61 protein-coding genes (2 of these 61 cut by a window edge) are annotated in these 55690 nt (G+C 53.3%); 28 read left to right on the top strand and 33 right to left on the bottom strand.

Annotated features, from left to right (window positions below; genetic code table 11):
- Positions 1-211 carry the 5' portion of a zinc ABC transporter ATP-binding protein ZnuC gene (gene znuC / locus AC1RKC_RS08095; protein WP_020827259.1) on the bottom strand. It extends 548 nt beyond the left edge of the window, so 211 of the gene's 759 nt are visible here — the first part of the coding sequence; the start codon lies at positions 209-211; its stop codon lies off the left edge, out of view.
- Between the two features lie 78 nt (positions 212-289).
- On the opposite strand from znuC, the gene znuA reads away from it, so the two are divergent.
- The 3 genes from znuA to lpxM all read left to right on the top strand — a co-directional run bounded on the left by znuA (position 290) and on the right by lpxM (position 3717).
- Positions 290-1255 (top strand): zinc ABC transporter substrate-binding protein ZnuA, encoded by a 966-nt coding sequence (znuA, locus tag AC1RKC_RS08090; protein ID WP_493092372.1) that lies wholly within the window; start codon positions 290-292, stop codon positions 1253-1255.
- Between the two features lie 21 nt (positions 1256-1276).
- Entirely contained in the window at positions 1277-2599 is a 1323-nt protein-coding gene (mepM, locus tag AC1RKC_RS08085) for a murein DD-endopeptidase MepM (RefSeq protein WP_041414635.1), read from the top strand.
- Positions 2600-2748: 149 nt separating this feature from the next.
- Positions 2749-3717 (top strand): lauroyl-Kdo(2)-lipid IV(A) myristoyltransferase, encoded by a 969-nt coding sequence (gene lpxM / locus AC1RKC_RS08080; RefSeq protein WP_261447830.1) that lies wholly within the window; start codon positions 2749-2751, stop codon positions 3715-3717.
- A gap of 67 nt (positions 3718-3784) precedes the next feature.
- Here lpxM and AC1RKC_RS08075 read toward each other — a convergent pair whose 3' ends face one another.
- From AC1RKC_RS08075 to AC1RKC_RS08065, 3 genes are all read right to left on the bottom strand, one after another.
- Positions 3785-4669, bottom strand: coding sequence for a leucine-rich repeat domain-containing protein (locus AC1RKC_RS08075; protein WP_261135450.1), 885 nt, complete (start codon positions 4667-4669; stop codon positions 3785-3787).
- Between the two features lie 107 nt (positions 4670-4776).
- A complete protein-coding gene (gene pyk / locus AC1RKC_RS08070) occupies positions 4777-6219 on the bottom strand; it encodes a pyruvate kinase (RefSeq protein WP_020827254.1) in 1443 nt (480 codons plus the stop codon).
- Positions 6220-6407: 188 nt separating this feature from the next.
- On the bottom strand, positions 6408-7280 hold the full coding sequence (locus tag AC1RKC_RS08065) for a MurR/RpiR family transcriptional regulator (RefSeq protein WP_020827253.1): 873 nt from the start codon (positions 7278-7280) through the stop codon (positions 6408-6410).
- A gap of 417 nt (positions 7281-7697) precedes the next feature.
- Between AC1RKC_RS08065 and zwf the strand changes: the two genes are divergently transcribed.
- The 4 genes from zwf (at position 7698) to mdtI (ending at position 11219) form a co-directional block, all read left to right on the top strand.
- Positions 7698-9173: a glucose-6-phosphate dehydrogenase gene (gene zwf, locus AC1RKC_RS08060; protein ID WP_020827252.1), complete on the top strand. Its 1476-nt coding sequence runs from the start codon at positions 7698-7700 to the stop codon at positions 9171-9173.
- Between the two features lie 154 nt (positions 9174-9327).
- A complete protein-coding gene (locus AC1RKC_RS08055; RefSeq protein WP_129982734.1) occupies positions 9328-9969 on the top strand; it encodes a bifunctional 4-hydroxy-2-oxoglutarate aldolase/2-dehydro-3-deoxy-phosphogluconate aldolase in 642 nt (213 codons plus the stop codon).
- A gap of 565 nt (positions 9970-10534) precedes the next feature.
- Complete coding sequence (gene mdtJ / locus AC1RKC_RS08050; RefSeq protein WP_020827250.1) at positions 10535-10903, top strand: multidrug/spermidine efflux SMR transporter subunit MdtJ; 369 nt, start codon at positions 10535-10537, stop codon at positions 10901-10903.
- Entirely contained in the window at positions 10890-11219 is a 330-nt protein-coding gene (gene mdtI / locus AC1RKC_RS08045; protein ID WP_020827249.1) for a multidrug/spermidine efflux SMR transporter subunit MdtI, read from the top strand. The genes mdtJ and mdtI overlap by 14 nt, the downstream gene beginning before the upstream one ends.
- A 50-nt stretch (positions 11220-11269) precedes the next feature.
- Here mdtI and AC1RKC_RS08040 read toward each other — a convergent pair whose 3' ends face one another.
- Positions 11270-11614 carry a RidA family protein gene (locus AC1RKC_RS08040; RefSeq protein ID WP_493092373.1) on the bottom strand — a complete coding sequence of 115 codons (345 nt, stop codon included), beginning with the start codon at positions 11612-11614 and terminating at the stop codon, positions 11270-11272.
- 133 nt (positions 11615-11747) lie between these two features.
- Between AC1RKC_RS08040 and yoaA the strand changes: the two genes are divergently transcribed.
- From yoaA to rnd, 5 genes are all read left to right on the top strand, one after another.
- Complete coding sequence (gene yoaA / locus AC1RKC_RS08035; protein ID WP_261135448.1) at positions 11748-13652, top strand: DNA repair helicase YoaA; 1905 nt, start codon at positions 11748-11750, stop codon at positions 13650-13652.
- Between the two features lie 80 nt (positions 13653-13732).
- The gene (gene tsaB, locus AC1RKC_RS08030) at positions 13733-14434 is read left to right on the top strand and encodes a tRNA (adenosine(37)-N6)-threonylcarbamoyltransferase complex dimerization subunit type 1 TsaB (protein WP_041415440.1); all 702 of its coding nucleotides are present in this window, start codon (positions 13733-13735) and stop codon (positions 14432-14434) included.
- 101 nt (positions 14435-14535) lie between these two features.
- A complete protein-coding gene (locus AC1RKC_RS08025; protein ID WP_041415437.1) occupies positions 14536-15126 on the top strand; it encodes a Slp family lipoprotein in 591 nt (196 codons plus the stop codon).
- 208 nt (positions 15127-15334) lie between these two features.
- A complete protein-coding gene (gene fadD, locus AC1RKC_RS08020; RefSeq protein WP_046373352.1) occupies positions 15335-17023 on the top strand; it encodes a long-chain-fatty-acid--CoA ligase FadD in 1689 nt (562 codons plus the stop codon).
- Positions 17024-17112: 89 nt separating this feature from the next.
- The gene (gene rnd, locus AC1RKC_RS08015; RefSeq protein ID WP_041415435.1) at positions 17113-18234 is read left to right on the top strand and encodes a ribonuclease D; all 1122 of its coding nucleotides are present in this window, start codon (positions 17113-17115) and stop codon (positions 18232-18234) included.
- Positions 18235-18467: 233 nt separating this feature from the next.
- On the opposite strand, the gene minE is transcribed toward rnd, so the two are convergent.
- The 3 genes from minE to minC are packed head-to-tail and all read right to left on the bottom strand — an operon-like array spanning position 18468 to position 20280.
- Positions 18468-18737, bottom strand: a complete 270-nt coding sequence (gene minE, locus AC1RKC_RS08010; RefSeq protein ID WP_012145482.1) for a cell division topological specificity factor MinE — start codon at positions 18735-18737, stop codon at positions 18468-18470.
- 3 nt (positions 18738-18740) lie between these two features.
- Positions 18741-19553: a septum site-determining protein MinD gene (gene minD, locus AC1RKC_RS08005; protein ID WP_020827242.1), complete on the bottom strand. Its 813-nt coding sequence runs from the start codon at positions 19551-19553 to the stop codon at positions 18741-18743.
- A 25-nt stretch (positions 19554-19578) separates the two neighbouring features.
- A complete protein-coding gene (gene minC / locus AC1RKC_RS08000; RefSeq protein WP_020827241.1) occupies positions 19579-20280 on the bottom strand; it encodes a septum site-determining protein MinC in 702 nt (233 codons plus the stop codon).
- Between the two features lie 136 nt (positions 20281-20416).
- On the opposite strand from minC, the gene AC1RKC_RS07995 reads away from it, so the two are divergent.
- From AC1RKC_RS07995 to AC1RKC_RS07985, 3 genes are all read left to right on the top strand, one after another.
- Complete coding sequence (locus tag AC1RKC_RS07995; RefSeq protein WP_020827240.1) at positions 20417-20689, top strand: YcgL domain-containing protein; 273 nt, start codon at positions 20417-20419, stop codon at positions 20687-20689.
- Positions 20690-20745: 56 nt separating this feature from the next.
- Positions 20746-21810 carry a lytic murein transglycosylase gene (locus AC1RKC_RS07990; RefSeq protein WP_261135447.1) on the top strand — a complete coding sequence of 355 codons (1065 nt, stop codon included), beginning with the start codon at positions 20746-20748 and terminating at the stop codon, positions 21808-21810.
- 83 nt (positions 21811-21893) lie between these two features.
- Positions 21894-22550 (top strand): fumarylacetoacetate hydrolase family protein, encoded by a 657-nt coding sequence (locus AC1RKC_RS07985; protein ID WP_493092374.1) that lies wholly within the window; start codon positions 21894-21896, stop codon positions 22548-22550.
- Positions 22551-22619: 69 nt separating this feature from the next.
- On the opposite strand, the gene AC1RKC_RS07980 is transcribed toward AC1RKC_RS07985, so the two are convergent.
- Positions 22620-22868, bottom strand: coding sequence for a CsbD family protein (locus AC1RKC_RS07980; protein WP_012145476.1), 249 nt, complete (start codon positions 22866-22868; stop codon positions 22620-22622).
- Positions 22869-23276: 408 nt separating this feature from the next.
- Between AC1RKC_RS07980 and ycgN the strand changes: the two genes are divergently transcribed.
- Positions 23277-23723, top strand: a complete 447-nt coding sequence (ycgN, locus tag AC1RKC_RS07975) for a cysteine cluster protein YcgN (protein WP_020827237.1) — start codon at positions 23277-23279, stop codon at positions 23721-23723.
- Between the two features lie 508 nt (positions 23724-24231).
- Here ycgN and dsbB read toward each other — a convergent pair.
- Together dsbB and nhaB are read right to left on the bottom strand one after the other, a co-directional pair.
- Positions 24232-24762, bottom strand: a complete 531-nt coding sequence (dsbB, locus tag AC1RKC_RS07970; RefSeq protein ID WP_020827236.1) for a disulfide bond formation protein DsbB — start codon at positions 24760-24762, stop codon at positions 24232-24234.
- A gap of 124 nt (positions 24763-24886) precedes the next feature.
- Entirely contained in the window at positions 24887-26458 is a 1572-nt protein-coding gene (nhaB, locus tag AC1RKC_RS07965) for a sodium/proton antiporter NhaB (protein WP_493092376.1), read from the bottom strand.
- Positions 26459-26701: 243 nt separating this feature from the next.
- Here nhaB and fadR point away from each other — a divergent pair, with 243 nt between their 5' ends.
- Positions 26702-27421, top strand: coding sequence for a fatty acid metabolism transcriptional regulator FadR (gene fadR, locus AC1RKC_RS07960; RefSeq protein WP_020827234.1), 720 nt, complete (start codon positions 26702-26704; stop codon positions 27419-27421).
- Positions 27422-27483: 62 nt separating this feature from the next.
- Here the strand turns inward: fadR and AC1RKC_RS07955 are convergent, their stop codons facing one another.
- Positions 27484-29019 carry a SpoVR family protein gene (locus AC1RKC_RS07955; RefSeq protein WP_020827233.1) on the bottom strand — a complete coding sequence of 512 codons (1536 nt, stop codon included), beginning with the start codon at positions 29017-29019 and terminating at the stop codon, positions 27484-27486.
- A 538-nt stretch (positions 29020-29557) separates the two neighbouring features.
- On the opposite strand from AC1RKC_RS07955, the gene AC1RKC_RS07950 reads away from it, so the two are divergent.
- Together AC1RKC_RS07950 and dadX are read left to right on the top strand one after the other, a co-directional pair.
- The gene (locus AC1RKC_RS07950; protein WP_046373355.1) at positions 29558-30862 is read left to right on the top strand and encodes a D-amino acid dehydrogenase; all 1305 of its coding nucleotides are present in this window, start codon (positions 29558-29560) and stop codon (positions 30860-30862) included.
- A 73-nt stretch (positions 30863-30935) separates the two neighbouring features.
- A complete protein-coding gene (dadX, locus tag AC1RKC_RS07945) occupies positions 30936-32009 on the top strand; it encodes a catabolic alanine racemase DadX (RefSeq protein WP_116690322.1) in 1074 nt (357 codons plus the stop codon).
- Between the two features lie 3 nt (positions 32010-32012).
- Here the strand turns inward: dadX and AC1RKC_RS07940 are convergent, their stop codons facing one another.
- The 7 genes from AC1RKC_RS07940 to AC1RKC_RS07910 form a co-directional block, all read right to left on the bottom strand.
- Positions 32013-33206 (bottom strand): multidrug effflux MFS transporter, encoded by a 1194-nt coding sequence (locus tag AC1RKC_RS07940; RefSeq protein WP_020827230.1) that lies wholly within the window; start codon positions 33204-33206, stop codon positions 32013-32015.
- A gap of 109 nt (positions 33207-33315) precedes the next feature.
- Positions 33316-33876: a 3'-5' exonuclease gene (locus tag AC1RKC_RS07935; protein ID WP_046373357.1), complete on the bottom strand. Its 561-nt coding sequence runs from the start codon at positions 33874-33876 to the stop codon at positions 33316-33318.
- A 62-nt stretch (positions 33877-33938) separates the two neighbouring features.
- On the bottom strand, positions 33939-35657 hold the full coding sequence (locus tag AC1RKC_RS07930) for an ABC transporter permease subunit (RefSeq protein WP_258089575.1): 1719 nt from the start codon (positions 35655-35657) through the stop codon (positions 33939-33941).
- Positions 35657-37162 (bottom strand): ABC transporter substrate-binding protein, encoded by a 1506-nt coding sequence (locus AC1RKC_RS07925; RefSeq protein WP_493092378.1) that lies wholly within the window; start codon positions 37160-37162, stop codon positions 35657-35659. Before AC1RKC_RS07925 ends, AC1RKC_RS07930 begins: the two co-directional genes overlap by 1 nt.
- Positions 37163-37180: 18 nt before the next feature.
- The gene (locus AC1RKC_RS07920; RefSeq protein WP_373417535.1) at positions 37181-37963 is read right to left on the bottom strand and encodes an ABC transporter ATP-binding protein; all 783 of its coding nucleotides are present in this window, start codon (positions 37961-37963) and stop codon (positions 37181-37183) included.
- Between the two features lie 13 nt (positions 37964-37976).
- Positions 37977-38786 carry an ATP-binding cassette domain-containing protein gene (locus tag AC1RKC_RS07915; RefSeq protein ID WP_258089577.1) on the bottom strand — a complete coding sequence of 270 codons (810 nt, stop codon included), beginning with the start codon at positions 38784-38786 and terminating at the stop codon, positions 37977-37979.
- Positions 38787-39104: 318 nt separating this feature from the next.
- Positions 39105-39587: a hypothetical protein gene (locus tag AC1RKC_RS07910; RefSeq protein WP_020827224.1), complete on the bottom strand. Its 483-nt coding sequence runs from the start codon at positions 39585-39587 to the stop codon at positions 39105-39107.
- A 171-nt stretch (positions 39588-39758) separates the two neighbouring features.
- Between AC1RKC_RS07910 and AC1RKC_RS07905 the strand changes: the two genes are divergently transcribed.
- Together AC1RKC_RS07905 and AC1RKC_RS07900 are read left to right on the top strand one after the other, a co-directional pair.
- A complete protein-coding gene (locus AC1RKC_RS07905) occupies positions 39759-40052 on the top strand; it encodes a hypothetical protein (protein WP_046373362.1) in 294 nt (97 codons plus the stop codon).
- A 436-nt stretch (positions 40053-40488) separates the two neighbouring features.
- Positions 40489-42606, top strand: coding sequence for a TonB-dependent siderophore receptor (locus AC1RKC_RS07900; RefSeq protein ID WP_308530546.1), 2118 nt, complete (start codon positions 40489-40491; stop codon positions 42604-42606).
- 55 nt (positions 42607-42661) lie between these two features.
- Here AC1RKC_RS07900 and AC1RKC_RS07895 read toward each other — a convergent pair whose 3' ends face one another.
- A complete protein-coding gene (locus AC1RKC_RS07895) occupies positions 42662-42838 on the bottom strand; it encodes a GhoT/OrtT family toxin (protein WP_020827221.1) in 177 nt (58 codons plus the stop codon).
- Positions 42839-43061: 223 nt separating this feature from the next.
- Here AC1RKC_RS07895 and AC1RKC_RS07890 point away from each other — a divergent pair, with 223 nt between their 5' ends.
- The 3 genes from AC1RKC_RS07890 (at position 43062) to AC1RKC_RS07880 (ending at position 44948) form a co-directional block, all read left to right on the top strand.
- Entirely contained in the window at positions 43062-43220 is a 159-nt protein-coding gene (locus tag AC1RKC_RS07890; protein ID WP_020827220.1) for a YqaE/Pmp3 family membrane protein, read from the top strand.
- A gap of 328 nt (positions 43221-43548) precedes the next feature.
- Positions 43549-44106: a GNAT family N-acetyltransferase gene (locus AC1RKC_RS07885; RefSeq protein ID WP_129940716.1), complete on the top strand. Its 558-nt coding sequence runs from the start codon at positions 43549-43551 to the stop codon at positions 44104-44106.
- 152 nt (positions 44107-44258) lie between these two features.
- Positions 44259-44948 carry an alpha/beta hydrolase gene (locus tag AC1RKC_RS07880; protein WP_020827219.1) on the top strand — a complete coding sequence of 230 codons (690 nt, stop codon included), beginning with the start codon at positions 44259-44261 and terminating at the stop codon, positions 44946-44948.
- Positions 44949-45047: 99 nt separating this feature from the next.
- On the opposite strand, the gene AC1RKC_RS07875 is transcribed toward AC1RKC_RS07880, so the two are convergent.
- Positions 45048-45620: a type 1 glutamine amidotransferase family protein gene (locus AC1RKC_RS07875; RefSeq protein ID WP_176983476.1), complete on the bottom strand. Its 573-nt coding sequence runs from the start codon at positions 45618-45620 to the stop codon at positions 45048-45050.
- A 624-nt stretch (positions 45621-46244) separates the two neighbouring features.
- Between AC1RKC_RS07875 and AC1RKC_RS07870 the strand changes: the two genes are divergently transcribed.
- Positions 46245-46724 carry a GNAT family N-acetyltransferase gene (locus AC1RKC_RS07870; protein ID WP_242501593.1) on the top strand — a complete coding sequence of 160 codons (480 nt, stop codon included), beginning with the start codon at positions 46245-46247 and terminating at the stop codon, positions 46722-46724.
- A 187-nt stretch (positions 46725-46911) separates the two neighbouring features.
- Here the strand turns inward: AC1RKC_RS07870 and AC1RKC_RS07865 are convergent, their stop codons facing one another.
- From AC1RKC_RS07865 to AC1RKC_RS07810, 12 genes are all read right to left on the bottom strand, one after another.
- Positions 46912-48051, bottom strand: a complete 1140-nt coding sequence (locus AC1RKC_RS07865) for a phage integrase Arm DNA-binding domain-containing protein (protein ID WP_493092380.1) — start codon at positions 48049-48051, stop codon at positions 46912-46914.
- Positions 48032-48289, bottom strand: coding sequence for an excisionase (locus AC1RKC_RS07860; RefSeq protein WP_493092381.1), 258 nt, complete (start codon positions 48287-48289; stop codon positions 48032-48034). Before AC1RKC_RS07860 ends, AC1RKC_RS07865 begins: the two co-directional genes overlap by 20 nt.
- A gap of 56 nt (positions 48290-48345) precedes the next feature.
- Positions 48346-48684, bottom strand: a complete 339-nt coding sequence (locus AC1RKC_RS07855; RefSeq protein WP_493092382.1) for a hypothetical protein — start codon at positions 48682-48684, stop codon at positions 48346-48348.
- On the bottom strand, positions 48677-49111 hold the full coding sequence (locus tag AC1RKC_RS07850) for a hypothetical protein (RefSeq protein WP_493092383.1): 435 nt from the start codon (positions 49109-49111) through the stop codon (positions 48677-48679). Before AC1RKC_RS07850 ends, AC1RKC_RS07855 begins: the two co-directional genes overlap by 8 nt.
- A gap of 10 nt (positions 49112-49121) precedes the next feature.
- On the bottom strand, positions 49122-49430 hold the full coding sequence (locus AC1RKC_RS07845) for a hypothetical protein (protein ID WP_493092384.1): 309 nt from the start codon (positions 49428-49430) through the stop codon (positions 49122-49124).
- Between the two features lies 1 nt (position 49431).
- Complete coding sequence (locus tag AC1RKC_RS07840) at positions 49432-49848, bottom strand: hypothetical protein (protein WP_493092385.1); 417 nt, start codon at positions 49846-49848, stop codon at positions 49432-49434.
- Positions 49848-50105 carry a hypothetical protein gene (locus tag AC1RKC_RS07835; RefSeq protein ID WP_493092386.1) on the bottom strand — a complete coding sequence of 86 codons (258 nt, stop codon included), beginning with the start codon at positions 50103-50105 and terminating at the stop codon, positions 49848-49850. Before AC1RKC_RS07835 ends, AC1RKC_RS07840 begins: the two co-directional genes overlap by 1 nt.
- The gene (locus AC1RKC_RS07830; RefSeq protein WP_493092387.1) at positions 50102-50548 is read right to left on the bottom strand and encodes an HNH endonuclease; all 447 of its coding nucleotides are present in this window, start codon (positions 50546-50548) and stop codon (positions 50102-50104) included. Before AC1RKC_RS07830 ends, AC1RKC_RS07835 begins: the two co-directional genes overlap by 4 nt.
- Positions 50541-51206 carry an ASCH domain-containing protein gene (locus tag AC1RKC_RS07825; RefSeq protein ID WP_493092388.1) on the bottom strand — a complete coding sequence of 222 codons (666 nt, stop codon included), beginning with the start codon at positions 51204-51206 and terminating at the stop codon, positions 50541-50543. The genes AC1RKC_RS07830 and AC1RKC_RS07825 overlap by 8 nt, the downstream gene beginning before the upstream one ends.
- Entirely contained in the window at positions 51203-51496 is a 294-nt protein-coding gene (locus AC1RKC_RS07820; protein ID WP_493092389.1) for a hypothetical protein, read from the bottom strand. The genes AC1RKC_RS07825 and AC1RKC_RS07820 overlap by 4 nt, the downstream gene beginning before the upstream one ends.
- 1 nt (position 51497) lies before the next feature.
- Complete coding sequence (locus AC1RKC_RS07815; protein WP_493092390.1) at positions 51498-52133, bottom strand: 3'-5' exonuclease; 636 nt, start codon at positions 52131-52133, stop codon at positions 51498-51500.
- Positions 52134-53365: 1232 nt separating this feature from the next.
- Complete coding sequence (locus tag AC1RKC_RS07810; protein ID WP_493092391.1) at positions 53366-53959, bottom strand: helix-turn-helix domain-containing protein; 594 nt, start codon at positions 53957-53959, stop codon at positions 53366-53368.
- Between the two features lie 110 nt (positions 53960-54069).
- On the opposite strand from AC1RKC_RS07810, the gene AC1RKC_RS07805 reads away from it, so the two are divergent.
- The 3 genes from AC1RKC_RS07805 to AC1RKC_RS07795 all read left to right on the top strand — a co-directional run.
- Positions 54070-54267, top strand: a complete 198-nt coding sequence (locus tag AC1RKC_RS07805) for a YdaS family helix-turn-helix protein (RefSeq protein ID WP_493092392.1) — start codon at positions 54070-54072, stop codon at positions 54265-54267.
- Positions 54268-54327: 60 nt separating this feature from the next.
- Positions 54328-54861: a YmfL family putative regulatory protein gene (locus AC1RKC_RS07800; protein ID WP_493092393.1), complete on the top strand. Its 534-nt coding sequence runs from the start codon at positions 54328-54330 to the stop codon at positions 54859-54861.
- Between the two features lie 198 nt (positions 54862-55059).
- Positions 55060-55690, top strand: the 5' portion of a protein-coding gene (locus AC1RKC_RS07795; protein WP_493092394.1) for a conserved phage C-terminal domain-containing protein. 290 nt of this gene lie beyond the right edge of the window; the window shows 631 of its 921 coding nt (coding positions 1-631); the start codon lies at positions 55060-55062; its stop codon lies beyond the right edge, outside the window.

Below are 55690 nucleotides of genomic sequence, written 5' to 3'. Positions count from 1 at the left end.
AACCGATACGCAGACCCGGTTCGCGTTCCAGCGTACCTTCCGTTGGCGCAACCAGCCCGAGTACCACGCGCACCAGCGTGGATTTGCCCGCGCCGTTTGGGCCGAGCAGCGTCAGAATACGGCCCGGTTGAAGGCTGAGCGAAATATTCGACAGCACCTTACGGTTACCAAAGGAGACGGAGATATTTTTTAGCGTTGTCAGTGTGGACATCTCATGATTACATTTTGCAGAACTAACCGAATGTTATAATATCACGCCTCGCTGATGAAAACGACGGGATTACTGATAATGGTACATAAAAATAAATGGCTGCAGCGCACGTTGCTGGCTAGCGCACTGATGATGGCCGGACCGCTGAGCAGCGCCTCTGCGGCGGTAGTGACATCCGTTCGCCCACTGGGCTTTATCGCCTCCGCTATCGCCGATGGCGTAACGCCGACCGAGGTGCTGCTGCCGGATGGCGCCTCGCCGCACGATTTCGCCTTGCGACCTTCTGATATCCAACGCCTGCGTGCCGCCGATCTGGTGGTGTGGGTAGGCCCTGATATGGAAGCTTTTCTGACCAAATCCCTAACGCCGGTGTCGGCTAATCGTCAATTGGCCATCAGCGAACTGAGCGGAGTAAAACCGCTGTTGATGAAGGGCGAAGACGACGATCATGAGCATGAACACGACCATGATCATGCAACGGATGCGCATAATCATGCCGATCACGATGAGGGCGATGGGCACCATCATGGCGAATATAACATGCACGTTTGGCTGTCTCCGGAAGTGGCAAAAGTGACCGCGATCGCGATTCACGACAGGTTATTGGAACTTATGCCACAGAATAAGGACAAATTAGACGCAAACCTGCGCCAGTTCGAGAATCTACTGACGCAAACTGACAAAAATGTTGGTAACATGCTCAAGCCTGTGCAAGGCAAAGGATATTTTGTTTTTCATGATGCTTACGGCTATTTTGAGAAACATTTCGGTTTGAGCCCGCTGGGCCATTTCACCGTGAATCCCGAAATCCAACCTGGAGCACAGCGCTTACACCAAATTCGAACACAGTTGGTTGAGCAGAAAGCAGTCTGCGTTTTTGCTGAGCCACAATTCAGGCCGGCCGTAATCAATGCCGTTGCCAAAGGGACCAAAGTGCGTTCTGGAACGCTGGACCCGCTGGGCACCGGCATCGCACTGGGGAAAGACAGCTACGGGAACTTCCTGACTCAGCTGTCAAACCAGTACGTGAGCTGCCTGAAGTAAAGATTATGAGGATAAAATCGAGTGCAGCAGATAGTCCGAACTATCGCTCTGGCGTATAACAATCTGCCACGGCCCCACCGCGTCATGCTGGGGTCGCTGACAGTGGTTACATTGGCCGTTGCCGTCTGGCGGCCTTTTGTTTATCACCCAGAACATAACCCCATCGTTAAAAGCATTGAGTTAGAATCCAGCCAGTTACGCTCCTTGCTGCCAGAAGCCAGCGAACCGATCGATCTCGACCAAGCCACCCCCGATGATGACATCCCACAGGATGAGCTGGACCAAAAGGTCGCCGGCGAGGATGGCGTGCATGAATATGTTGTTTCTACCGGTGATACGCTGGGCAGCATTCTGACCCAATACGGCATAGATATGTCGGATGTCACGTTGTTGGCATCGCAAAACCGCGATCTGCGTAATCTGAAAATTGGCCAGCAGCTGTCATGGACGGTGAACGATGCCGGCGATCTGCAGCGTTTGACTTGGGAAGTTTCCCGGCGTGAAACCCGCACCTATGACCGCGTAGGTAACAACTTCAAAGAAACCCAGGAGTCGCAGCAGGGCGAATGGCGCAACAATGTGATCAGCGGTCGTCTGAACGGCAGCTTCGTCAGCAGCGCCGGCGATGCCGGTCTGAGCCGTGCTGAAATCAATGCGGTGATCAAAGCGCTGCAGTGGCAGTTGGATTTCCGCAAACTGCGCAAAGGGGATCAGTTCTCGGTACTGATGTCCCGCGAACACTTTGACGGCAAGAGCGCACAAAGCCAGCTGCTGGGTGTGCGTATGCGCACCGGCGGCAAAGACTATTACGCCATCCGTGCCGAAGACGGTAAATTCTACGATCGTCAGGGCTCGGGCCTGGCGCGCGGCTTTATGCGTTTCCCAACCATGAAGCAGTTCCGCATCTCTTCAAACTTCAACCCACGCCGGGTGAATCCGGTCACCGGGCGCATTGCGCCGCACAAAGGCGTCGACTTCGCGATGCCGGTCGGTACTCCGGTGCTGGCAGTGGGCGACGGCGAAGTGTTGATCGCCAAACGCAGCGGCGCCGCGGGCAACTACGTGGCCATCCGCCATGGTCGCCAGTACACCACGCGTTATATGCACCTGAAAAAGCTGTTGGTTAAGCCAGGCCAGAAGGTGAAACGGGGTGATCGCATCGCGCTATCCGGCAACACCGGGCGCTCAACCGGCCCGCATCTGCACTTCGAAATGTGGACCAACCAGCAGGCGGTCAACCCGCTGACGGCGAAACTGCCGCGTTCAGAAGGGCTAAGCGGTAAAGATCGCAGCGATTATCTGGCGCAGGTGAAAGAAGTGGTGCCTCAGCTGCAGCTGGATTGATCCCTTTGCCCCGGCGCGTTACCGCGCCAGTGATTCCATCGGCCTGATTACGGGCCGATGTTGTTTTATATTGGTGCTTCGCCGTTGTGAATTGCAAAATCACCCTTTGCAATTATGATTAGCCGAACCGCTATGTTAAGAGCTTGTGCATGCAAAACGAGAAAAAATCGAACCTAGAGTTCATTCCGCAATTTCAGAAAGCCTTTTACCATCCGCGCTACTGGGGCGTTTGGCTGGGAACCGGGTTAATGGCCGGTATTTCACTGGTGCCTGCACGTCTGCGCGATCCTGTGCTCGGCGCCGTAGGTAAACTGGCCGGCAAGGTGGCAAAAGGCGCTCGACGCCGTGCGCGCATCAACCTGTTGTACTGCCTGCCTGAGCTGCCGGAAAACGAGCGTGAACATATCATCGACGAGATGTTCGCCACCGCACCGCAATCGATGATCTTGATGGCGGAGCTGGCCTGTACCCAACCTGAGAAAGTGTTGAAGCGCGTTCGCTGGCACGGTGAAGAGGTGCTGGATAAAATCCGTGAAGAAGGGCGTAACGTGATTTTCCTGGTACCACACGGGTGGGCGGTGGATGTTCCTGCGATGCTGATGGCAGCTCGTGGTCAGCCGATGGCGGCGATGTTCCATAACCAAAGCAACCCGCTGGTCGATTATCTGTGGAACACCATACGTCGCAAGTTCGGCGGTCGCATGCACGCGCGTAATGACGGTATCAAGCCGTTTATCAGTTCTGTGCGTCAGGGGTATTGGGGCTATTATCTGCCGGACCAGGATCACGGAGCAGAACACAGCGAATTCGTGGACTTCTTTGCGACCTATAAAGCGACGCTGCCTGCGGTCGGGCGTCTGATGAAGGTCTGTCGTGCGGCCATTGTGCCGCTGTTCCCGGTCTATGACGGTAAAACCAGCATGCTGGATATCCATATACGACCGCCGATGGACGACCTGGCGACGGCCGACGATCGCACCATTGCCCGCCGGATGAATGAAGAAGTGGAGAATCTGGTAGGTCCCAACCCGGAACAGTACACCTGGATCCTCAAACTGCTTAAAACGCGTAAAGAAGGGGAAATCGAACCCTATTCACGCGACGATTTATACCGCTAAGCTCAGTTTTGGCGTCAGGCAAGGGTCAGTCATCTTCGGGTGACTGGCCCTTGCTGTTTCTGACGGTTCAAATATGCACCAGGCAACCTTGGGCAATCAGCGGCTCCAGCACGGCAGGCATTTCGGTAAAGTTGTTCCAGCGCAGATCCAACCGCTGTAACTGGGTTAACTCGACCAAGCTGTCAGGCAGGGCGCTTAGGCAGTTAGCGCGCAGATCCAACGTGGTCAGTGCCTTAAGCTGACCAAAAGACGTCGGTAGCTGTTGCAGGCGGTTGGTTCTGAGGTTGAGGTGAGTCAGGTTGGCCAGCCGACCCAAAGTGGTTGGCAGCTGGCTGATAGCGTTATTTTCCACATCCAGCACCCTCAGCGCAGAGAGCTGGGCTATTTGCTCTGGTAGTGCAACCAGACGATTATTCATCAGGTGCAGTTCCCGCAGGGCGGTCAACTGGCCGAACGTCTCAGGTAACGAGGCAATCTGGTTATTGTAAAGCCGCAGTTCCTGCAGCGCGCCGAGTTGCACGATTGCCGTAGGCAATTCGCTCAGTTGGTTATCTGTCGCATTCAAATACCGCAGTTTATGTAACCGCCCCAGTTCGAGGGGCAGATCGCGAAAGGCGTTATCGCTGAGGTATAAATAAGTCAGTTCACGCAGCTCACCGATACCGGCCGGTATCTGGTTGGCCTGGTTATGGCCGCAATCGAGCATGGCCAGCTGTTTCAACAGGCCTATTTCAGTTGGCAGTTCGCTGAGTTGGTTGCAAGAGATGTTCAACACCTGCAGATCGGCATGCTGCAAAATCTGCCGTGGGAATTGCCGAAGCCGATTGTTATACAGACTGATTTTTAGCAGTGAGTTGCCTTGTAGACAGGTATCGTCCAGATTTTCCAGCCCCTGACCGTCCAGATCCAGACTTTGTGCCGTGCGGTTTTGCTGTGGGTGTTGATGAAGCATCGAAGCCTCTCCGTTTGCCATGGTGGCGACAGGCGACGAGTTTAACAGGAGGAAAGGGCGGTGCGGGAAAAAATGCCGGCCGCGTTAACGGCCGGCGGCAGGACAGATTACTCGACGCGCAGTATACGGCTGGTGTTGGTGGTGCCAACGGTTTCCATCACGTCACCCTGGGTGACGATCACCAGGTCACCCGAGACCAGGAAGCCTTTATCACGCAGGCGGTTAACCGCGTCATTGGCGGCGATAACACCGTCGTTATGGCTGTCGAAGTACACCGGGGTCACGCCGCGATAGAGTGCGGTCAGGTTCAGCGTGTGTTCATGGCGCGACATGGCGAAGATAGGCAGGCCGGAGCTGATGCGTGACATCATCAGTGCGGTACGGCCGGATTCGGTCATGGCAATCAGCGCGGTAACACCTTTCAGGTGGTTGGCTGCGTACATTGAAGACATGGCGATAGCCTCTTCAATGTTGTCGAACTGTACGTCCAGGCGGTGCTTGGACACATTGATGCTTGGGATCTTCTCCGCGCCCAGGCAAACGCGCGCCATTGCGGCTACGGTTTCGGCCGGGTATTGACCAGCAGCGGTTTCGGCAGACAGCATCACGGCGTCGGTGCCGTCCAGCACGGCGTTCGCCACGTCCATTACTTCGGCCCGGGTCGGCATCGGGTTGGTGATCATCGACTCCATCATCTGGGTCGCGGTGATCACGGCACGGTTCAGGGTGCGAGCACGGCGGATCAGCTTTTTCTGGATGCCGACCAGCTCAGGGTCGCCGATTTCGACGCCCAGATCGCCACGGGCAACCATCACTACATCGGAGGCCAGAATGATGTCATCCATGGCTTCGTCGCTGCAGACGGCTTCGGCACGCTCAACCTTGGAAACGATCTTGGCGTGACAGCCAGCATCGCGCGCCAGACGGCGGGCATAGTTCAGATCTTCGCCGGTGCGCGGGAAGGAAACCGCCAGATAATCGACGCCGATTTTTGCTGCGGTGACGATATCGGCTTTGTCTTTCTCGGTAAGGGCTTCTGCGGACAGGCCGCCACCCAGTTTGTTAATGCCTTTGTTGTTGGACAGCGGGCCGCCAACGGTCACTTCGGTAAAGACTTTCATGCCCTGAACTTCGAGCACTTTCAACTGTACGCGGCCGTCGTCCAGCAGCAGTACGTCGCCCGGCACCACGTCGGCAGGCAGGCCTTTATAGTCGATACCGACCTTTTCTTTATCGCCTTCGCCCTTGGCCATGTTGGCATCGAGCAGGAATTTATCACCGATGTTAAGGAAGATTTTGCCTTCCTTAAAGGTGGAAACACGAATTTTCGGCCCTTGCAGGTCACCCAGAATAGCGACGTGACGTCCCAACTTGGCAGCGATTTCGCGCACTTTGTCGGCGCGAGCCTGATGATCTTCTGCCGTGCCGTGGGAAAAGTTTAGCCGAACTACGTTTGCGCCTGCGGCAATGATCTTTTCCAGATTATTGTCGCGGTCAGTAGCCGGACCCAGGGTGGTAACAATTTTGGTTCTTCTGAGCCGTCTGGACATGTATTACTCCGTTGACTGGTGAAGCAAATTATTGGTGTTGCGATAACGTCGGATAACGAAACCTGGAGTGAAATGTAATTTTACTACACTGATGTTTCACCTGGGTTACCCGCATGAGCGTTTTAACAGGGTACTGCCTCTAATGCCGCCGTCCAGATGATCTTGAACGACAGGTTTTTTCACATCGGTTACGAGTCGAAATTGTTGGGGATAACGACACCCTTATCAAAGCGCGATTCTTTCAACGCTTCCTTGACCCGCTTCAAGTTATCTCTGAATTTGGCCCCTCTGCGCAAGGTAAATCCGGTGGCGAGCACGTCTATGAGCGTTAATTGCGCAATTCGTGACACCATCGGCATATAAACGTCGGTATCTTCGGGAACATCAAGCAACAACGCCAGGGTTGCCTCGTGCGCCAGAGGGGTATCGCGTGAGGTGATGGCGATAACCGTGGCGTCGTTTTCACGCGCCAGTTGCGCCATTTCCACCAGGTTTTTGGTACGACCGGTGTGGGAGATTAACACCACTACGTCCCCTTCGCTGGAATTCATGCAGCCCATACGTTGCATGACGATATCGTCGAAGTAGACCACCGGGATATTAAAGCGAAAAAATTTGTTCATCGCGTCGTGAGCGACCGCCGCAGAGGCCCCCAAACCGAAGAAAGAGATTTTTTTTGCCTGGGTCAGTAGATCAACCGCACGATTGATTGCGGCAATATCCAAATTTGCCTTTACTGTATCCAGACTGGCCATCACCGATTCGAATATTTTACCGGTATAGGCATCGACGCTGTCATCTTCCTCCACGTTACGGTTTACGTACGGAGTGCCATTGGCCAGGCTTTGGGCAAGATGCAGTTTGAAATCGGGGAAGCCTTTGGTATCGAGACGGCGACAAAAACGGTTGACGGTGGGTTCGCTGACGTCTGCCATTCTGGCCAGCGTCGCGATACTGGAGTGGATGGCGGTCTGCGGGGAGGCCAGGATCACCTCAGCGACTTTCCGTTCAGATTTGCTCAGCAGCTCCAGATGACTCTGGATTTTTTCCAGCGTATTCATATAACGAGGGTCACTCATGGTTTATACCCGTCGCATTTCAAGCTACAGCGGGGTGATGGCAGTTGCTATAACTTGAAATCCATAGGGTATGTCGATTTCAATCAAAGGAGAAATCAATGCCGGTTTAATGGAAATATACTACGTGCTGGTAACCGTTGGCAGTGTCGACAGAGGGTATGCAGGCTTTTTTCATCAGAACATGACCTGTGTCTAACTTTCATAATGGTAAAAGAGCATCAAAAAAGACAGAAAATTACAGTTTTTGGCTCGGGCACCTACGTTTAGAGCCGGTAGCGCTTAACACTGCATTTTCTGGGGCTTTTTTTCTACTTTTGATCCGGGTTTACTGGCCGTAGTCAAAGAGAGTACATTAGTAATGTAAGAAAATTACAAATATCCTGCAACGAGGAGATGAACATGGCGGTAACCTCTACAGCCCAGGCGTGTGACCTGGTTATTTTCGGCGCGAAAGGCGATTTGGCGCGTCGTAAGCTGTTGCCTTCCCTGTACCAGTTAGAGAAAGCCGGTCATATCCATCCGGATACCCGCATCATCGGCGTCGGCCGTGCCGAGTGGGATAAAGAAGCCTATATCAAGGTGGTCAAGGAAGCGCTTGGCACCTTTATGAAAGAAAAACTGGATGACGAGCTCTGGGCGACGCTGAGCGCGCGCCTGGATTTCTGCAACCTGGATGTGAACGACAGCAAGAATTTTACCAAATTGGGTAAAATGCTGGACCAGAAACATCGCACCACCATTAACTACTTTGCCATGCCGCCAAGCACCTTTGGCGCGATTTGCAAAGGGTTGGGCGAAGCCAAGTTGAACCACGAGCCGGCGCGCGTGGTAATGGAAAAACCGCTGGGTACCGATCTGGCTTCTTCACGCGTGATCAACGATCAGGTCGCGGAATATTTCAACGAGAGCCAGGTTTATCGTATCGACCATTATCTCGGTAAAGAGACGGTACTGAACCTGCTGGCGCTGCGCTTCGCCAACTCGTTGTTCGCCTCCAACTGGGATAACCGCACCATCGACTCCGTACAGATCACCGTAGCGGAAGAGGTGGGTATTGAAGGGCGCTGGGGCTACTTTGACCAGGCCGGTCAGATGCGCGACATGATCCAGAACCACCTGTTGCAAATCCTGACCATGATTGCCATGTCGCCACCGGCGGACCTGACGACTGACCGTATTCGCGACGAGAAAGTGAAGGTACTGCGTTCACTGCGCCGCATCGATCAGACCAATGTACGTGAAACCACGGTGCGTGGTCAGTACACCGCTGGCTTCGTGCAGGGCAAAAAGGTGCCGGGTTATCTGGAAGAAGAAGGGGCGAACAAAAGCAGCAATACTGAAACCTTCGTCTCAATCCGCGTTGATATCGACAACTGGCAGTGGGCCGGCGTGCCATTCTACCTGCGTACCGGTAAGCGTCTGCCGACCAAATGTTCCGAAGTGGTGGTCTACTTCAAGAACCCGCCATTGAACCTGTTCAGCGATTCTTACCAGCAGTTGCCGCAGAACAAACTGACCATTCGTCTGCAGCCGGATGAAGGCATCGAAATTCAGGTGTTGAACAAGGTGCCGGGTCTGGATCACAAGCACCGTCTGCAAACCACCAAGCTGGATCTGAGTTTCTCCGAAACCTTCAACCAGGAGCATGTGGCTGACGCCTACGAGCGTCTGTTGCTGGAAACCATGCGTGGCATCCAGGCGCTGTTCGTGCGCCGCGACGAAGTGGAAGAAGCCTGGAAGTGGGTTGACTCCATTATGGACGCGTGGAAAGCGGATAACGAGGCACCTAAGCCGTACCAATCCGGCACCTGGGGCCCGGTCGCTTCAGTGGCGATGATCACCCGTGACGGCCGTTCCTGGAACGAGTTCGAGTAATCACCCTGCCGGCAGCTTATCTGCCGGCATTTTTTTGCCCGCAGTACCGGGGCGCAACATCACTTGGGGTACGGCCGGACGCCTGCGCTTTAATGCGTGGGGCCCTGTGGCAGGGGCGTGCCATTGATAACCCGTAAGTAATGGAGAAGTAACGATGAAAAACTGGAAAACCAGCGCAGAACAGATCCTGACCGCAGGCCCGGTGGTTCCGGTGATAGTGATCAACAAGCTGGAACATGCGGTGCCGCTGGCCAAGGCGCTGGTAGCCGGTGGTGTGCGCGTGCTGGAAGTCACATTGCGCACCGACTGCGCCATGGAGGCAATCCGCGCTATCGCGGCAGAGGTGCCGGAGGCAATTATCGGTGCCGGTACGGTGATCAACCCGCAGCAGTTGCAGGCAGTGACCGAGGCCGGTGCGCAATTCGCCATCAGCCCCGGCCTGACGGACGCGCTGCTGAAGGCCGCAACCGCAGGCACGATTCCATTGATTCCGGGTATTAGCACTGTTTCAGAGCTGATGCTGGGTATGGATCACGGGCTGCGTGAGTTCAAATTCTTCCCGGCGGAAGCCAACGGTGGCGTGAAGGCGTTGCAAGCGATCGGTGGTCCATTCCCCCAGGTGCGTTTCTGCCCGACCGGGGGCATCACGCCAAACAACTACCGTGATTACCTGGCGCTGAAAAGCGTGTTGTGTATCGGCGGTTCCTGGTTGGTTCCGGCCGATGCGTTGGAAAAGGGCGATTACGCTCGCATCACCGAACTGGCACGTACCGCGGTCAGCGGCGCTGCGGCCTAACCCGCGCCGGGCCTGGGTTTGACGATTATTTGCCCGCACCACGCTAAACGAAGGCTCAACGACTTGTTGAGCCTTTTTTTATTTTTAAATTACTTAACTTTCTTATTTTTAAACTTTTTTTTATTCGTTTTTGTGAAAACGGCGGTTTGCTTTCTTTTTTTGGCTATGGTACAACTATCGCAGTTGAAAATTTTACTTGATGAGGATATTGGGCAAATCGCACTCCGTGTAACAAGATAATGTGCGGCTGAGAATAGAGAATAATTATGATGACAACTAATGGAATTACCCTCAGAACCTCTACTTGCCAGCTTTTCCTGTCTGCCATCCTTGCCAGTGAGCATCACTGGTGCAGCGAGCTATAGCGTCTTTCTCCCTTAACCGGTGCTGGTGACAGGCTCAGTCCTCCGTCATTCCGCGTAGCCGGGCAAACTTCTTTATTACGTTTGGGTCAGTTTATCCCCAGGGATCTCTGCGTCGTCAGCGCCTCGTTGCGCCTGTCTGACGAGATAAATCGGGATAAATATGCCTTAGCGTGCGTTATTCGCCGTTTGGGAGAGAAATTATGATTTATTGGATCTTTTTAGGCTTGGCCATCGTGGCCGAAATTATCGGTACCCTGTCCATGAAATACGCCAGCGTGAGCGGCGGCATGACCGGTCACATTGTGATGTATGTGATGATCACTGCATCATACGTCATGCTGTCATTGGCGATTAAACGCGTTGCCCTTGGCGTTGCTTACGCGCTGTGGGAAGGGATCGGTATCCTGTTTATTACCTTGTTCAGCGTATTGTGGTTCGATGAGCCCATCTCGACCTTGAAGGTGCTGGGTCTGGTGACGTTGATCGCCGGGATCTTGTTGGTGAAGTCCGGTACCCGCAAACCACGAAAACAGGCCAGCCCGCGAGGTGACAACCATGCAACAGCTTGAGTTGTACCACATTGGGTTCTTGGGACTGGCGATTGTGTTGGAAATTGTCGCCAACATCTTCCTGAAGATGTCAGACGGTTTCCGTAAAATCTGGTTAGGCCTGCTGTCATTGCTGTCGGTGCTGGGGGCGTTCAGTGCTCTGGCACAGGCGGTGAAGGGGATAGACCTGTCGGTGGCTTATGCATTGTGGGGCGGTTTCGGTATTGCCGCGACAATCGCCGCTGGCTGGATCCTGTTCGGTCAGCGCCTGAATGCCAAAGGCTGGATTGGTTTGGTGTTGTTGCTGGCAGGTATGGTGATCATCAAGCTGGCTTAAGCAGCAGATAAAAATAAAACCGCAGGCGTTATCGTCTGCGGTTTTTTCGTTTATACCGCAGCAATAATTTTGATTTCGACCTTGTACTTCGGATTCATCAATTTGGCTTGCACAGTGCAGCGCACCGGCGCGCTACCCGCAACTACCCAGGCATCCCAGGCGCCGTTCATGGCAGCAAAATCGGCATCGTCGGCCAGAAAAATGGTGGCGTCCAGCACCCGGCTTTTATCTGACCCAACGCGCGCCAGAATCACGTCAATTGCTGCCAGCGCGTTCGCGGTCTGGGCAGTAGCGTCATCATCCAGGTTTTCCGGCACGCTGGTGTAATAGACGGTGTCGTTGTGAACGACGGCTTCGGACCAACGTTTGTCTGGATCAATTCGTTCAATATTCATTCAATTATCTCCATATCATCATCGCGTTAAGGGTAACACAGCCATCGGCAGAAATGTGTGACGATAAAGTCGGTGGTAGCCGTGCGGCAGGATAGGCATAATTAACGCTGAATTACATCGGCAGAGAGATAGCGTGGCAGACGATTTCGCAACAGACGGCGCCCTGGCGCAGGCAATCAAGGGTTTCAAACCGCGTGAAGCACAGCGGCAGATGGCGGAAGCGGTCACCGAAGCCATTAATTTCAAGCAGGAACTGGTGGTCGAAGCGGGCACCGGTACCGGCAAAACCTACGCCTATCTGGTGCCGGCACTGCGGGCCGATCGCAAAGTGATTATTTCCACCGGGTCAAAAGCGTTGCAGGATCAGCTTTATGCACGCGATTTGCCCACCGTGGCCAAGGCACTGAAGTACAAAGGTAAGATGGCGCTGCTGAAAGGGCGCTCCAATTACCTGTGTCTGGAACGTCTGGAGCAACAGTCGATGGCTGGCGGCGAGTTGGCCGGGCAAACGCTGATCGATCTGGTCCATCTGCGCAAATGGTCGTCCATGACCAAAGAGGGCGACATCAGCAGTTGCAGCGACGTGGCGGAAGACAGCTTCGTTTGGCCGCTGGTGACCAGCACTAACGACAACTGCCTGGGCAGCGATTGCCCGTTGTATAAAGATTGCTTTGTGGTCAAAGCGCGTCGTCGTGCGATGGATGCCGATGTGGTGGTGGTGAACCACCATCTGTTCCTGGCCGATATGGTGGTGAAGGAGGGCGGCTTTGCCGAACTGATCCCTGAGGCCGATGTGATGATCTTCGATGAAGCGCATCAGATCCCCGATATCGCCAGCCAGTATTTCGGTAAGCAACTGACCAGCCGTCAACTGCTGGACCTGGCCAAAGACATTTCCATTGCCTATCGCACCGAAGTGCGCGATGCCGCACAGCTGCAAAAAAGCGCCGACCGCCTCAGCCAAAGCACGCAGGATTTTCGTTTGATGTTGGGAGAACCAGGGTTTCGCGGCAACCTGCGCGAGGTGCTGAGCCAGCCCAATGTACAACGCGCCTTGCTGCTGCTCGATGATGCGCTGGAGCTGTGTTATGACGTGGTCAAACTTTCCCTTGGCCGTTCGGCCTTGTTGGACGCGGCTTTTGAACGCGCTACGTTATATCGTGCCCGTCTCAAACGCTTGAAAGAGGTCAATGAACCGGGGTTCAGCTATTGGTATGAGTGCAACTCGCGTCACTTTGTACTGGCGTTGACGCCGCTGACGGTGGCCGATCGTTTCCGTGAGTTGCTGGATGAAAAACCGGGCAGTTGGATTTTCACCTCGGCAACCCTGTCGGTTAACGAGCAGATGGGCCACTTTACCGAGCGTCTGGGGTTGAATAAGGCCAAAACGCTGCTGCTGGCCAGCCCATTCGATTACGCCAAACAGGCCTTGCTGTGCGTACCGCGCTTTTTACCCTCACCAAACCAGCCTGGCGGCGCGCGGCAATTGGCACACATGCTACGGCCGCTGATTGAAGCCAATAACGGCCGCTGCTTCTTCCTTTGTACTTCGCACCAGATGATGCGGGAACTGGCGGAAGAGTTCCGTGCCACCATGACCTTGCCGGTGCTGTTGCAGGGGGAAACCAGCAAGGGGCAGTTGCTGGCTCAGTTTGTCGAGGCCGGCAATGCCCTGTTGGTGGCGACCAGCAGCTTCTGGGAGGGGGTAGATGTACGCGGCGATGCATTGTCGTGCGTGATTATCGACAAACTGCCGTTTACCTCACCTGACGATCCGTTGTTGAAAGCCCGGATTGAAGACTGCCGGTTACGTGGTGGCGATCCGTTTAACGATGTGCAACTTCCGGACGCGGTCATTACCCTGAAACAGGGGGTTGGACGCCTGATCCGCGATACCGACGATCGCGGCGTGCTGGTGATTTGCGACAATCGGTTGGTGATGCGCCCCTATGGTGAAGTTTTCCTCAATAGCCTGCCGCCGACGCCGCGTACCCGCGATATCGCCCAGGCGATTGCCTTCCTGCAGGCAGATCGCTAGCGGATAGGCGTGACCCCAGGGCTGTGCTACAATGCGCGCCCTGTATGAAAAACCCTGTTTTTTTCCCGCCTGAGGTTGGCATGTCCACGCGAATTTTAGCGATCGATACAGCGACGGAAGCCTGTTCCGTTGCTATCTGGAATCAAGGCGAAATCCACGCCCTGTTTGAGCTGTGCCCACGTGAGCATACGCAACGTATTTTACCTATGGTGCAGCAGGTGCTGGCGGAATCCGGGGTCACCCTTGGCCAGCTCGATGCGCTGGCTTTTGGCCGCGGGCCGGGCAGCTTTACCGGCGTGCGTATCGGCATTGGCATTGCTCAGGGCTTGGCGCTGGGCGCCGACTTGCCCTTGCTGGGCGTTTCCACGCTGCAAACCATGGCGCAGGGCGCCTGGCGACTCACCGGGGCTGACCGTGTGCTGTCGGCGATAGATGCGCGTATGGGCGAAGTCTACTGGGGTCAGTTTGAACGTCAGCAAGACGGTAACTGGCTTGAAAGTGAAGGTGAAGCGGTACTTACCCCGGCGCAGGCGCTGGTGCGCGCGCAAGGTCTGCAAGGCCACTGGGCGCATGTCGGCACCGGCTGGCAAACCTATCCGGATTTGGTTGCCGGTTCCACGTTAACCCTGAGCGATGGGCAAATGTTGTTACCGCAGGCGGAAGATATGCTGCCGTTGGCGCTGCATGCCTGGCAACAGGGTTTGGCGGTGGCGGTAGAAAATGCCGAGCCGACCTATTTGCGTAATGAAGTCACCTGGAAAAAATTGCCGGGCCGCGAATAGCCGCAACCTATTGTGCTTTGGCGGCAATAGGGATAGGAATGATCTGCAACTTGCTCCGTGAATTGATGTCAAAGTTACAGCCATTTCAGGAGATTGCGACGATGTTAACCCGCACTGTTTGTAAAAAAATGTCGCTGCTGGCTATTGCCGGCAGCGTGCTGGCGCTGTCAGGTTGCGTAACCGTGCCTGATGCGATTAAAGGCAGCACGGCAACGCCGGTGCAGCAGCTGTCTTCGGTACAGAATGCGCCGAACCTGTTTGTCGGGGCTGAAGCTCGCTTTGGCGGTACCGTTGTGAACGTTGCCAATGAGCAGGGGCGCACGTTACTGGAAATTGCGGCCGTGCCGCTCGATTCCGGCGCCCGGCCGATATTGGGTGAGCCGTCACGGGGTCGTCTGATAGCCTCGGTTAATGGCTTCCTGGAACCGGTTGATTTTAAGGGCCAGTTAGTGACGGTAGTTGGGCCAATCACCGGCGTGAAAGACGGCAAGATCGGCATGACACCGTACAAGTTTGTTACCATGAATGCCACTGGCTACAAACGCTGGCATCTGTCTCAGCAGGTGATGATGCCACCGGCGCCGATGGGCCCCTGGGGCTGGCGTAGCGGTACCTGGGGCCCCGGTTGGGGCGTGGGGTATGGCTGGTACAACCCTGGCCCAGTGCAGGTGCAAACCATCGTTACCGAGTAATGCTTGCTTGTTGTTAAATTTTAATAGGGCGGCTCCGGCCGCCTTATTCTTTTGGCGTAGGGAATGACCGCCAATTAGTGACGTACATCGCAACCTGAATATTGTTTAAAACTCAAACTGGTCTGCTGAGTTAAAATATTGTTATGGTTTGGCTGCATATTTGGGGGCTGCGATGATGATAATGAATAATAATTTCAGGAGTAATACCTTGGATAAGGTCTGGTTAAAACGTTACCCGGCGGATGTTCCGGCAGAGATCGACGCCGATCGTTATTCATCTTTGGTCGAAATGTTTGAAAATGCGGTTCAGCGCTACGCAGATCAACCGGCTTTCATTAACATGGGTGAGGTGATGACCTACCGCAAGCTGGAAGAACGTAGTCGGGCTTTCGCGGCTTACCTGCAAAATGAGCTGGGGCTGCAGAAAGGCGACCGCGTTGCTCTGATGATGCCGAACCTGTTGCAGTATCCCATCGCGCTGTTTGGTATCTTACGTGCGGGTATGGTGGTGGTGAACGTTAACCCGCTGTATACGCCACGTGAATTGGAACATCAACTGAACGACAGTGGCGCAAGTGCCATTGTGATCGTCTCCAACTTTGCTCATACGCTGGAAAAAGTGGTGTTCAACACCCAGGTCAAGCATGTGATCCTGACGCGTATGGGCGATCAGCTCTCCGCCGCCAAAGGCACGCTGGTTAACTTCGTCGTCAAATACATCAAGCGGCTGGTGCCGAAATATCATCTACCGGCGGCGGTTTCTTTTCGCAGTGCGCTCCAGCGCGGGCGTCGCCAACAGTATGTTAAACCCGATATTATCAACACCGATCTGGCGTTCCTGCAGTATACCGGTGGGACTACCGGCGTGGCCAAAGGCGCGATGCTGACACACCGTAATATGCAGGCTAACCTGGAGCAGGCCAAAGCTGCCTATTTGCCGCTGTTTCGTGAAGGGCAGGAGTTGGTGGTAACGGCGCTGCCGCTGTATCACATTTTCGCGCTGACGGTGAACTGCCTGCTGTTTATCGATTTGGGTGGGCGCAATTTGCTGATCACCAACCCACGCGACATTCCAGGGCTGGTGAAAGAGCTGGGCAAATATCCGTTCACCGCCATGAGTGGGGTGAACACCCTGTTCAATGCGCTATTGAACAACGAGGACTTCCACAAGCTGGATTTCTCCACCCTGCGTTTTTCCGTCGGCGGCGGCATGTCAGTACAGAAATCGGTGGCGGACAAGTGGGAGAAAACCACCGGTAAGCACTTGCTGGAAGGATACGGCCTGACGGAATGCGCGCCGCTGGTCTCCGGTAACCCTTACGATCTGAAACACTACAGCGGCAGTATCGGTTTGCCTGTACCCTCGACGGATATTCGGCTGGTGGACGATAACGGTCAGGACGTGCCGGTTGGTGAGCCGGGTGAACTGTGGGTCAAAGGACCGCAAGTTATGTTAGGCTACTGGCAGCGGCCGGATGCCACCGATGAAGTATTGAAAGATGGCTGGCTCGCGACCGGCGATATCGTTACAGTGGACGATATGGGCTTTGTCCGCGTCGTCGACCGGAAGAAGGACATGATCCTGGTTTCCGGGTTTAACGTATACCCGAACGAGATTGAAGACGTGGTCAGTCAGCATCCGAAAGTATTGGAATGCGCGGCGATTGGCGTGCCGAATGAGGTAACCGGTGAGACGGTTAAAATTTGCGTGGTGAAGAAAGACGCTTCGCTGACCAAAGAAGAACTGTTGACCCATTGTCGTCGGCAGCTTACCGGGTATAAAGTGCCTAAAATTGTTGAGTTCCGTGACGAGTTGCCGAAGTCTAACGTCGGTAAAATTTTGCGGCGAGAACTGCGTGATGAGCAGAAAAAACCTGCAGCGGCCGATGCCGCCTAGGTTATCATCCACGCCTTACAGATCAACAACGCCGGTGAATGCCGGCGTTGTTGTGTTTGAATCATAAAAGCGACCAAGAGAATGACGTTTTGAACTATCAGTTGATCACTACCGATGCCGGATTGCAGCAGGTCTGCGAGCAGGCGAAAAAGCATGCCCAGATAGCGCTGGACACCGAATTTGTCAGAACGCGCACCTATTATCCGCAGTTAGGCCTGATTCAGTTATACGACGGTGAACAACTCTCCCTGATTGACCCCCTGCCAATCAAGCAATGGCAGCCGTTTATCGAGCTGCTGAGTAATACTCAGATTGTGAAGTTCCTGCACGCCGGCAGTGAGGATCTGGAAGTGTTCCTCAACGCGTTCAAAACGCTGCCGACTCCGATGGTGGACACCCAAATTCTGGCGGCCTTCACCGGTCGACCGCTGTCTTGCGGTTTTGCGACCCTGGTGGCGGAGTATATGCAGGTGGAGTTGGATAAAAGCGAAGCCCGCACCGACTGGCTGGCGCGTCCGCTGACGGAAAAACAGTGCGTCTATGCGGCGGCTGACGTGTTCTATCTGCTGCCGATGGCCAAACGCCTGGTTCAGGAGACGGAAGAGGCCGGTTGGACGGCTGCCGCTAATAATGAATGCCTGTTGCTATGCCAACGCCGTAGCGAGACGCTGGCGCCAGAATTGGCCTACCGTGAAATCACCAATGCCTGGCAACTGCGTCCGCGTCAGTTGGGCTGCTTGCAGAAGCTGGCTGAATGGCGCCTGCGTCAGGCGCGTGAGCGCGATCTGGCGGTAAACTTCGTGGTACGTGAGGAAAACCTTTGGCAGGTGGCGCGACATATGCCGACATCGCTGGGGGAATTGGACTCTCTGGGCCTGAGCGGTCCGGAAATTCGTTATCACGGTAAAACGCTGTTGGCGCTGGTGGCAGAGGCTAATGAGCTGGATGAGGCTGCACTGCCAGCACCGCTGTCGAACCTGATCGATCAGCCGGGCTACAAGAAAGTGTTCAAGGATATCAAGGCGGCGATCGTCATTGTCAGTGAGCAAAGCGGGTTGAGCAGTGAATTACTGGCATCGCGCCGACAGATTAACCAACTGCTGAATTGGCATTGGAAATTGAAGGGTGCTGACAGCCTGCCAGAATTAATCAGCGGTTGGCGCGGTGATTTATTGGCGGCGCCACTGCAGGCTATTTTGAAGGATTATTAATCGAGTGGTAAAACTTGGGGCAGGGTAAGGAAACGCTGCTCCGATTATTTATTAGAAATAACCATAACAACACTTACCGACAGCATTTACTTTAAACAACAGTGACGCAAGATTAATTGAGATTAATCCCAAAGGCTAAAAACGATTATTAGGCGTTTTTTATCTCAATAACTGGTTATGCATACAGTTACCCCCTGCAAGAAAATATACAGGGGGTAATTAGTGCGTCACACTCATTTAGTTACTTCTTCCGATTCCGGTAATGTCACGTTGAGTTCGAGTACCGAAATATCATCCCCTTTCTGCTCAAACTGCACGTGCAGCATTTCAGGGTCGATTTGAATATATTTGCAAATTACCGCCAGAATATCGCGTTTCAAATCAGGCAGATACGGGGGCTCACTGTCCCCGCGACGACGCTCTGCGACGATAATCTGCAGCCGTTCCTTGGCTATATTGGCTGTCTGCTTTTTGCGGGACAGAAAGAAGTCTAGTAATGCCATGGTTTATCCCCCAAAAAGGCGTTTCAGGAAACCCTTCTTCTCTTCTTCAATGAAGCGGAAGGGGCGTTCTTCCCCTAACAGGCGGCTAACGGTATCGTCATAGGCTTTGCCGGCATCCGACTCGGCGTCGAGGATCACCGGTTCACCCTGGTTGGATGCGCGCAGTACGGATTGGTCTTCCGGGATAACGCCGACCAATGGAATGCGCAGAATTTCCAGCACGTCTTCCATGCTCAGCATGTCGCCACGGCTGACGCGACCTGGGTTGTAGCGGGTCAGCAGCAGGTGTTCCTTGATTGGCGATTCGCCTCTCTCGGCACGGCGAGATTTGGAAGACAAAATGCCCAGAATACGGTCAGAGTCACGTACTGAGGAGACTTCCGGGTTGGTGGTGATGATGGCTTCATCAGCAAAATACAGCGCCATCAGTGCGCCGGTTTCGATGCCCGCCGGAGAGTCACAAACCACAAAATCAAAATCCATTTCGCCCAGGTCGTTGAGGATCTTCTCAACGCCTTCGCGGGTTAACGCGTCTTTGTCACGCGTTTGCGAAGCTGGCAGGATAAACAGATTTTCGGTGCGCTTGTCTTTGATCAACGCCTGATTCAGTGTGGCATCACCCTGAATCACGTTAACGAAATCGTAAACAACCCGGCGTTCGCAGCCCATGATCAGGTCAAGATTACGCAGGCCGATATCGAAATCGATCACTACGGTTTTCTTTCCTTTTTGGGCTAAACCGGTAGCGATGGCCGCGCTTGAAGTGGTCTTGCCAACGCCCCCTTTACCCGATGTAACAACAATAATGCGTGCCATGAAATGGATTCCTTGTCAAAAGGGCTTAATTTAAAGGTTGTATGGTTAAAGCGTTATCCAACAGGCTGAGTCGTACTGCCTGCCCGACATAGTCGGACGGGATTTGGTCGCTCAACCAGTACTGCCCTGCGATAGAGACTAGCTCAGCACCCAGGTGCGTGCAAAAAATCTGGCACTGTGTATCACCTGATGCACCGGCCAGCGCACGACCGCGCATCATGCCGTAGACGTGAATGTTGCCATCGGCAATTAATTCAGCGCCGGCGCTAACGCTGCTGGTCACTATCAGATCGCTGTTGCGGGCATAAATTTGTTGGCCGGAACGGACAGGGGTACTGATGATGCGCGTCTTGGCGGGGGCGTTGGGATCCACCACCGGGGCTGGCGCAGGCGCCGGTTCCGGTGTGGCCATCTTTTGGCCTTTGCCTTCGTTCAGCAACGGCAGCCCGGCACGGGTTATTGCGCGTTTCTGCCGCTCATCTCTGCAACCGCTGATACCCACAACGCGCAGACCTGCTGCCGTGACAGCCTGTTGAAGTTCTTTCCAGTTTGCGTCGCCGTTCAGCGTTGCAACGTTGATAACAACAGGGGCGTTTTTCAAAAAAGCGGGCGCTTGCTCTACTTTTTCCAGTAACGCCTGACGTATTACCTCGGGTTCCGAATTATGCAAATGAACAACCGATAGGGTAAAACTGCTGCCTTTTAGCTCAATTGGCGATTGTGACATCTATCCTGACTCAGTCTCAGCAACTTTAAATCCCCGGAATACCAATCGGGGTGCGATATTCCGAAGTACTATAAGCATGTTATAGTCAGAGTTATATCCAGGCAAGACGCTGCCCCAATTAAATAGAGTTAAAAACATGCTTTGTGTGATCTATAGAAGTTCTAAACGCGATCAAACTTATCTTTATGTCGAAAAAAAAGACGATTTCTCCCGTGTGCCGGAAGATCTGATGAAAAGTTTCGGTACGCCGCAATTGGCAATGGTGCTTTCCCTTGAAGGGCGGGAAAAGTTAGCCTCGGCGGATATTGAGAAAGTGAAAGAAGCCCTGAAAGAAGAAGGGTTTTATCTTCAGGTCCCCCCGCCGTTGGAAAATTTATTAAACCAGCATTTGTCTGGCGACAAAAAATAACCTGCGAAGATGTAGGAGAGGCTGGAAGCGCTCAAAACTGATAAAGGAGCCGCGTGATGAGATTGTCGGCAATAACCCTGCTATCGACGCTGTTGACGTTAGGATGCACAGTCAGTCAGCAGGCGATGGCGCAAGGGGCCACATCGGCGTCGGAAGCTTCGTCGGGCACAGCTACTCCTGCGGCTCAGAGCCGACTCTCTGAAACGGGTCGCGATCCTGCGCAGTTCCCGGCCTACGTTGAACAGTTAAAACGCCAGGCGCTGGCGCAGGGGATCAGCCCGGCGATTGTCGACAGTGCTTTCACCGACGTGCATTTTGTCGATCGGGTGATCAAGGCTGACCGTAATCAGCCGGAAAAGAAAATCACGCTGGACGACTACCTCAAACGCGTATTGCCACCCGCCAAGATCGCACAAGGCCGTGCGCTATATCAGCAGTATCATCCTAAGCTTTCGCGGCTCACCGCGCACTACGGCGTGCCGGGACGTTATGTCGTGGCACTCTGGGGCATGGAAAGCGCCTTCGGCAAAATCCAGGGGCGTGAAGATGTGATATCTGCGCTCGCCACCTTGGCTTTTGAAGGGCGACGCGAGGCGTTCTTCAGTCAACAGCTGATGGCGGCGCTGCAAATCCTCGAGCAGGGTCATGTCAGCCGCGAGCAGTTGAAAGGCTCCTGGGCCGGTGCCATGGGGCAATGCCAATTTATGCCGACGTCGTTCCTTAACTATGCTGCGGACGGCGACGGTGACGGCCGCATTGATATCTGGAACAACGTTGACGATGTCTTTGCCTCTACGGCCCGCTATCTGTCGAGCGAAGGCTGGCAGCGTGGTGTGGGTTGGGGCAGAGAGGTCAGGTTGCCTACCGGGTTCAGCACCGAGGCTCTGGGGCTAAAGGATAGCCAGGCGCACAGCGTCAATGAATGGCAAAAACGCGGGGTGCGGCGTCCGGATGGTTCAGCGCTGCCGCATTCCAGCCTGCGAAGTTGGCTGATCACACCGGATGACATGCAGGGCCGGGCATTCCTGGTTTATGATAATTTCCGCACGATTATGCACTGGAATCGCTCTTACTATTTTGCGATCGGTGTGGGTATGATGGCTGACGGTATCGGGCAATAGAAAAAGGCTGCGGTGCCTCCACCAGCGCGTGGAATAACGGGCTTAGCATGCTAAGCCCCTACATGATTGTAGGGAGAGGCGGTATGTATCAACATAGAGACTGGCAGGGTTCATTACTTGATTTTCCGGTAAATAAAGTGGTTTGCGTCGGCAGTAATTACGCCGATCACATCAAGGAAATGGGCAGTGCAACCTCGGCAGAGCCGGTAGTGTTTATCAAGCCTGAAACGGCGCTGTGCGATATTCGCCAGCCGGTGGCGATCCCCAAAGAGTTTGGTTCGGTACATCATGAAGTGGAGCTGGCTGTGCTGATCGGTACGCCGCTAAAGCAGGCTAATGAAGATCGCGTGGCGCGTGCCATCGCCGGATACGGTGTTGCGCTTGATCTGACGCTGCGGGAACTGCAGGCGGGCTTCAAGAAGGCGGGGCAGCCTTGGGAAAAAGCCAAGGGTTTCGACGGTTCTTGCCCGATATCCGGGTTTATACCGGTAGTGGAGTTTGGCGATCCGCAAAATGCGGAGCTGTCCCTGACGGTCAATGACCAGGTGCGCCAACAAGGCAATACTCGTGACATGATCACGCCGATCCTGCCGCTGATCAGCTATATGAGCCGCTTTTTCACGTTGCGCGCAGGCGACATTATCCTTACCGGCACGCCGCAGGGCGTCGGCCCGATGAGCTCTGGCGACATGCTGAAAGTCACCCTCAACGGTAAATCACTGACCACACGCGTGATTTGAAACTTGGATAAAGCGCAATAAAAAAGGCCCCGCAGGGCCTTTTTTTTCGGTGACGATAGGTCAAAACGCTTATTTACGGCCCAGCAAGAAACCGAAAACAATCCCGACGGCGGCGGCGATAGCTACGCCGGCCAGTGGGTTAGATTCAACCTGAGTCCGCACCGTATCGGCAGCATCTCGAGCCGCGTAACTGGCCTGAGAGGCATATTTGCGGGCTGCGCCTTTGACTTGATGATCCGGTGAGTCCGTTGCTTTACCAAAAGCTTCTTCAACGGCGCCGGCAGCTTCATTTACTTTGTCTTCTGCTTTCCCAAACATACTTGGTTCCTTATCTTCATTCAAAAGGCGAACATTAAACATAGCAGGGATATGCGCTTCTTGGCGGCAAAATGTGCTTTATGAGATGAATCTTATCCGTGAATAATGATGAACAGGGATATGGATGAGGGGGAAACGAAAGGATGATAGACCTGAGTTTTGTACGTATAATTAGACGATATGCCTGGTGTTTTTATCCCTTTCAGCATCAAGGGTAACGGCCTGATAATACTGGCCGAAAATGTTGAATATCGTTGTTTTAAATAGCGTTTTTTTTAAGCGAACATATTGTTATCGCTATGATTATATTGTGTTTTCAGCCTTTCCATTTGGCTGGGATATCTATATAGTGCACCCTCAAAACCTGCTTGCAGGTTATCTATTCATTTACCTATACCGGACGCGAATATGTCACAAACCCCTTTTTGGCAACAAAAAACGCTGGCGGAAATGTCAGAACAAGAGTGGGAATCGCTGTGCGACGGTTGTGGGCAATGCTGTCTGAATAAGCTGATCGACGAAGATACCGACGAGATTTATTTCACCAACGTAGCCTGTAACCAGCTGAATATTAAGTCGTGCCAGTGCCGCAACTATGAGCGCCGCTTTGAGCTGGAAGAGGACTGCATCAAACTGACGCGTGAAAACCTCACCACCTTCGATTGGCTGCCGCCGACCTGCGCATACCGTTTGATTGGTGAAGGCAAGCCGCTGTTTGCGTGGCACCCGCTGGTCAGCGGTTCTAAAGCTGCGATGCACGGTGAGCGTATTACGGTACGACATATTGCGGTGCGGGAAAGTGAAGTGGTGGACTGGCAGGATCACATCTTGAACAAACCGAGCTGGGCGAGATAAGGAAAAAAGCCCCTGCAAAGATGAGGGGCAAGACACACAACAACACCAGGGAAATCGTTAAATATTAACTTGCGGATATTATAGGGATTCTCTGATAAAACTTCATCAAAATATCGATGCAATAATGCATCGCTATGATGAATTTTTTTGTATGAAGTGAGTGGCGAGGAAAATCGTTGCGCCAGTATTTTTGTGAGGTAAGACCGAAAAAGTGAAGCGAGGCTTTCGTAGATAAGACATTTTACTCTTCTAACTTAATGTTATGTAAATTACGCGTCAAATCCTGCCCAGATGCTTCTTTTTAAACCTGATGTTAGGTAGTTTGAGCGCTCTCACGCTAAGTTTCGAGAGTAAAATAATGAAAATGATACGCCTGTTTGCCATAGCTGGAGCACTAATAGTGCTCGTTTATTACTTTACACATACCTAATCTCGCATTACCTCTGAAGATCATCAGTCACTCGATGAAAAACGGCGCCCTGAGGCGCCGTTTTTCATGCTGTCATGCTCAGCGGCCAAACAGATCGCGGCGGCGTGGGCGGACAAATTGTGCCAGCAGCACAACGATAGCAATCAACAAATAAGCTGCAAAGATGCCAACCAGCCACTGCGGCATTTCCAGCGTCAAGAATTCCCATTGGCGTACCGAACAGTCGCCTGATGCGTGGAACACCGCAGGCAGCCATTTGTCCAGCGGCAGCCAGGACGGGAAGCTGACGAAGAAATCGCAGGTATTAAACGGCGAAGGGTGCAGTTGGATCATGGTGTGTTTCCACGCCAGCTGCAGGCCTTCCCAGGCACTGTAAATCCACAGCAGAATAGCGGCATAACGCAACGGCGTTTTCGGCGCGATGGCACCCAGCAGCGAGGCGCCGAGAATACCAAACAGCGCGCAACGTTCGTAAATGCACATGACACAGGGTTGCAGCAGCATTACATGCTGAAAGTAGAGTGCGACTAATTCCAGCGCCAGCGCAGTCAGGGCCATCAACAGCCAAGCACCGCGCCCCTGTGAGCAGCGGTTAAAGAATTGCAACATATATTTATTCTTCCATGCAGTAAGCAATTGAACTGGCAGTGTAAACCAATTCAACCCCGCTGCCAGCCACCTGAGCCGGATTCAGCACAAAAATAGTCGCTGACAGCGGAGCGGGTTTACAGAGTTAGTGTGCAGCGGCTTCGAGCGACGGCAGCGTCAGCCAATGCCACTGGGTCAGCAGGTCGGTCACGGGCGCCAGGGTAAATTGTACGCACAACAGACCAACCAGGGTTAATACCACAGTATAAGGCAATGCCATCCATACCATTCGCCCATAGGATAAACGTACCAGGGGGGCCAGTGCGGAGGTCAGCAAGAACAGGAAGGCGGCCTGGCCATTCGGCGTGGCGACCGACGGCAAATTGGTCCCGGTATTAATGGCGACCGCTAACATTTCAAACTGCTTCAGGGAAATGGCGCCATTTTCAAATGCGGCGCGCGCTTCATTAATGTAAACCGTGCCGACGAACACATTGTCGGATACTGAAGACAGCAAGCCATTGAACAGATAAAACAGCGAAAGTTGGGAAGAGGGTTCCGCCTGCAAAACGAATTGAATCACCGGGGTAAACAGGTGTTGCTCAATGATCACCGCCACCACGGTGAAAAATACCGTCAGCAGGGCGGTGAAGGGCAAGGCCTCCTGGAAGGCTTTGCCGATGGCGTGCTCATCGGTTACGCCACACAGGGAAGTGGCGAGGATAATCACCGACAGGCCAATCAGGCCAACCTCCGCCAGATGGAAGGCCAGGGCGACAATCAGCCAAACGCCGATAAGTGCCTGAACCATTAATTTGACCTGCTCTTGTTTACTGCGCCCGGCAGTCGCCTGGCGGTCAAACTCTGTCAGCACTTCGCGCACGCGCTCCGGTAGTTTTGCTCCGTAGCCGAAGACGCCGAAGCGCTCAAGCAGCAGGCAGACCAGCAGACCACAGATCAATACCGGTAAAGTGACGGGCGCCATGCGCAGGAAGAAGTCGACAAAGCCCCAGTCGGCGCTTTTGGCGATAATCAGGTTCTGCGGTTCGCCCACCATGGTCATCACACCGCCCAGCGCGGTACCGACACCAGCATGCATCAGCAGACTGCGCAAAAAGGCGCGGAACTGCTCCAGCGTCTGTTTGTTATCGTCGCTTACCAGGTTGCTGTCGTCGTTGACGTCGGCAGCGCCGCCGGAAGGGTTCGACACCACGTTGTGGTAAATCGAATAAAAACCGGTTGCGACGCTGATGACTACCGCAACCACCGTCAGTGCATCGAGGAAGGCGGACAAAAATGCTGCCGCAAAACAGAAGGCTAAAGACAGCAGTATTTTAGAGCGAATATTGAGCAGCAGCTTGGTGAAGACGAACAGCAGTAGCTGCTTCATAAAGTAGATGCCGGCCACCATAAAGATCAGCAACAGCAGGACTTCCAGATTATGGGCAATCTCTTCGCCCACCCGATCGGGGCTGGTCATGCCGATCAACACCGCCTCTATGGCCAGCAGGCCGCCCGGCAGCAGGGGATAGCACTTCAGCGCCATCGCCAGCGTGAAGATAAATTCGATGACCAGCAGCCAACCCGCGATGAAGGGATCGACCAGGAAGAAAACCAGCGGATTGACCAACAAGAAGATGAGGATGGCCAGTTTGTACCAGTCAGGTGATTGCCCGAGGAAGTTTTTCACCAGGGCACTGCGTAAAGTCGTTTCCATTATGCGTTACACGTCCTGAAAATAAGTTGTCACATATTACCCTAACAATGCCGCAGGGGCAGAAGCAATACGGGCTTGCTTTACGACGTGAAATTTCTCTGACGCGGTGTTTTTGCACGTTTTTTGCCACTTTATGCACACTTTCGTTTAATGTTTTTCGCTCACGCTATGTCATGCCAAGGCGATCTGGTATGATCAGCCGACTACTATTACTGATTATCGTCGCTACGGAACGTCAAACACATGGTCATAAAGGCGCAGAGTCCTGCCGGTTTCGCGGAAGAATACATTATCGAGAGTATCTGGAATAATCGCTTCCCTCCTGGCTCTATTTTGCCCGCGGAGCGTGAGCTTTCAGAATTGATTGGTGTTACGCGCACCACGTTACGCGAAGTTTTACAACGCCTGGCCCGTGATGGCTGGCTGACCATTCAGCATGGCAAACCGACCAAAGTAAATAATTTCTGGGAAACATCCGGCCTCAATATTCTTGAGACGGTGGCACGCCTCGATCACAAAAGTGTTCCACAGTTGATCGACAACTTGCTGTCGGTGCGTACCAATATTGCCGCGATCTTTATTCGCGCAGCGGTGCGTAATCATCCTGAGGCTGCTCAGGAAGTCTTGGCGAAAGCGACTCAAGTGGAAGATCAGGCGGACGCTTTCAACCTGTTGGACTACGAAATTTTCCGCGGTCTCGCATTCGCTTCCGGCAACCCGATTTACGGTCTGATCTTCAACGGCCTCAAAGGCCTGTACACCCGTGTCGGTCGTTACTACTTCTCAAATCCGGAGTCCCGCAAGCTGGCGCTGACTTTCTACAGCAAGCTGTCGACGCTGTGCCATGAAAAGTCGTACGATCAGGTGATGGATTGCGTGCGTAACTACGGTAAAGACAGCGGGGCCATCTGGCAGAGCATGCAAGGCACCATGCCGAGCGATCTGACCGAAGCCCGCCGTTAGTTTCACCTCTCGCATTACGCAAAAGGGGCGCCAGTGGCGCCCCTTTGTCATGGTCTCTAATCCTACAGAGGAGTCGGCCGCGGCGGACAACGTTCCAGCAGCTCGACGCTGCCATCCTCGTTGAGCTGTTCCAGAATAATGTCGAAGCCCCACAGGCGGTGCAGGTGTTTCATCACCTCACGCCGGCTTTTGTCCAGCGGCGCCCGGTCTTGTGGAATATAACGCAACGTCAATGAGCGATCGCCGCGCAAATCCACATTCCAGATCTGAATGTTCGGCTCGTGGTCGCTCAGGTTATATTGCGCCGACAGCTCCTGACGGATCGCCCGATAGCCCGCCTCGTTATGGATCGCCGCAATCTCCAGATAGTTATTGCGATCGTCATCGAGCACGGTGAACAGCCGGAAGTCACGCATGATTTTCGGGGACAGGAACTGGCTGATAAAACTTTCGTCCTTAAAATCACGCATGGCGAAGTGCAGTGTTTCCAGCCAGTCTTTACCGGCAATGTCCGGGAACCAGTAGCGATCTTCTTCGGTCGGCGACTGACAGATGCGCTTGATGTCCTGGAACATGGCAAAGCCCAGCGCGTAAGGGTTAATCCCGTTGTAATAAGGACTATTGTAAGGCGGCTGGTACACCACGTTGGTGTGGCTGTGCAAAAACTCCAGCATAAAGCGTTCGGTCACCCGGCCTTCATCGTAAAGATGGTTGAGGATGGTGTAGTGCCAGAATGTCGCCCAGCCTTCGTTCATCACCTGCGTTTGTTTTTGCGGATAAAAATACTGGCTCACTTTGCGCACGATGCGTAGCACCTCACGCTGCCAGGGTTCCAGCAGCGGCGCATTTTTCTCCATAAAGTAGAGGATGTTCTCCTGCGGCTCGCTTGGATAGCGACGCGCTTGTTCAGGCGCCTCTTCGCGTTCTACCCGCGGCAGGGTTTTCCACAGCGTATTGACCTGACTTTGCAGGTACTCTTCGCGGCTCTTCTGGCGGGCTTTTTCTTCGACCAGGGAGATCTTCTGCGGGCGTTTATAGCGGTCCACGCCGTAGTTCATCAGCGCGTGGCAGGAATCGAGCAGCTTCTCCACTTCTTCAACGCCGTAGCGTTCTTCGCACTGACTGATGTAGTGGCGGGCGAACAACAGATAATCGACGATCGAACTGGCGTCGGTCCAACTGCGGAACAGGTAATTATTTTTGAAAAACGAGTTGTGCCCGTAGCAGGCGTGCGCCATGACCAGCGCTTGCATGGTGATGGTATTTTCTTCCATCAGGTAGGCGATGCAAGGGTTGGAGTTGATAACGATTTCATAGGCCAGCCCCTGTTGCCCATGTTTGTAGCGCTGCTCGGTCTCAATGAATTTTTTACCGAATGACCAATGGGTATAGTTAATCGGCATGCCGACGCTCGAATAGGCGTCCATCATCTGTTCTGAGGTAATCACCTCGATCTGATGCGGGTAGGTATCGAGCTTGTAATGTTTGGCTACGCGATCGATGTGCTCCAGATACACCTGCAGCAGCTCGAACGTCCAGTCCGGTCCATCGCTCAGACGTTTATCTTCCTTGACCTTTTCATGTGTTGAAGTTGTCATCAGCGCACCCTCGTTATTACGGACCTTGCTCGAACGGCAGACCCTAGATCAATCGTAGCTCAATCTGGGCAGAGGTAATAATGATATAAAGCTTAAAAATTCAACGATCTGACGTCGCCTTCCCGCTTCAGGAGACGACAGGGGCATTTTACGGCGAGTTTTTTCTGCTGAAGCGGCTGCGGATGCGTATGAAATGTTATCTCGATGAAATGGCTTTTTAGTGGTTTTTTATTCTGTTTTTGTGGGCCTGTTTCATTTTTATGTTCTGTTAAAACCTTGTTGCGCGTCGTAGCTTTTCTTAGTGCTCTCAATGCTGTCAATGACAGCATAATAGGGGCCGTTTCGCTCTTAAATCTGCCTTTGACAACATCTTATCGCTATTTATAGGTAGCTATTGCAAAAGAACCGGCCATGAACGATAAATTAATTGTGAATGTTGTCACGTTTGATGATGAAGATGTTGGACGGATTTTTCCACTGAGTTAATTTCCTGTGAGCAGAAGATTATGCTTTGTGAAGCCTTGAGCTGGAGTCAGCGATGCGAGTGGTAATTTTAGGTAGTGGGGTGGTGGGCGTTGCCAGTGCCTGGTATTTGGCGAAGGCGGGGCATGAGGTGACGGTAATCGATCGTCAGCCTGGTCCGGCCATGGAAACCAGCGCGGCAAACGCCGGGCAAATCTCACCGGGCTATGCGGCGCCGTGGGCTGCGCCTGGCGTACCGTTGAAGGCGATCAAATGGATGTTCCAGCGCCATGCGCCGCTGGCGGTTCGTTTGGACGGCAGCCGTTTCCAGCTGAGCTGGATGTGGCAGATGCTGAAAAACTGCAACACCGAACACTACATGACCAACAAAGGTCGCATGGTGCGGTTGGCGGAATACAGCCGCGATTGCATCAAAGCGTTGCGCCAGGAAACCGGCATTCAGTACGAAGGCCGTCAGGGCGGTACGCTGCAGCTGTTTCGCACCCAGCAACAGTTTGAAAGCGCCTCCAAGGACATCGCGGTGCTGGAAGACGCCGGCGTGCCTTACAAACTGTTGGAAGCCAGTCAACTGGCCACCGTCGAACCTGCGCTGGCGCAGGTGGCGCATAAGCTGACCGGCGGTCTGCAACTGCCAAACGATGAAACCGGCGATTGCCAACTCTTTACCCAGCAGTTGGCCAAGCTGGCCCAGCAAGCGGGCGTTACTTTCCTGTATAACCGCAGCGTCGATCGCCTGCTGGTGGAAGGGGATAAAATCAGCGGCGTGCAATGTGGCGGGGAGATCTTCAAGGCCGACAGCTACGTGGTGGCCTTTGGTTCGTATTCCACCGCGCTGCTGCGCGATCTGGTCTCGATCCCTGTGTATCCGTTGAAAGGCTACTCACTGACCATTCCCATTACGGATGAGGCCGCGGCACCATTCTCGACCGTTTTGGATGAAACTTACAAAATCGCCATCACCCGTTTCGACCAGCGTATTCGCGTCGGTGGCATGGCGGAAATTGTCGGTTTTAATACCCAGCTCGAACAAAAACGCCGCGAGACGCTAGAGATGGTGGTACGCGATCTTTACCCTAACGGTGGGCGGGTGGAGGAAGCTACTTTCTGGACCGGTTTGCGTCCGATGACGCCGGACGGTACGCCGATTGTCGGTAAGACTTCGCTGAAAAACCTGTTCCTGAATACCGGGCATGGCACGCTGGGGTGGACAATGGCCTGTGGTTCTGGCCAGCTGCTTTCCGATCTGATTTCCGGCATCACGCCGGCTATTCCGTCAGATGACCTGGCGGTAGCGCGCTACAGCGCCGGATTTCGCAGCGCTTACACTGCGCCCTTGAATGATGTGCATCACGCGCGTTAAAAACCTTAATTAGACAATGTTGCGGTCGCGGACGTAGGTCCGTGACCGCATTCGCAGGCCCGTAGGAGTTCCCATGCCTCGCCCGATTACCGCCACGCTGCACCTTGGCGCCTTTGAAAATAACCTGCAAGTGGTCCGTCGTTGTGCTCCAAGTGCCAAAGTCTGGTCAGTGGTCAAGGCCAATGCTTATGGTCATGGCATTAAACATGTTTGGCGTAGCATGGCGCAAACGGATGGTTTTGCCCTGTTGGATCTCGCCGAAGCGATTATGCTGCGCGAGTCAGGTTGGCAAGGACCGATCTTGCTGTTGGAAGGTTTTTTCAAAGCGCAGGATTTAGCCCTGCTGGATCGCTACCGTTTAACGACGTCGGTGCACAGCGATTGGCAACTGGCGGCGATAGCCGAAGCCAAACTATCGGCACCGCTGGATGTTTACCTGAAAGTGAACAGCGGCATGAACCGTCTGGGCTTTGCCCCTGAGCGGTTGCACGCCGTTTGGCTGAAAGCTCAGCAGATAAGCAATATTGCCAGCCTGACGCTAATGAGCCATTTCGCCACCGCCGACGGTCCACAGGGCGTCGAAGCGCAGATGGCGACCATTAAGACAGCGGCGGCGGGCATTACTGCGCCGCGCTGTCTGGCCAACTCTGCCGCCACCTTGTGGCACCCGGAAACCCACTGCAGTTGGGTACGGCCCGGCATTGTGCTTTACGGTGCTTCACCGAGCGGCCAATCGCAGGATATTGCTGACAGCGGGCTGCAGCCTACGATGACCTTGAGCAGCGAAATTATTGGTGTTCAAACGCTAAAACAGAACGATCAGGTTGGCTATGGCTGGCGTTATCGCGCCGAAGGTGCACAACGCATCGGGGTGGTAGCCTGCGGCTATGCAGACGGCTACCCGCGCCATGCGCAAACGGGCACGCCGGTCTGGGTGGATGGCGTGCTGACGCGAACGCTGGGTACGGTGTCGATGGACATGCTGGCGGTCGATCTGACGCCTTGCCCGCATGCCAATATTGGTGCTGAAGTGGAGTTGTGGGGGCGGCACCTGCCGGTTGACGATGTCGCTGCCGCGGCAGGCACGCTGGGCTATGAATTGCTGACGGCGTTGGCCGCCAGAGTGCCTATCGTTACCGAGGCCTGAGCCTCAGGCAATTTTCTTCAGTTGCCCCTTGATTTGCTTGCTGCGCTGCCGTGCGTGCAGCGCCAGCAGGCAACCTACCAGCATCACCAGCGCCAGCGACAGCTTGGGCTGCAAGGGCAGCGCCATCGCCAACAGACCCAGGCCTGCGCCGCCGGCCATCTGCACAAAACCTACCAGCGCAGAAGCGACACCGGCCTCGTTGGAGTAAGGCTCAAGCGCATAACTGGTCGCCGGGCCCATCACGAAGGCTAAGCCCGCGCAGGCGCTGGCGACGGGCAGCATATAGGCCAGCCAGTGAGTTTGCGCCGAGCCGGAAAGCCAGGTAACGCCGAGCAGCAGGCCTACGCATCCGATACCCATCAGAATTCCCCCGGTTGCCAGACACACCGGGCGTCCCACCTTGTGAATGATGCGGTTGGCGAAGAAACTCACCAGCATGATCCAAAAACCGTTGGCACCAAACACCAGAGAGAATTGCAATGGCGTGAGGCCGGCGGTGCCCATCAGCACGTTGGGTGCCAGCGAGACGTAGGTCAATGCCATACCCATCGCGCCGGAGTTGACCACGGCGAAGGACAGAAAACGGCGATCTTTGAGGATGCGGGCATATTGGCGTACCGGTAAACCTTTAACACGCACCGTGTCTGCCGGGCGGGTTTCCGGCAGGCGCAGAGCGATCAACACCAGCACGGCCAGGGCATAACACACCAGGAACCAGAAAGGTGCGCGCCAGCCAAAGGCTTCCGCCAGTAACCCACCCAGCAGCGGGGCCAGTGCGGGAATAATGTTAAGTGTGCCGTTGAGGAAGCCGAAGGCGCGAGCCGCGTCGTCGCCGTTCATCCGATCGCGCACGCCGCTAAAAGCCACAACGGCGGTACAGCAGACCGCTACGCCCTGCAGCAAACGTGAAGCGACGAACACCGTCGGTGTGGTGGCCAGCGCGGCCATGGCGGCACCAATCATGTAGATGACGATACCGGCCAGCGCTACGGGTTTGCGGCCGTAGTTGTCCACCAGCGGCCCGGCGATAATCTGCCCAAGACCCAGCACCAAAATGAACAGTGAAATGGTGGACTGAATCAGCGCTTCACTGCTGTTAAGGCCAAGAGCGATGGCCGGGATAGTCGGCAGATAAAGATCGATACCCAGCGGGCCGAGCAGCACCAGGCTAAGGAGCAGAAACAGAAATTTTTGCATAACAAAAACAGCACATCCGAGTGACAAAGAGGGCTAGAGTAGAGACTCTGGCGATAAATGGAAAGGGGCAAAACGTCGGCCGACCTTCGGCATGCCTAACTTGCTGGAATCATAGCGACGCGGCTTTGCGATAGTAAAGTGCGGAGATGGTATCCGCCACGTAGCGGGCCTGATGTTTGGCGTCGTCCAGCGCACGATGCGGTGTGCCTTCGAATGCCCGTTCTTTTTTCGGATTAAAGCCCAGCAATTCGGCCAGAGTGATCACCGTACGCACGTCCTGTGTGTCCCAAAACTTCCACGGGCAGGGCATGTCCAGTTGCTGAAAGGCATGCTCGAGGATAGTGCAGTCGAACTCCTTGCCATTGCCCCAGACTTTAACCTGGTCAGTGCTGTTCATATGGATAAAGCGACTCAGATTGGTCAGCGTGCGCTTGAGGCTCTCCGTGCCGCCAAACGCCAGCTTGCGTGCTTCATCCGACTGTTTGGCCCACCAGGCGACGGTATCCAGGCTGATGGTTCTGCCTGGCTGATCTTTTTGGCTGCTGACGGCATTTTCAAATTCGGCACCGAGCTGGCCGGTTTGGGGATCGAAAAACACCGCGGCCACCACCAGGATCACCGCGCTCGGTTTTATGTCCAGCGTTTCTATGTCTAACATCAGATGGTGCATGGGGGACTCCCGGCTGGTAGAGATACAAATAATGTTACTACAAACCGGATCAGGATGCGCCGTCAGCGTCGGCGATTGCCGGCGGTATTTGCCAGTGTGACAGCCAGCACTGCCAACAGCACCAGAGCTACCGCTGGCGCCAAAACGCCCCACGGTGCCCGTTCGATATAGGGCATGCCCTCGGCCAATACCAGCCCCCATTCCGCGCTGGGTGGCTGTGGCCCCAGGCCAAGAAAACCCAGCGCCGCCAGCGCCAGCGCAATACCCGGCAGGCGCAGCATGGCGTGGCGCAGCAGGGGAACCCACAGCGCCGGCAAAAGGTAGTGCGTCAGGGTACGCCAGCGGCCGATCCCCAACACTGGCAACATGCGGATATAGGGCTGAGTGCGGGCTTCAGCCAACAGCGAAGCGCAATGAGCGGACAGCGGCGCCCAACTGACCAGCATTACCGCGCAGGCAGCACCGAAGGGGGAAGGCCCGGTGACAGCGGTGACCAACAGCCCTGCGACTATCGGTGGTGTGGCGTTGGCCAACTCAATAATCCCGCACATCAGGCGAGGCATCAATCCGAGCACTATCCCCAGGAACAGCGAAGCGAAGCTGACTGCCAGCGCCAACAGGCTGGTATTCAGTGCCCCGTAGGCGACACGTGCCAGAATGTCCCGGCCGGTGGCGTCTGCGCCAAAGGGCAGATCCAGGCTGGGTGGCTGCAGACGGATATGCAGTGACGAAAAGGGATCGCGGATGATCCCGCTCATCACTAACAGACACAGCAACAGCGCCGCGACGGCGGCAAAAATATAACTCACCCGGCTGCTGTGCTGTGGCGGCGTTGAATTGGGTAATGAGGCGGCTATTCGGCCCAGCAACAGGTAATGGGCTCCCTGCATCAGGAAACCGGTGCCGAAGGCCAGCAGCAACAGGATCAGGATACCGCATTGCAAGGCGGGCAGATCCTGAGCGATGGCGGCCCCCAATGTTGCCCGGCCCAGTCCCGGTATGGCGAACACTTTCTCGACGGCGATCGCGCCGCCGGTCAGTCCAATCAGCACTAAACCGATCTGTGGCAGCAGTGCAGGCAGCGTGCGGCGCAGAACGGCCAACAGGCAATGCCGCCGGGCGATGCCGGCAAGGTTCCAGGTCAGCAACCAGCGTTCGGAGAAGGTTGCGGCCAGGCCGTCATTGAGCAACAGCGCCAGCAGGCCGCCGGCCGGTAAGCCCAAAGCCAGTGCCGGCAGAATGGCATGTTGCAGGCTTTGCCAGCCGTAGGGCGGAAACCACTGCAGCCAGACGGCGCCAACGATCAACAGCAGCGCTGCCAGCAAAAATTCGGGCAGTGCGGTCAGGGATACCGCTAACACGCCTGCGGGACGGTAGTTCTCGCCATGCAGGCCGCGCCACAGGGTTGGCAACGCCAGCAGTATCGCCACCACTACTGCGACGGCAAGCGCGTAACCCATCAGGGTCAGAGAAACCCCTGTGGCCTGCAGCATGCCTTCCAGCACCGGGCGACCGGAAATCCACGAGTTGCCGGCATCACCCCGCAGCACGCCGTGAAACCAGCGGCCAAGCAGCAGCAAGGGCCCGTCGTCCAGGCCATATTGCTGACGAATGGCATTCAGGGCTTCCGGGGTAGCCTCTTGTTCACCCGAACGCGCCCGCAGCAAGCTGAGCGCAGGATCGCGCCCGGACAGCCAAGGCATCAGGCCAATCAATACGATCATCCCCAGCAGCGAGAACAGGCGTGAGGCGAGTGGCAATAGTCGTAGTGCTTTTTCCATCAAGGTTGCTCTGGGGCGATGAAGCTGCGAGGCGTCACCAGCAGGCGTTCACGCGGATCGCGCTCTGCGCCCCTCATTACGGCAGCTTCCCCCTGGATCACGCGTTCATGCAGCAAGGGTATCGCCGCATGGGTTGCCATAATGCGGCTTTCTGCCGCGATGATGGCCTGGCGTCGTTGTGGCCCGGCAGGAATGGCTGCGGCCTGAGTCAATGCTTCGTCCACCTGCGGATCGCACAGTTGAGCAATATTGAAGGAACCTCGGCAGGCGAAGTCACTGTACATGTAGGCCAGTGGATCGCCAGAGTCCAGCACCGTGGCTCGCGACAAGATAAAGGCGTCGAATTTACCCGCCAGCGCGTCGGCTTCAATGTGCGCATATTCCCGCACTTCCTGCTTTACCACAAAACCGGCGGCGCTGAGTTGCTGCGCCAGATACACCGCCACTTCGGGTAGCTCGGCGCGATCGCTGAAGGTGGCCAGGGTGATGGTTTTGCCTTCAACCGTGGTTGGCGGCAGAGTCGGTTGCGGCTGTCGCAACGGTGCGGCCCAAGGCAGCGCGGGCCCCAGCAGCCCGGAGGCAATATCGGCGCGGCCTTCGTAAACGTTGTCCACCAACGGGCGACGCTGGATCGCCGCGGCGGCGGCGCGCATGGCCGGATCGCGGAAAGCACCGACCCGGGTGTTCAGATACAGCGTATTGGTGCGTGGCATGGGTACTTCGTGGATCAATTCTGCCGCAATTAACGGTAACTGCGAGACTGGCAGCGCCTCTACCAAATCGGCGCTGCCGGTGCGCAGGGCGGCAGCGCGGGCGGCGCTATCCGGGACAAAGTTGACGTCGATTCCTGGGGCGGCCGCTTTCTCGCCCCAATAGCCGTCGAAGCGGTTTAAACGTGCGCTACTGGTGCCGTTGATCTCTGTTAGCACAAAGGCGCCGGTTCCAGCCTGCAAGGGATTAACCACCCCGTTGGCGCCATAGGCCCGTTCGGCGAGGATCGCCAATTGTGGGCTGGACAACCGCTGCGGGAGGAGCGGATCGGGCACGGCGGTTGTGATCACGACAGCATTATCACCTTCTGGGACGATAGCCAATTCGACGCCGTCAAGAATGCGCGGTTTGGGGGCCGCGTTCATCGCCGCTGAAAGCGAACGCACCACGCTGTCCGGGGTCATCGCGCTACCATCATGGAAATTGACTCCCGATCGTAGTATGAAGCGCCAGCGGTGTTGATCCAGCTGTTGCCATTCGGTTGCCAGCGCCGGTTCAGCGTCGCCGTCGGCGTTCAGCACCACCAGCGTTTCGGCCGTGCTCCAGCGCGAAAGTTTAAACGCGTCATCGCTCAACGGCGTGAGCCCAGAGCGTGGGGGCTGAAGCATCGCCAGTCGAATGCGCCGTTCGTCGCCGGTGCTTTCTTTGGGGTCAACAGGGTCAAAGCAGCCGACGAGCAGCAAACTGCCGGCGAGCAGGCAGCCGGTTGGGCCAATAAAGCGCGGGTTGAACATGCAAAACTCCTCAAAATTTTAGTGCTGGAAAAAGGACGGCGACAGCGGAATGGCGTCGATCAAACGGCGGGTAGCGGAATGCCTCGGGGCGTGAAGCAGTTCATGGGTGGGGCGGTCTTCCACAATGACGCCAGATGCCATCACCAGCGTGCGCTGACATAAGGCGGCAACCAGTGAAATATCGTGGGAAACAAGCAACATGCCCATATTTTGCTGACGAGCAATCTGGTCGAGCAGGGCGATGATCTGCTGACGCAGCGGCAAATCCAGGCCGCTGACCGGTTCATCGGCCAGTAAAAAACGGGGTTTCAGCGCAATAGCACGCGCCAGGGCTACCCGTTGCGCCTGCCCGCCGGAAAGTTGTCCGGCGCGCACATACAGCAGGCTTTCATCCAATTCGACCTGTCGCAAAGCCCGTTCGGCAGCGATACCCCAATCCTGACGTGGACCAAGTTGGCGCAAGGGAGCGGTAATTAGTTCGACTACTCTGTGGCGAGGGTTGAGCGAAGCATGGGCGTCCTGAGGTACGTACTGCACTAACCGCCGGTACCAGCGCAATCTATGAACCGGGGCGGGGCGAATTTCCTCGCCCTGGCACAGAATATGGCCGGCGTCCGCCGCTTCTAGCGCCAGCAACAGCTTAAGCAGCGTTGATTTCCCGGCTCCGGAGCAGCCCACTAATCCAACGCGTTGTGCGGAGTACAGATTCAGATCGGTAGGTTGTAGCCCACCAGCCTCTGATGAATATTGTCGGCAGACCTGCTGCAGGCTGATGAAGGGCATTTCCCCACTCATGGGCATATTGTTCATGCCGTTACCCTGCCAGGCTCAGTGATGGGGGCCGGTTAAATGCCGGGCGTTGAGCACTGGCGACCAGTTGTTGGGTGTATGGATGCTGGGGGTGCTGTAACAATCGGCCGAAGGAACCCTGTTCGGCTATTTCCCCGTTCACCAGCACGATGGCACGTTGACACAGACCGGCGGCAACGGCGAGATCGTGAGTAATAAACAGTAACGCTGGCGCGCTGGGGCGTTCGGTGTAGCTTTTCAGGATATCAATCAGCTGATGCTGGCTGACCATGTCCAGAGCGGTGGTGGGTTCATCGGCAATAAGCAGGCTTTTCTCACCGAGCAAGGCCAGTGCTGCGCATATTCGCTGACATTGGCCCCCGGACAGTTGACCGGGGTAGCGCGGCATGACGTTGTCTGCCGATATTCCCAACGCTGTCAGTAATTCCGCAGCGCAGTGCTGGGCCTGGCATTTCGTCAGGGCATTTTGGCTGCGTAGCGCCAGGGTCAATTGCTGACCCACGGTGGCCAGAGGATTGAGGCTGGTAAAAGGATCCTGAAAAATGGCTGCCAAATCAGTGTTTTTACGCCGTGGCAAACGCAGACCATTAACTTCTCGCCCTTGCAGTCGAATCGAACCGCTAACCGTTGCTCCGACCGGCAGCGTGCCCAGAATGGCGGCGGCGGTCAGTGATTTGCCGGAACCCGATGCGCCCAGCAGGCATAAACGTTCACCTGCATGCAAAGTGAAGCTCAGATCGTGGATCTTGACCTCTGCGTTCAGTGAGAGCGTCAGGTGTTCTACGGTAAGTAACGGCGGGGTTTGGCTTTCCATTAATGCATCTGTGCTGGTTTATTATGATATGTAATAACATAACATTTCAGCCTCTGAAATGACCAGCGGATTAATGAAATACTTTGAAATAGGCTAAAGTGGGTTAACCAAGGTATAATACTCAGGGTTTTGTTGGCAGGTTGGTCCTATCGGTGAGAACGCTTATTTTCATTTTGTGCATGGCCGGTTATCTGCTGGTGTTGAGTTACCTTGGCGTGTTTGTCACTGATAAAATATGTGAAAAATCAGAAAACTATACCAAGGTCTGCCGTCTTGTCGATATCTCGGAACCCCATATCCCACGCTAAATCTCGGCCGTCAGCCTAAATAATCTGCGGTAATTAACGGTGTCAGCACCCCCGACAGAACGGCTAACGTAGCCCATTGTCGCCACCCTAAGCGCGCAAACCAATCTTGACGAAGAGGTGGCGTTGCAAGTTGACCCAGTACGATGGGGCCGGTGAGCAATACAGTCAGAAGAATAAAAACCAACCCTCGGCTCCAGATATTGAACTCGCTATGCATCACGTTGGCGTAATAAATCCGCATCAGAATATAATAGGCCAGCATCATCCAGGCAAAGTTAGCGCGTTTTTTGAGCAGGTGGTAAAGCATGAACCCGATAAATAGGCTGTGGCATGCGGAGATCAGTGGAGCTTCAAAAGGGTGTCTGACGCAGACGTTGTATACCGCCAGGTAGATATTAAAGATCAGTAGGGCATACACGGTATATATATACCAGCCATAGATAACCTTCAGTTTTTTGGGGGTTGGCGAGATTGGGCAATATTCCGGTATCATTGGAGCCTCCTGAGCTGACTAGCGTTATAACATTCAAAAACTAAATGGAATTTAAACGCTAAACAGGCTTTATTTTACCCTCTGTCGGGAACTAATCAGGGCCTGTCAGGTCTGTTGAAACCATAAGGTTTAGGGTGTTTTCCCATCGAAAAATAATGGCAACTTATTGATATGAAAGAGTATAAAAACGAACGTTTCACCATGTATCTGCTGTTTGCCACGCTGGGGTTTTATTTCTTTCTGCCACCTATGGTGGTCGCTTTATTTTGTCAGTGGTTCAATCTCAATCCCTTTAATGTCATTCGGTTTTGGCATATTAATCCCTTTTCTGCCGAACGAGGAATACCCCTTTATCAAACCTTTATATACATACTCATTTTATGGGGGGCAGCGAATATTTTGCTTGGCGCTATCCTGCTGGTGGTGAGCCGTTTGCATAAATGGTTTATTAAACGACCACGCTGAGCGTTGTTGCCGCTGGATGAGCAAAAAGAGGTGGATTGAAACTCCGCACTAAAGGATAATGATAGTCGTTATCATCTATGGGTGCCAGTCGAGAGGAAAAGGTTTGTCTCCTTATGCGCTCTTCCGAACTGGCACGACATTGCTTACATCTATTCCTGTTTACTTGCCAGCCTAGTGCTGGCTTTTTTTATTGTTATCTTTCAATCGACTAATTCCCTATTCAGCCCATGGTTTATTTGCCGTGCAGATTGCTTTGCTTGCTTATAAAAAGGCATAGAGGCTTGAAAATTTTTATCGATAAAGATAATAATTATCATTAATATTTCACTTAATTTACATACAACACACCGATATAACCTCTGCACAGCGTTGTTAATCCGCGTTGATGACAGGGCCTTTGGGTGTCATTTAATGTTTTTTACTGGGGATTACAGGTATGCCGACGATTTTTCCTGTCAAACGGTCACGGGTTTTGTGTGCGTTTGCGATGTTCCTGCCGCTGGTGTCTTTCGCTGAGGATACTCTGGTTGTCACTGCTAAACCCGCTGATACGGCGGAAGCTGCGACGCACGGCTATCAAGCCACGACCAGCCAGGGGGCGACAAAAACCGATAAACCTTTGATCCTGACTGCACAGTCCGTTTCGGTGGTGACGCGCCAACAAATGACCGACCAGAATACCCAAACGGTTAACGATGCCCTGAAATATACACCTGGTGTTTTCACTAACTTCGCCGGTGGTGCAACGCGCTATGACACCATTGCGTTACGTGGTTTTCACGGTGGCGACGTTAATAACACCTTCCTTGATGGTCTGCGGTTATTGAGTGACGGCGGCACCTATAATGCCTTGCAGGTTGACCCCTGGTTCCTGGAACGCATCGACGTTATCAAAGGGCCTTCATCGGTCATGTACGGGCAAAGCATTCCGGGCGGGTTGGTCGCTTTGACCTCCAAGCGCCCCCAGTTTGCCACGGAAGGGCACGTTAACCTGATGGCAGGCAATAACTACACCCAGGGTGGCGCTTTCGATGTGACCGGCGCGCTGTCGGAACAGTGGGCTTATCGGTTGACCGGGATGACGCGCAGCAGCGAAACCATGTATGACCATCAACGTGAGGAACGCTATGCCATTTCACCGTCATTACTGTGGCAGCCGGATGAAAATACTTCGCTGCTGCTGAAAGCTTACCTGCAAAAAGATCCCTCTGGCGGTTATCACAGTGCGGTACCGGCAGATGGCAGCCTTTATTCCAGTTCCGGTGACAAGCTGGGGCGTGGCTTCTTTGATGGCGAGAGCAGCCGCAATGTGTTCAAACGTTGGGAACAGATTTACAGCTACGCTTTCTCGCACAGTTTTAACGACGTTTGGTCATTCCGCCAGAACGCCAGCTACACCCACTCCAATGTTGAATTACAGCAGGTGTACCAGATTGGCTGGAATGACGATCACAGCCTGTTGAATCGCTATTACAGCGGTTCAGCCACTTCGCTGGATGCCTTCGCCGTTGATAACCAGTTGGAAGCCGATTTTGCGACCGGGCTGCTGGATCATAAGGTGATGCTGGGTTTGGATTACCAGCGCCTGCGTAATAATTTGTGGGATGAGTCTGCGAGAGCTTCGCAGCTTAATCCTTACACCGGCGTGTCCGGCGGTGACGCATTAACCAACCTGACGCATACCGATTCCCGACGTCGTTATGAGCAGACCGGCGTTTATCTGCAGGATGAAATCAGCTTACAGAATTGGTATCTGAATCTGTCAGGGCGCTTCGACCGTATCGAATCTAAAAATACGGTGCTCAACACCGGCACCAGCGATGCCCGCACCGACGACAATTTTAGCGGCCGTGGCTCACTGTTGTACCGCTTTGATAACGGTTTCTCGCCTTACGTCAGTTATAGCACCGCAGTCACCCCGGAGGCATTGCCCGATCAAAACGGCCATATGCTGAAACCCAGCACCAGCGAGCAGTATGAGGTGGGCCTGAAGTACCAGCCACAAGGCAGTTCCTCGATATACAGCGTGGCGCTGTATGACCTGACGCAGAAAGACGTGGCTAACCGCGTGGTGCAGCAAAGCTATTACCTGCCGGCCGGCAAGGTGCATTCTCAGGGGGTTGAGCTGGAGGCTCGCAGCAAGATCACCGAACGCTTCGATCTGATCGCAGGCTATACCTACAATAAAGTGAAATTCAAAGATGCCATTGATGGCAACGACGGCAACACACCGTATCTCGCACCGAACCAAATGGCTTCACTGTGGGGCAAATATGCCACCGCATACGGTGTGGATCTTGGAGCTGGGGCGCGTTACATCGGCAAGCAATGGGCCGATAACGAAAATACGTTGAGGATCCCTTCCGTTACGCTGTTGGATGCCTCGGTGCGGATGAATTTGGACAGGGTGAATCCGTCGTTGAAAGGTGCCTATGTGCAACTGAATGTGAATAACCTGACCGACCGGAAATATGTCGCGGCCTGCTATGGGACCGGCTATTGCTACTGGGGCGCAGAACGCTCCGTGGTGGCGACGGTTGGGTACGATTTTTGATGTAAGAGGCGGTGCTATCGCCCCGTCAGCGTTTGACGGGGTGGTTTCTGCAGCGTCAGAACAAGGAGAACATCAACACTACCGGTAGGCTCAGGGGCCAGGTTAAACCAATCGTCAAGGCACTGAGAAAACGAATTTTAATGGTATCCCGGCTGACCAGGTAGGTGAAAATCATAGAAACTACCAAGCCAATCAAATAAAAGTATTGTGTTGCAACCCACAGCGACGACATGAAACCTTACCCAGTTGTATTGTTAAGTTACAAATTTTAAGGGCTTAACCCCACATAATCAATGCTTATTAATTGTTTCTTCAATTTAGGCAGGTATCAACACAATTGCTGTGGCTATACGCATTTTTCATGCCACGTTGAAGACCGATTTGCTGGGTGAGATTTGAAAATGTTAAGCAGATATAATATGTTGGTGGCTTATGGAACAAAATGAGGCGCTATTATGAGTTTTTGGAGAATCGTATTTACCATCATCCTGCCACCGCTGGGCGTACTACTGGATAAAGGTATAGGCGGTGCGTTTATCCTCAATATTATCCTCACCTTGTTTGGCTACTTCCCGGGGCTGATCCACGCATTCTGGATCCAGACGAAACAGTAGTCACCGTGGTTGTAAAACCTGGACGGCTATAGTGTGGCTTTGATAACCCTGGCATCAGCGCATGCCGGGGTTTTTTTATTCTCGCACGGCGTTAATGAATATTGAGGCTATAAACAAATAACCACGAAAAAAGCGTCGCCAGCAGGCTTACGATAAAAAGAATGGAGATCATTTCCTTCACGTAAAAATTCCCTATTGATATTGTTGAAAATACTTCTCTTTGTTTTTTCATGGGATTTTAGATCGTTATAGGTATAAATCCTAGTTTTAATCTTGTCAGAGGCGTGTAAGCCATCAAGGCTTTGGGCGTGCATAGGAGGTTTATTCCTTGGAAATTCCTGTTTTAGTCAGTCGGAGGCTGGTATTGCGCCCACTGACGCCTGGCGATGCCGAAGATATTCAGCTGTTGTTTCCACAGTGGGAAATTGTGCGTCATATGACAGATCAAATTCCTTGGCCATACCCTGAAGGCGCTGCGTTGGAGTTTATCAATAATATCGCGCTACCCGCGATGGAGGCGGGCACAGGTTGGTTTTGGTCTATCCGGCGACGAGAGGATGAGCAGCATTTGATTGGTGTAATTAACCTGAATTTGATTGGCAACAGTAATCGTGGATTTTGGCTATCACTGGCATGGCAACGTCAGGGATTGATGAGTGAAGCCAGCGAAACAGTGACTGATTACTGGTTCAATCAACTGGGGCAGCCGGTGCTACGGGTTTCCAAGGCAAAAGACAACTTGGCGTCTCGACGTATTTCCGAGCATAACGGCATGCGAGTGGTTGCGACCCAAGAAAGCGCTTATGTAGCAGGCCGCATAACTACGGAAATTTGGGAGATAACCCGGGCAGAATGGTTCGCCAGGAAGGATGTTGCAACAGATTAACTATTCGTAGCTATTGCTGGAAACTCTTGATGTGAACTATATACAAGGGGGTATATAAAGACGTTTGGGCTTGAGCCAGAGGGTGCTGGAAGTGAACAGTGCGGACGCTCAAGTTTGGTGTAGCGTCTCCACGCGAAAGAAGGAATCTTGTAATGAAGGCAAAACCTACCGTAGTCCTGGTCCACGGATTTTGGGGCGGTGCAGCGCACTGGAGCAAAGTCATTACCGAATTATCGCACAAGGGATATCACTCGATTCACGCGGTTGAAATGCCGCTGACATCGTTGGCAGACGATGCTGAACGCACCCGCAAGATGGTGGCGCAGCAGCAGGGACCGGTGCTGTTGGTCGGCCATTCTTATGGTGGCGCGGTGCTCAGTGAAATGGGCAATCAACCCAACGTGGTGGGATTGGTGTATATCGCCGCCTTCGCACCGGACGCCGGCGAAAGCCCCGGAGGCATTACCCAGCAACATCCGCCAATTGCGGCGGCGAACCTGGCGCCGGACAGCGACGGCTATTTATGGATTAAGACAGACAAATTCCACGAAAGCTTCTGTCAGGATCTGCCTGCTGATGAGGCATTGGTGATGGCGGTAACGCAAAAGGCGCCGTTGGCCAGCACCTTCGGCAATACGATCGCTGAGCCGGCGTGGAAACACAAACCTTCCTGGTACCAAATCTCCAGCAATGACCGGATGATAGCCCCCGAAAACCAGCAGCGAATGTCTGCGCGTTTGAAGGCCAAAAAGGTGATTACGCTGGACGCCAGCCACGCTTCTCTTGCTTCGCATCCGAAAGAAATCGCCGCTTTGATAGATGAAGCTGCCAACGGCTTATAAGGCATTTCTATTAGATGGAGCCCCGTCCAACTTGCGGGGCTTTTTTATGCTGAAAAGTGGGGGCGGGGGCCGTGTTTGACTCGGCTGCAACCAATGGGACTAAATTGGTTTGCTGTGTTCAGCGGCGTGCATGGCCAGGTAGGTTTTAAGGTTGTTATCGCTAACCCCTAACATATCCAGGATCTCCGCCATAAAACTGACCGGTGCGCTACCGGGGGCGGTTACCACGCGCTGGTCGGCTACGGCGTAGGGCACATCCTGATAATATTCAGCTCCGCCGTAGTTAAGCTGCGATAAATTCTCAGCCGAATTGGAGGTGTGGCGAAGATGATCAAGTATGCCCGCCTGCGCCAAAACGCGGGTTCCATCGCAAATGGCGGCGACGACGATGTTTTTGCTGTGGGCCTCCGCTACCATCCCAGCGATATCTGGGGACTGATCGGTTCGCCATACCGTGCCTCCGCAGAGGATCAACAGATCTGTCTCGCTCAGTTGGATAGCCTCGAGCGCCATATTGGGGGTTACATGCATGCCGCCGGAGGAAATGACAGGGGCGCCATTGGGGGAGGCAAAGAGAGTATCGAAACCGTAATAGCCGCGGCAAGTAGAGTTGATCAGGGCAGTTTCCCAATCAGAGAAATTATCGGTAAGAATGGTCACAATACGCGTCATTGGCGGCGATTTCCCTATGTGTTGAACAAGGGCAAGAGGTGTCTCCTGCAGGAAGGAAAAGTGTAATGGCAGCCACTGTCAATTTCTGGCAGTAGGTCGCAGGGCTTGATACTTTTAGCTTTTCGGACGCATAAAAAAATCCCGCGCAGCGGCGGGATTAAGGGATGATAGCGACAAACTGGATGTTGTTCTGGTTATGTGATGGTGTGTGTCTCCAGATGGCGACAGTAGCGCACCTGAATTTCAGCGACAAGCAGAAAATCTGTAATGATGCAGGTATCAGAATATCCTCAGAAAAAACGCTGGGTATCGGTTCGATGATAAAGCCTGCCGGGTGGTGAGGATAGGGCGTGAGTGAGGCTTTGGCTAATAGGGGATTGTTGAACCACTTCCTTGTGTGAGGGCGTCCTAACGTCGTTTCCGCTTGGCGTTGAAAGTACTTATTCGTCTTTGTCGCAAATACATGACAAAGGAAAATACGACAACTGCGATCAAAACGACGATGATTGCGAAGGGAAGTAATTCCATAGCATTCACCTGAGATGGCAATTTGGCTATTCATTAAATAGGAATATTCCTAATTAGCGCAATGGGTAAAAACGTAATTAGGAATTACCTCAGCGGATGATGCTCACTAACCACAAAAATAACGGGGAGCCGAAATTGATTTTTCGCCTGGCAACAGTAACGGATGCTAACCTATTGATTGACATTGATACCTTGGCATCACAGGACCCACGTCGCTATGCTCAGATCGGCGAGTGGTGCGAGGCTGGTGTCTGCCACGTAGCCGAAATTGAGGGCATGGTCGTGGCTTACGGCGTATTGCACTATCACTTTTACGACAGTGGATTTATAGAAATTCTTATGGTTGGTAACCTGATGAGGCGTAAAAAGGTGGGGTTAAAATTTATCGAATATTTTAAATCGATCTGCATGCGTCCAAAACTTTTTACCTCAACCAATAGCTCGAATTTACCGATGATAAAGCTACTGTCGAAGGCCGGATTTATTGAGAGTGGCCGTATTGATAACCTTGATGAGCAGGATCCTGAAGTGGTTTTCTTTTTACCGGTAAAAAAAACAGCCGGAAAACAGAGTTAACCGGCTGATTTAAAATTAATTTATGTGTAATTAAACAGTCTGCTTGTGGAATACAAGGCGAAGATATAACTGTATGATATATATGATTTTAAATTTCACTCCAAAATATCCCCAAAATTGCTCCCCAAAACCAGATTTGAAAAATGAGAGCGAAGCTTAGGGATAACCCTGCAGATTTTACATAGCGTTACACCACTAAGGTGGTCCAATCTGCGCCTCTATCATCATGATATCTATCAGTCATTTCCTGTGTTTTATGCCCAAGCAATGTTTGGGTATCAACTCCCTGAGCACTATACAATCGTTCTGCTAATGATCGCTGTTCGTGGAAACTAGGGGCTGTACCATTTTTAGGTGGCTTAACACCTGCTGCCTGACGAGCTTCCAGAAAAGACCTACTCAATGAGCTAGTGTCAACGCTCTGGCCAGGCTTTATCGTTGCATGCGCCCGGACATGGTGAAGTAGGTAAGGGCTAACGGTGCGATCACGGCAACGGGCTATGACTTCCTCTAGTGTCCACCCGATAGAGTTGCATCGCAACGACACGGGTAAAGCGACTTTCGAACCAGTTTTACTCTGCTGAATGTGAAGATAACCCCCCCAAACATCGGTAAATTTCATATTGGAGATATCTTCCCGGCGCTGGCCTGTGACTACAGCCAGAAGCATTGCGTTTTGCACATAAGGCGGCATCGTTTCAGCCGCAGCAAAAATACGTTGCCATACTTCTAAGCTCAGACGCTCGCGAGATACCTTAGCTTTAGGCTTACGGGTAGCAAGGGCAGGATTGTAGCCTGCATCAACCTCACCGCTATGTTGAGCCTCTTTGAAAATATCGATCCAAACACTGCGGAGCAACTGTGCCATTCTTGATTTACCCATGTCTTTGTACTCATCAAGAATCATCGCTAGCGATTTAGTATCCACTTGTTTTAGCCTGATATTGGGTAATTTCTTGGCTAATGTCAGGGCGCATGATTTTCTTGTTTTTAACGTGGTAGGTTTTAATGTCCCATCGGAAATTCTCTCCGCTTGTATCTCCAAATATCTTTCCACCCATTTAAAAAGAGTTATCGATGGTTGCACCTTCTGGGTGGTTGAGATCGCTATATCAACGAGCAGAGTAGCCTGGCGTGATTGCTGTTCGCTGAGGAGCCGGTTGGCCTCTGTCGCAGCATCACGTGCATGCTCTTCGTTAGTGCCAAAGCCGATAAATTTGCCAGTAATAGGGTGTCGATACTGCCAATATACCTTATTGGTTCGCTTGTCTAATTTGCAATATAAGTTGGGTACGTTTAGATTAAACTTACGAGGTCTGGCCGCCATTGAGAACCTTCCTGACTAAATTACTCACCGGTTTTGAAAATTTTTCCAAGGCTGGTGGGGGGGCTAAAATGCCAACAAATTTAGCGTCTTCATCAACCACCCACCTTTTCCCCTGTTTTAAAGGCCGTGGGTATATCTGACCAGTTGACGCATATTTGTTCAAAGTTGTTTGAGTGGGGGGATATTTCCACCCATTTGGGCCTGAAGCCCATTCATGTATTGGTATTAATTGCCCCATAGTTAACTCCACACGTTAAGCCCGCCGCATACGGGCATTAATTCAATCGTGACATGTCACACTGTTAATTTTGTTTCGTGCCAGCCAAGGGTAAGCCAGCATGTTGACTCACCCACACATGGGCACTCGGTAACCGGTAATAGATCGCCGCATTTCTTGCATGATCGCTTCTGCTGGTGGGCCAAAGTTTGCTGGTACTCAGCATGACACCGGCGAATTAGCATGCCGACAACCTCGTTGAACTCATAGGGCTCACGGCCAGGGCGCAAACCTGACAAAAGCACTTGTGCCATCTGTTCTTCTTCGGGTTCCAACTGCAACTCACGAATGACTATCCCGCCTTTCCGCTGCCGCGCCCGTTGTGCGGCTTTGCGTTCTGCATCTGTCTTAGCCATTGCCGCCCTCCGGTGCCGCTGCCTGAATAAGCGATAGGACATACTCAGCTTGCTGGTCTTCGATAACGCTGCAGTCCTTGTACATGAGAATTTTAGCGCCCGTTGATTCATCGAGCCGCCAGTCAACTACGCTTTGTACTGCTGGCGCTGGCGGGGCGGTGAAAATTGCAGTGTCGTCTTCAGGTGCGCCGTTATGCCAAACCACACCTTTTCGACCTGATACGGTGGTATAGAACACCGCAGGCTGCGTCTCCCGGTTAGCCGCCCGCGCGATGTCGATCAACTTGCGGATTGTTGCGCTGGTTCCGCCAATATCCTCCAGTTTGCAGAGCAATTCGAATTCTGCTTCCTGGCTTCCTGATGCCTCTGAATGCACCGCCGCTTCATAAATTTCCTGCATCGCTTCAGTCGTTAGTGTCTGTGTCATGCATCCTCCCTCAGTCCCAGCACAATGTTGATGCGAAATAGGCACCTCGGCACGGCGTATCGCGTGGGTGGTTCCAACTGCCGTAACCATCCTGACCGCCAATCGGGCTTACCTTGTACCAGGATTGGTAATATCGAGCGGTGCGCGCCCAAGTCTCAGCAATGTCGCTATCGATTTGGTCGTGATTTACCGCTGCCTGGATAATATCGGCTTCGGTATAGTCGCCGCGCATAACCAGAAACCGGCAATCATCTGACGTCAGATATTCAACAGCGCCATCGTTCAGGCCTTTCTTCGTTGGCTTGATTAATTCAGTCATCCTACTCATCCCCCTCGACCTTGAACCCGGCGGCGCGAACAGCATTGGCGCAATAATCAACAGCGGCATTAAAACCGTCACCGGCAAATGGCACGTTGCTAGAATCGACTTTTTTCAACCGCACCGGCGCAGCCAGCTTGGCTTCCAGCTCTGCGCGTTCTTCACGCCATGAGTCACGCATAGCTAATGTCCCTGCCTGCCATGTATCCCTGTCTCGCTCCAGCTCGGCGATGCGCTTATCCTTCGCTTCCAGCTCTGCCAGCAGGGCGGATACGTACTCTTGCGAGTAGAGCGCATCGCTATACCGTGCCTGCACATCAACGGATAGATCTGCTTTGTCACTATTTGATTTCGAAATATCAAGCTGACTATGCATCCACGCCACCGGCTTGCTCAGTTTGCTCAGCTTATTGTCCATCAGGAACGCTCCTGCAATTTAATCCCGCTGCAATCTAAAAGCTCTGCAACCTTCTCCATGCCTTCATCGAATTCACAAAACTCGATAGTTCCAGTGAATGCAGGATCTTCCCCTGCCGCGGTTAATTTCCGCATGGATTCTTCAGTCAGATAAACGTACCAGTAGCTCCAATCCTCTGGCCCGGCGCGGTCGTATTCCATTGTTGCTTCAAGCCCTTTAGCCTTCAGGGCTGCAGTAATTTTTTTTCTGGTGCTCATAATGCTTTCTCCTGGGCTTCAGCCCGCTCAAACCAAAAAACGACCGGGGCATCCTTCACCTCAACGAGGCCGAAGCGCTCAGCAGTGCGGAAATTGACGCTGTACTGCCGCGCTCTCTCCGCCTGGGCTGCTATTTGCTCCCGGAACGTCTCGAGGCTGAAGGTAGCTTTGAAGCTGAAGGTAGCTTTGAACAGGTTGCACGGTGCGCAAGCTGGGTTTAGGTTCTCTATGCAATCGCGACTTTCGTGCCAGACCTTGCCGGTAGCCTTCAGCTTGAATAAGCCTTTGGCCGCTGCCGCCATGTCTTGCTCTGATTCACGCATAACAGGTTCAACATGGTCGGCATGCCAGCCTTTATCTGGAAGAGGGCAGCCGCAGTACGCGCACCGGCCGCCGAACTTCTCCCGCAATTCAGCGCGCTGCGCCTTTGTCAGCTTAGCCATGCTGGGCCCCCACACGCTTGAACTCGATCGCCCACACCCAGGGATTAGCACCCCAGCTTTCTTCCCCGTAAATGGACTGCCATAGGCGCTGGAATGCAACTTTGGCTGTAGCAAAGTCGCCCTTTGGCGTCAGGAATGTGTCTGGATAATCCGGCAGCATTTCGCCAGCCGGTTTTACGCCTTCAGCCCTGGCATCCCCCTCACTGATGCTGTTCAGTCGCACAACGCGAACAGCGGTGATTTCCAGCAGGATGCGGGATGCCCAGCGCGGCATGTGGATTGATGGAGTCCACTTCTCCGGCGACACCTGTTTATTACAAACCGAAACCGACACGCGTCGGGTTTGCTCAGTCCATGAGTTTCGCTCACTTGCCCGATAAACAAGCGTGGAAACGTCAGTTGCGCGACTATGAACCCTGAATGCCTCCCGCACCCACAGCCGCTCTCCTACCTGGCCGAATGGGCAATGTTCGCGGTAATAGCTCTGGCTGTTGGCGTGGTCGATGCTGGACTCCAGCGGATAGCATTCGCCTACCTGTGAAGCTACGTCGATCAGGTGAAGATGCCGATCACTTACCACTTGCCGCGTCTGGGTCTTGCGGCCGTCGAGAATGACGCGCACCATGTCGCCGTTGAAGATGATAGGGCGCTCTTTCATTTGGCCTCCCGCAGCTCGTCGCCTTCGAATTTCGTCCCACAGAGAGGGCAATAACTCATCATGCAAAGGTGATCTGCCTTGGTCTGGTTGCTAGCCAGTCCTCCGCCTTTGCGCTTGCGGTAATAGCGGAATTTAAAATTCATCGCCACCGGAGAATGATCGCCACCGTTGAAGTTGTAGAGCGAGTTCTCGAACCCAGCATCTTCAATCTCACCAAGCGCATCGCCGACCTTCTCAGAAATGCGTTGCTTGAACAGAGCGGCTGTTTTTTCAAAGCAATTACAGGCCATGTTATTTATCCTCCTGAAGGCAGGAGGCGATTTGCTGGCTATTCAACTGATAGGCAATAGCCATCTGCTCTGCGTCGTTCATAGCGTCATGCAGGGAGTTATGCTTAACCATCGCGAAGCATGGCTGGTGGGTTTTAGGCAGGTAACCTTTATTGCCTTTTGTCATGGCATCGATATAGGTCCGCACATCACGCTTTCCGCCCCAGTGCCACGGACATTCGATCCCATACATGCGGTAGGCATGCTCAAGGATAGAGCCGTCGAAGTCGGTGCCACGGAAGAAGATCCGCGCATCGGGGTGTTGCTTAATCCAGTTGGACAGCAGCCCAAGAGATTGACACAGAGGTTCGCGGTCACCGACTAAAGCTTCCTGCGCCTCTTCGCCTTGCTTGCGCCAGAAACGCAGGGTTTCTTCGCTGACGGTACGGCCTTTCATCAACTGATCGAAGGTATCAACCAGGCAGTAAAATGCATTGGTCGAGTAGTCTGCCAGCTCACCCTCACGCGCTACCTTGATGATGTTTTGCTGGGTCTGGAGAACATCGTCAATATTGAAAGCAAACGCGCCGATAGAGAGCAGCACTGCAGATGGAAGAGTGTCCAACGTCTCTGTATCGATCGTGATTGTGTTGATCATCGTTAATTACTCCCCACTGATTTTCGGCAAAGCGAAGCCCTGCCAGAATTGGCAACTTTTCGCAGAGTGAAAATCGGGTTTTAAGAATGGAGGCCAGACACCCGCATAGCGCTGGCTCCCGGTTAATTACTCACACATCAGGTGGCGCACCGCGCCGGGGCTTTATACTGTGTAAAGGGATAAGGGGAACCCGAAACAGTACGCCACCTGATATGTGAAAAAAATGCGGCTGACACCAACCCAAATCAGAGCAGCCGCAAAGGCTTCACTACACACAGCAAAACTCCGCCGGATATCTGCGCTTGCTTTCGCTGCCGTGCCGCCGGCGCGGCGCATAATGTGTGGTGATGGTAGTCGAACCCACAGACGGAGAGGGAGCCCGTCTATCACCGGATACCACATCGAGATGCTCACTCATGAGTTAGGATCCTCCACCGCTCCCAGAACTAAGGGAAAGGGCGAGTGAGCATTCCGATGTGCGCCGGTTACCCGGCGACTGCCACCAAAACCATAAAGCCAACAGCCAACCAAAAATCCAGACACAAAACAGTTACTGCCAACCACCATGCGCCACGTTCACTCATGATTGCCTCGGTGCGCCCCGTAGAGCGCTTGGTTAGTTCAACCGAACGCGACGACTGTGTAACACCCATACTTAATGTCATTAGTTGACAGGGCGCTCAGGTTGTAGCGTTTAGCGCAGGTTATGTCGGTATTTGATACCGGGCGACCGATATGGAAGCGGCCATAAGACCCCGCCTTATTGGTTGCGCCAGAAACTACCTTGCCGAAGATTGTTTTTGCCATCGTGTAACCCTCTGCTGTGACCCTGGTAAGCGAATCATCCCGATCTTCGTGTGCCTCGGGCGGCTACTTCGTGGGCGTCCTGCCTGTTCGCTGTTGATGAAACCGATAATAGCCAAGAGTATTTTTTAAGGCAATAGTAAAAACCGATATTTAAAACCAAAAAGTATAAACATGTGAAAATTAAAGATATTTTTTTATAGGTTTAAGTATCAGATTTATATTTGCTTGGGTTGTTGTTTGATGGGCAGGCAGACGTGATGTTTTGACTTATGTGGAGAAATAATTAATGCTAATAAAAAATAACTGTACATATAAACAGTATTTTTTGGGTGATTTTTCCAGGGGGAGTTTATGCTAGCAATGTTAGTTAGGAGAGGCGTCGGGATTTATGAAGAAGAAACCCTGCAAGTGCAGGGTATCGATTCTTACATTCTGAAGTCACGTAAAAGTAGGATAACTACCCCTACAATGGTATCTGAATTTACCTCTATCAAAGGAACGCGATTATCATCTACCGACAAGAAACCGTGAGAGCTGCCATCTAGAAATCTATAAGCAGATAGATTTGAACCAACTTTAGCGATCACCAGATCTCCCGTGCCAGGGGTCGCGACTGTATCTACAATCACGATTGAACCAGCCGGCGCATCTGCACAGCCACTATTTCTCTTTAAGATATAAGCTCGCCAAGATGGTAATGGCTTTCCTTTTGGAGAGATAACAAAGTCATCTGTTTCTCCATCTTCATCCCAAATTGGTATCTGGATAGACCGATCAAGGCGAGCAGGTACATAATCATCATTTTGTACCATCTCCCCAACCCCATTAGCGAGCCAATCTACATTTACAGCTAAGGCATTGGCGATATCTACAAGCTTTCTCGAAGCTTTAGCTTTACCACTAGCAAGGCGCCATATGGTTGGCTGAGCGACTCCTGACGCTTCAGCTAGGGCTGCCTGCGTCATATTGTCTCGTAAAGTCATAGCCTTCTTCAGGCGTTCAGCAAGAGTCGTTTTCATAAATCCAAATCTATAGGCGAGAGTATCGCTCGTCAAACACTGCTAAGTGTTGTCTTTGGTGATACTCACTGCTATTATTTTTATTCAACGAATACCTTAAGGAGTTGCAAATGAATGAGGTCATAAAGAAGGCAATTAACATAGCAGGGAGCCAATACAAGTTAGCCGTTCTTTGCGGGGTTAAACAACCAACAGTGTGTCGTTGGTTACATGGAGGGGGGCTCGATGCAAAACATGTTCTACCAATAGTTAACTCCACAAAGGGGAAAATATCAGCACAAGAAATTTTGTTATCTCTTGAGCCTTAATCATTCGTTGATGTTAACGATTTAAAGCTTAACCAAAAACCACAGAAGCGGAGAAATCTTGTGGACAACAAAGACTTTCCTACCCAGGACGACATCAGCGACGCGATACACAAGCTGATAACTCAGTTCCCAGGCAAATACAGCGCGATGGCGAAAGAGTTGGATCCCGTAGCCGGCACTGAAAACGCACTACGTAACCGCGTCCGCCAAGTATCAGGGCAGGTGGTGCCGCTGGGTATGGCAGTAGAAATGGAGTCAATCTCAGGCCGTAGCGATATCACCGAGGCGATGTGTAAGCACGCAGGTGGCGTATTCGTGAAGCTGCCGGAAATCGAGCAGATGGGCAATGAGGAGCTGCTTTACAAATTTAACGATCTGCTGGCGTCTCTGGGCCAGTTCGCACGCTTCCATAACGAGTCAACCTCTGACGGTGTATTGGACCGCGAAGAAAGCAAACGCATGAAAGCCAAGGGGTATCGGGTTCAGTGTTTGGTGGCGGAAATCATGGTTGTTACAGAGTTGTTGTTTGGAGAGGGTGACGCCACAGATATGCGGTCTGTGGCGTCGGGCGCATTAACTAAACGTGTGGAGTAATTAACGCATGAACAGAGTAACAGAATCTCGTTTGCGTGGGCAATTTCGTTGTGTAGCTGCAAGCTGCGCTAAACCGCCGGTGCCGTTGCGTTATGTGATGAGAATACCGGGCGGCTGGTTACCTGTCACCCACAGCGCTTTGCAGGAAGTTGTGGATCGCTTTAAGTATTTGGCACTGCCAGCGCCGAGGGTTATTGCATGAGCGTAAAAGTCTCCAGCTATGTATGGGACGGCTGCGCTGCGCACGGTGTAAAGGGTACCAAGCTGCTTGTAATGCTTCGTCTGGCTGACTTCTCGAATGATGAGGGGATCTGCTATCCGGGGATTGAGAAAATCGCCCGTGAGATTGGTGCTGGCCGTAGTACGGTCACGACTGCGATCGGCGAATTAGAAAATGATGGATGGCTGACGCGCAAGGAACGCCGTAGAGGTCAGCGCAACGACAGCAATATTTACACCCTGAATGTGCCAAAGCTGAAAGCAGCGGCGTTAAGCGTCGAGTCTCACCGTCCAGTTTCTGACACGTCAGAATCTGACCATTCAAAATCTGACATGTCAGGATCTGAACGTTCAGAATCCGACCGTTCAGAAAACATGAAAAAAGGCAGTTCTCACCAGCCAGAATCTGGGGGGGATCCGTCAGTAAATTCAAAACAAGATCCATCAGTAATAAAACCTACTTGTCAGCCTGCTGCGCAGACCGACCCTGAAGTGTTGATCACTGACCAGGCCAAGGACGTTTTAAAACACCTGAACCTGGTAACCGGTTCACGCTACCAGACCTCGAAAAGCTCACTGGAGAATATTCGGGCACGACTGCATGACGGGT

The sequence above is a fragment of the Serratia sp. GW822-FHT06E05 genome (assembly GCF_058799445.1).
This window is presented reverse-complemented; position numbering and strand designations above follow the sequence as displayed.

Bases quoted from the DNA above. Each gene is read 5' to 3' on its own strand.
- dadX (WP_116690322.1), top strand. From the start codon at position 30,936: ATGCCTCGCCCGATTACCGCCACGCTGCACCTTGGCGCCTTTGAAAAT.
- AC1RKC_RS07940 (WP_020827230.1), bottom strand. From the start codon at position 33,206: ATGCAAAAATTTCTGTTTCTGCTCCTTAGCCTGGTGCTGCTCGGCCCG.
- AC1RKC_RS07910 (WP_020827224.1), bottom strand. From the start codon at position 39,587: ATGATACCGGAATATTGCCCAATCTCGCCAACCCCCAAAAAACTGAAG.
- AC1RKC_RS07980 (WP_012145476.1), bottom strand. From the start codon at position 22,868: ATGTTTGGGAAAGCAGAAGACAAAGTAAATGAAGCTGCCGGCGCCGTT.
- znuA (WP_493092372.1), top strand. From the start codon at position 290: ATGGTACATAAAAATAAATGGCTGCAGCGCACGTTGCTGGCTAGCGCA.
- AC1RKC_RS07915 (WP_258089577.1), bottom strand. From the start codon at position 38,786: ATGGAAAGCCAAACCCCGCCGTTACTTACCGTAGAACACCTGACGCTC.
- AC1RKC_RS07895 (WP_020827221.1), bottom strand. From the start codon at position 42,838: ATGTCGTCGCTGTGGGTTGCAACACAATACTTTTATTTGATTGGCTTG.
- fadR (WP_020827234.1), top strand. From the start codon at position 26,702: ATGGTCATAAAGGCGCAGAGTCCTGCCGGTTTCGCGGAAGAATACATT.
- mdtI (WP_020827249.1), top strand. From the start codon at position 10,890: ATGCAACAGCTTGAGTTGTACCACATTGGGTTCTTGGGACTGGCGATT.
- minC (WP_020827241.1), bottom strand. From the start codon at position 20,280: ATGTCACAATCGCCAATTGAGCTAAAAGGCAGCAGTTTTACCCTATCG.
- AC1RKC_RS07920 (WP_373417535.1), bottom strand. From the start codon at position 37,963: ATGCCCATGAGTGGGGAAATGCCCTTCATCAGCCTGCAGCAGGTCTGC.
- AC1RKC_RS07930 (WP_258089575.1), bottom strand. From the start codon at position 35,657: ATGGAAAAAGCACTACGACTATTGCCACTCGCCTCACGCCTGTTCTCG.
- lpxM (WP_261447830.1), top strand. From the start codon at position 2,749: ATGCAAAACGAGAAAAAATCGAACCTAGAGTTCATTCCGCAATTTCAG.
- AC1RKC_RS07860 (WP_493092381.1), bottom strand. From the start codon at position 48,289: ATGGGGCAATTAATACCAATACATGAATGGGCTTCAGGCCCAAATGGG.
- minE (WP_012145482.1), bottom strand. From the start codon at position 18,737: ATGGCATTACTAGACTTCTTTCTGTCCCGCAAAAAGCAGACAGCCAAT.
- AC1RKC_RS07955 (WP_020827233.1), bottom strand. From the start codon at position 29,019: ATGACAACTTCAACACATGAAAAGGTCAAGGAAGATAAACGTCTGAGC.
- AC1RKC_RS08055 (WP_129982734.1), top strand. From the start codon at position 9,328: ATGAAAAACTGGAAAACCAGCGCAGAACAGATCCTGACCGCAGGCCCG.
- AC1RKC_RS07820 (WP_493092389.1), bottom strand. From the start codon at position 51,496: ATGGCCTGTAATTGCTTTGAAAAAACAGCCGCTCTGTTCAAGCAACGC.
- AC1RKC_RS07815 (WP_493092390.1), bottom strand. From the start codon at position 52,133: ATGATCAACACAATCACGATCGATACAGAGACGTTGGACACTCTTCCA.
- AC1RKC_RS07900 (WP_308530546.1), top strand. From the start codon at position 40,489: ATGCCGACGATTTTTCCTGTCAAACGGTCACGGGTTTTGTGTGCGTTT.
- ycgN (WP_020827237.1), top strand. From the start codon at position 23,277: ATGTCACAAACCCCTTTTTGGCAACAAAAAACGCTGGCGGAAATGTCA.
- mdtJ (WP_020827250.1), top strand. From the start codon at position 10,535: ATGATTTATTGGATCTTTTTAGGCTTGGCCATCGTGGCCGAAATTATC.
- AC1RKC_RS07950 (WP_046373355.1), top strand. From the start codon at position 29,558: ATGCGAGTGGTAATTTTAGGTAGTGGGGTGGTGGGCGTTGCCAGTGCC.
- minD (WP_020827242.1), bottom strand. From the start codon at position 19,553: ATGGCACGCATTATTGTTGTTACATCGGGTAAAGGGGGCGTTGGCAAG.
- pyk (WP_020827254.1), bottom strand. From the start codon at position 6,219: ATGTCCAGACGGCTCAGAAGAACCAAAATTGTTACCACCCTGGGTCCG.
- AC1RKC_RS07810 (WP_493092391.1), bottom strand. From the start codon at position 53,959: ATGAAAACGACTCTTGCTGAACGCCTGAAGAAGGCTATGACTTTACGA.
- AC1RKC_RS07805 (WP_493092392.1), top strand. From the start codon at position 54,070: ATGAATGAGGTCATAAAGAAGGCAATTAACATAGCAGGGAGCCAATAC.
- AC1RKC_RS07890 (WP_020827220.1), top strand. From the start codon at position 43,062: ATGAGTTTTTGGAGAATCGTATTTACCATCATCCTGCCACCGCTGGGC.
- dsbB (WP_020827236.1), bottom strand. From the start codon at position 24,762: ATGTTGCAATTCTTTAACCGCTGCTCACAGGGGCGCGGTGCTTGGCTG.
- AC1RKC_RS07870 (WP_242501593.1), top strand. From the start codon at position 46,245: ATGATGCTCACTAACCACAAAAATAACGGGGAGCCGAAATTGATTTTT.
- AC1RKC_RS07835 (WP_493092386.1), bottom strand. From the start codon at position 50,105: ATGAGCACCAGAAAAAAAATTACTGCAGCCCTGAAGGCTAAAGGGCTT.
- AC1RKC_RS07925 (WP_493092378.1), bottom strand. From the start codon at position 37,162: ATGTTCAACCCGCGCTTTATTGGCCCAACCGGCTGCCTGCTCGCCGGC.
- AC1RKC_RS07880 (WP_020827219.1), top strand. From the start codon at position 44,259: ATGAAGGCAAAACCTACCGTAGTCCTGGTCCACGGATTTTGGGGCGGT.
- AC1RKC_RS07830 (WP_493092387.1), bottom strand. From the start codon at position 50,548: ATGGCTAAGCTGACAAAGGCGCAGCGCGCTGAATTGCGGGAGAAGTTC.
- AC1RKC_RS07850 (WP_493092383.1), bottom strand. From the start codon at position 49,111: ATGACACAGACACTAACGACTGAAGCGATGCAGGAAATTTATGAAGCG.
- AC1RKC_RS07840 (WP_493092385.1), bottom strand. From the start codon at position 49,848: ATGGACAATAAGCTGAGCAAACTGAGCAAGCCGGTGGCGTGGATGCAT.
- AC1RKC_RS07990 (WP_261135447.1), top strand. From the start codon at position 20,746: ATGAGATTGTCGGCAATAACCCTGCTATCGACGCTGTTGACGTTAGGA.
- AC1RKC_RS07855 (WP_493092382.1), bottom strand. From the start codon at position 48,684: ATGGCTAAGACAGATGCAGAACGCAAAGCCGCACAACGGGCGCGGCAG.
- AC1RKC_RS08075 (WP_261135450.1), bottom strand. From the start codon at position 4,669: ATGCTTCATCAACACCCACAGCAAAACCGCACGGCACAAAGTCTGGAT.
- nhaB (WP_493092376.1), bottom strand. From the start codon at position 26,458: ATGGAAACGACTTTACGCAGTGCCCTGGTGAAAAACTTCCTCGGGCAA.
- AC1RKC_RS08040 (WP_493092373.1), bottom strand. From the start codon at position 11,614: ATGAATATTGAACGAATTGATCCAGACAAACGTTGGTCCGAAGCCGTC.
- AC1RKC_RS07845 (WP_493092384.1), bottom strand. From the start codon at position 49,430: ATGACTGAATTAATCAAGCCAACGAAGAAAGGCCTGAACGATGGCGCT.
- AC1RKC_RS07995 (WP_020827240.1), top strand. From the start codon at position 20,417: ATGCTTTGTGTGATCTATAGAAGTTCTAAACGCGATCAAACTTATCTT.
- AC1RKC_RS07905 (WP_046373362.1), top strand. From the start codon at position 39,759: ATGAAAGAGTATAAAAACGAACGTTTCACCATGTATCTGCTGTTTGCC.
- AC1RKC_RS07875 (WP_176983476.1), bottom strand. From the start codon at position 45,620: ATGACGCGTATTGTGACCATTCTTACCGATAATTTCTCTGATTGGGAA.
- tsaB (WP_041415440.1), top strand. From the start codon at position 13,733: ATGTCCACGCGAATTTTAGCGATCGATACAGCGACGGAAGCCTGTTCC.
- AC1RKC_RS08065 (WP_020827253.1), bottom strand. From the start codon at position 7,280: ATGAATACGCTGGAAAAAATCCAGAGTCATCTGGAGCTGCTGAGCAAA.
- AC1RKC_RS08025 (WP_041415437.1), top strand. From the start codon at position 14,536: ATGTTAACCCGCACTGTTTGTAAAAAAATGTCGCTGCTGGCTATTGCC.
- AC1RKC_RS07985 (WP_493092374.1), top strand. From the start codon at position 21,894: ATGTATCAACATAGAGACTGGCAGGGTTCATTACTTGATTTTCCGGTA.
- AC1RKC_RS07825 (WP_493092388.1), bottom strand. From the start codon at position 51,206: ATGAAAGAGCGCCCTATCATCTTCAACGGCGACATGGTGCGCGTCATT.
- AC1RKC_RS07935 (WP_046373357.1), bottom strand. From the start codon at position 33,876: ATGCACCATCTGATGTTAGACATAGAAACGCTGGACATAAAACCGAGC.
- AC1RKC_RS07865 (WP_493092380.1), bottom strand. From the start codon at position 48,051: ATGGCGGCCAGACCTCGTAAGTTTAATCTAAACGTACCCAACTTATAT.
- zwf (WP_020827252.1), top strand. From the start codon at position 7,698: ATGGCGGTAACCTCTACAGCCCAGGCGTGTGACCTGGTTATTTTCGGC.